This window comes from Saccharomonospora sp. (genome assembly GCF_027317685.1).
GTDB lineage: Bacteria > Actinomycetota > Actinomycetes > Mycobacteriales > Pseudonocardiaceae > Saccharomonospora.
On the sequence record NZ_DAHVQP010000074.1, the window covers coordinates 1 to 53636 of the forward strand.

A 53636-nucleotide genomic window follows, 5' to 3' on the forward strand; every position below is an offset into this window, starting at 1 on the left:
CAGCCACCGCACGAAGGTTCAGCGGCTTCCCATCGAGCCGATCTCGCAGGCGTCGGCGAACCAGCGCAAAGGCCGTTGCGGTCGTACCTCCGACGGCATCTGCATCCGGCTGTATTCGGAGGAGGACTTCGAGTCCCGCCCCGAGTTCACCGACCCCGAGATCCTGCGCACCAACCTGGCCTCGGTGATCTTGCAGATGATCTCGTTGGGGCTCGGGGACATCGGCGCGTTCCCGTTCGTGGACCCACCGGACCGCAGGCAGATCACCGCCGGCATCCAGTTGCTCACCGAGCTCGGCGCGCTCGATGCGTCGGGTAAGGAACTGACCTCCGTCGGGCGACAGTTGGCGCAGCTGCCCGTCGACCCCAGGATGGGGCGGATGATCGTCGAGGCGGCGAAGAACGGTTGCGTGCGCGAGGTGATGGTCATCGCCGCCGCGCTGTCCATTCAAGACCCCCGAGAGCGGCCCGCCGAGAAGCAGGCGCATGCCGATCAGCTGCACGCCCGTTTCCGCGACCCGAATTCCGACTTCCTCGCCTACCTCAATCTCTGGAGCTACGTCCGGGAGCAGCAGAAAGCGCTGTCCAACAACCAGTTCCGCAAGCTGTGCCGGGCGGAGTACCTCAACTACCTGCGTATCCGCGAATGGCAGGACGTCCACAGTCAGCTCCGCCAACTCGTCAAGCAGCTCGGGATCACGCTGAACAGCGTCCCCGCCGACGCCCAACGCATTCACACGTCGTTGTTGGCGGGACTGCTGTCCCACGTCGGCCTCAAGGACCCGGCGAAGGGCGACTACCTGGGCGCGAGGGGAACCCGATTCGCGGTCTTCCCCGGGTCGGCGCTGTTCAAGAAGCAACCGCGTTGGGTCGCCTCGGCGGAGATCGTGGAGACCTCGCGGCTGTGGGCGCGCGTCAACGCCCGGGTCGAACCCGAGTGGATCGAGCCGTTGGCCCAGCACCTGGTCAAACGCACGTACTCGGAACCGCACTGGGAACGCAAACGCGGCGCCGTGATGGCGAACGAACGCGTCACCCTCTACGGCATCCCGCTGGTGGTCGGCCGCAAGGTCAACTACGGCCGCATCGATCCGGAGATGTCGCGTGAGCTGTTCATCCGGCACGCTCTCGTCGAAGGGGACTGGGACACCGAGCACCGCTTCTTCCACGACAACCGCGCGTTGCTGGACGAGGTGGCCGACCTCGAGAACCGTGCCCGCCGCCGCGACATCGTCGTCGACGACCAGACGTTGTTCGACTTCTACGACGAGCGCATCGGCGACGAGGTGGTCTCGGCGCGGCACTTCGACACCTGGTGGAAGAAGACGCGGCGGACGCAGCCCGACCTGCTCAACTTCGAGAAGGCCATGCTCGTCACCGCGAACGCCGAAGAGGTGCGCGAGGCCGACTATCCCGACACGTGGCAGCAGGGATCTCTGCGGTTCACGCTGACCTACCAGTTCGAGCCGGGCGCGGACGCCGACGGGGTCACCGTCCACATCCCCCTCGCGGTGCTCAACCAGGTCCGTGACGAGGGCTTCGAGTGGCAGGTCCCGGGCCTGCGCGAGGAACTGGTGACGGCTTTGATCAAGTCGTTGCCCAAGGCGTTGCGACGCAATCTCGTACCCGCTCCCGACACGGCTCGACAGGTGCTGGCCGCCGTCAGCCCGTCCGACGGTCCGTTGCTCGACGTGCTGAGCCGGGAGTTGGAGCATTTGCGTGGGGTGGAGGTCCCTCACGAGGCGTGGCAGTGGTCGGCGGTGCCGGACCATCTGCGGATGACGTTCCGCGTGGTGGACGAACGTAACCGTACACTGGCCGAGGGTAAAGACCTCGAAGCCCTGCGCGATCGTCTCGGCGACAGGTTGCGCCGAACCATTTCAGCCGCTGCCGACGACCTGGAACGGTCCGGCCTGCGCACACCGGAGTTCGGCTCGTTGCCCAAGGAGTTCTCGGCCCGGCAGCGCGGTCACGAGGTGAAGGCCTATCCCGCGCTGGTCGACGAGGGCGACAGCGTGGCGGTGCGCATGATGGACACGCCGCAGCAGCAGCGCGCGGCGATGTGGCGGGGCACGCGCCGCCTGCTGCGGTTGAACGTGCCGTCGCCGGCCAAGTACGTCAACCGGAACCTGCCCAACCAGGCCAAACTCGTGCTGACCCGCAATCCGCACGGCGGTGTGGCCGCCTTGGTGGACGACTGCGTGAACTGCGCGGTGGACAAGCTGATGGCCGACGCGGGCGGACCGGCGTGGGACGAGAAGGGCTTCGCCGCGTTGCAGGAGCGTGTCCGGACGGGGTTGAACGGTGCCACGCTCAGCGTGCTGAGGACGGTGGAGGACATCCTGCGTGCGGTACACGACGTGGAGGCGCGGCTGGAGACCATGCGGGGTGATGCGCTGGCCGAGTCCTTGAACGACGTTCGCGCGCACCTGTCCGGACTCGTGTACGCCGGATTCGTCACCAAGACGGGCTTCGATCGGCTCGGTGACTTGGTGCGATATGTGCGCGGGATCGAACGCAGACTCGACAAGTTGCCCACCGATCCGGCGCGGTACGTCCAGCGGCTGCGTGACATCGCGTGGTTGTGGCAGGAATACCGAGCGGTGGTGGACGCGTTGCCGCCCCGTACCGAGCCGAGCCCGCAGCTGGCCGAGATCCCGTGGATGATCGAGGAGTTGCGTGTCAGCTTCTTCGCCCAGACTCTGGGCACGGCCTACCCGGTGTCGATGAAACGCGTACTGAAAGCGTTGGACGCCGCCGCCCCGTGACATCGTGTCCGCAGGTTACGTAGCCGTGTCCGCAGGCTGTGTAGCCGTGTCCGCAGGCTGCGATGATGTGTCCTGCCTTCTCGGGAAGACCTTCCCGAGACACCGGATACCGCCACCCGCCGTCGATGTTCGTGCTGGCCCGGAGAATCGAGGTCGACGGGGGTCATTTGGCGTCGGCGTAGACCTCCACAGCCGTGGCGGGCATGGGAAACCGCACGGGACACGAGGGCCCGAAGACCAACGCGGTCGCCTCCGACACGGAGGCGGCCAGGCAATCCCGCACCTGTTCGGTCAACTCGGCCGGGCAATGGACGAGTACCTCGTCGTGTTGGAAGAACACCAGCCGCGCGGGTGCGGGCAGTCGTCGTCTCAGCGTGGCCAGTAGTACGGCCGTCCAGTCGGCGGCACTGGCTTGGACCACGAAGTTCCGGGTGAATCGTCCCCAGTCGCGTGCGGCGCGGCGAGCGGTGCCCGCGTCGTCGCCGCTCGTGATCGCTCGCCAGGCTTCGGACGGCGGTGGTGATGTGCGTCCGAGCCGTGACCGGACGACTCCTCCACGTTCCCCCTCGCGCGCAGCGCTTTCCACAAAGGACACCGCGTGTGGGAAATGGCGGCGGAGCAGTGCCAGCAACGGTGCCGCTTCGCCGGATGTCCCACCGTACATGGCCGACAACATCGCGATCTTCGCTCGGGCACGGTCGTCCTCGATCGGCATCCGACCGAACATGGCCCGAGCGAGGCTGGTGTAAAGGTCGGTGTCCGCCGATACCTCGGCCAATCTGCGATCACCGGACAGCGCGGCCAGCACCCGGGGTTCGAGTTGCGCCGCGTCGGCCACCACCAGGGTCCATCCCGGATCGGCACGCACGCAGCCGCGCAGCAGTTTCGGGATCTGTAGGGCCGCGCCACCGCGACTGGCCCATCGTCCCGACACCACACCGCCGACGACGTACACCGGGCGGAATCGGCCGTCGCGTACCCACTGGTCCAGCCATGCCCAGCCGTGTGCGGAATACAGGCGGGAGAGTTCCTTGTACTCCAGCAGCGGTGGGATGGCGGGATGGTCGATGTGGCGCAGCACGTGCGCTCGCGCCGACGACACGTCGATGCCTTCTCTGCGCAGTGCGCGCACGACGCTGCCGGGATGGTCCGGATTCACCGGCCGGCCGCCGAACGCGGCGGTGATGCGTTCGGCGAGTTCGGCGAGCTTGGGTGGTCGCTGGCCGGAGAGCGGTCGGGGGCCCAGCAGTTCCGTGAGCAGAGCACGGTGCACGTCGGCGTTCCAGGGTAGGCCGTCGGCGGACATCTCGGCGGCGGCGAGCGCGCTGGCGGATTCGGCCGCGATCAGCAGTCGCAGGCGTTGTGGGTGGGTTACCTCGCGCAGACGTCGTTCCTGGTCGGCGAGCACCGTTTCGACCGCGTCCCGTGGGTCGATTCCCGGCGGCAGGTCGAAGCGATGCAATTCGAACAATGTGGGCGCATCGTCGGTGTCGTGGTGGTGGACGCCGGAATCGGCGGAAGGGGGAAGTCCCCGAGCCCGTGCGTAGGCCGCCGCGAGCCCGCGGGGCTCGCCGTGACGTTCGGCGTGGGCCAGCAGCAGGTATTCGGTCAGCGCCAGATCGGTGCAGCGTCCTACCCGCGTTCCCCGGGAAAGCAGCGGCGGGTAATCGTGTTCGACCGCCGAGAAGACCCAGCGCGGCGCGTACGCGTTTTCCCAGTCGCCGACGAGTTCGGCGGCGTCGTCGGGGTCGAGGTCGGTGGTGTGGATGTGCTCGGCGGGCACGGAGTCGGGCGGTCGGAACAGATACCGGCCGTCCGGTCGCCGTGTCACGAGGATGCGCACGACCGACATTGTGGGGGCGACCACCGACATTCCCGGCTCGACTCCATAACCTACTTGCGGGTAGGTTAAGTTCCGCACGCGGATGAGGAGGTGCGCGATGGGACGGCCGACCGTGGCGGGTGTGGCGAGTCGTGCGGTGGACGCGGTCCGCAGTCTGGCGGTGTTGTACCGCGCGGGCCTGGCGCCGGTGCCCCGGCTCGACGAGGGCATCCGATCGATCATCACCACTCGGCGATACGGCCCGTTGGCCGGCTCGGTCAAGATCGCCGCGCGCCGCGATCCTCACTCGGTCGGACTCGTCGACGAGCGCGGATCGTTGACGTACGCGCAGCTCGATCTGCGTTCCAACGCTCTCGCCCGGGCGTGGGCCGCGCGCGGTGTGCGACCGGGCACCACTGTGGCCGTGTTGTGCCGCGACCATCGAGGGCTCGTCCTCGCTCTTCTCGCGGCGGGCAAACTGGGCGCGCCCGTGCTGCTGCTCAACACCGGATTCGCCAAACCCCAGCTCACCGACGTCGCCGTCCGCGAGAAGGTGCGGGTTCTGGTGCACGACGAGGAGTTCACCGAGCTGCTCGGCGGGATCACGGGTGTCGACCGGTATCTCGCGTGGACGGACTCCGCCGCGCCCGTCGACTTGCCGGCGCTCGACGACATCATCGCGGGCGGCGACGACCGTCCGATCCCGCCTCCACCGAAACCCGGTGGCCTCGTCCTACTCACCAGCGGCACCACCGGGACCCCGAAAGGCGCTCCGCGGCCGAAGATCTCGCCGTTCGACTCCGCCCAGTTCCTCGACCGCATCCCACTGCGTGTCGGCGAGGCCACCTTCATGGGTGCCCCGCTGTTCCACGCCACCGGGATCTCGCAATTCATTCTGTCGTGCGCGCTCGGCTGCACCGTGGTGGTGCGGAGGAAATTCGACCCCGAGGCCACTCTGCGTGGCGTCGCCGAACACCGGTGCACAGCACTCGTGCTGGTGCCCACGATGCTGCAACGCATCCTCGACCTCGGGCACGAGGTGATCGGCCGGTACGACACGTCGAGCCTGCGCATCATCTTCGTCGCCGGTTCGGCACTGGCACCCGAGGTCGGTAACCGGGCCACGGAGCTCTTCGGCGACGTGATCCACAACCTGTACGGTTCCACGGAGGTGGCCGTGGCGACCGTCGCCACGCCTCAGGACTGGAAGCGCGCGCCGGGCACGGTGGGCAAGCCTCCGGTCGGATGTCGGGTCGCGCTCTACGACGAACACGGCGATCGCATCACCAGGCCGTATGTCACGGGACGGGTCTTCGTCGGCAGTGGACTCGCATTCGAGGGCTACACCGACGGCAGGACCAAAGACATGGTCGACGGTCTGCTCGCCACCGGCGACGTCGGTCATTTCGACGCGGACGGGTTGCTGTTCATCGACGGTCGCGACGACGAGATGATCGTCTCCGGCGGGGAGAACGTCTATCCCGTCGAAGCGGAGAATGTGCTCGTCGAGCATCCCGACGTGCGGGAAGCGGCGGTGATCGGGGTGCCCGACGACGAATTCGGTCAGCGGCTCAAAGCCTTCGTCGTGGTCAGGGAAGGATCCGCACTGGACGCTGAAGCCGTGCGGGAACACGTCAGGAGCAACCTGGCGCGCTACAAGGTGCCGAGGGACGTCGAGTTCCTGGACCGGCTTCCGCGCAATGCCACCGGAAAGGTCCTCCGGAACAGTCTCGAGTAGTCGTGTCCGCGTCCGTCGGTCGATGGTCTGTGTCGTACGGAGCGAACACGACTACGTAGTCTGCGGACACGGCCGTCGGTACCGGTGTCACATGAGGTGGCGTCGGGACGCCGCGCCGCGCGGACGTGGTGGCGGTAACAGGCTGAGCAGTGAGCCCGTGGGGACTTCCAGGATCTGTTCCAGGGCGAGGATCGCCCGTAGGGACTGCTGTCGTTCGGGTTGGCGTTTGCCGGACTGCCAGTAGCTCAGCGCGGTGACGCTGACGGGGACCCCGCGTTCTTGCAGTCGAATTTGGATGCGGTCCAGACTCAGGCCGCTGGAGGAGATCGCTGTCCGGAGCGCCTCGGAGAACGTCGTCGCGCTACTCATCGTGTCCCCCCGTGTCGCATGCATAACGATATGAAAACACGTTAGCAGCTTATGTAACGCCTGGTAGTGAGGCCGCTTGGCGTGGATTAGTCCGAACAGGGCAGTGATCACTCGGTCGAATGGCTCAGAACTGGTAAATGTGAATCATTGCCCAACTGCCACCGTCGACGTTCTGATGTTCACACCACGTTGTCGGGGACACGGAAGGAAACCGATGAGCACATCCAAAAAGACCACCCGGGCGGCGCTCACAGGCGTCGTCGCGGTGGGCGTGACGGGATTGTTCGCCGCGGGGATGGCTCCCGCCCAGGCCGAAGTGGGGCAGGTTTTCCACGCCGGCTCGGCGGAGGCCGTCGACGGTAGCTACATCGTCGTGTTGAAGGACGGGGCACAAGGCTCCTCGCTGTCGAGCTCGGAGGTGACGGCGCAGGCGCAGACGCTAGCCGCTGACTACGGCGTGCAGGTGAACCGGACGTTCGACACCGCGCTCAACGGGTTCACGATCAAGGCCGACGCGACGGCGGCGAAGCGGTTGGCAGCCGACGACGCCGTGGAGTTCGTCAGCCAGAACCAGCGTTTCCACATCGCGGACGCCCCGGAGGCGCAGGCGACGGCGTCGTGGGGGCTGGACCGTATCGACCAGCGGGACCTGCCGCTCGACGACAGCTACACGCCGCCGACGTCGGCCGCGGACGTCACGGCGTACGTGATCGACACCGGTGTGTCGGAACACAGCGACTTCGGTGACCGGCTCCAGCCCGGTGCCGACTTCGTCGACAACGACGACGACGCGACCGACGAGAACGGGCACGGCACGCACGTGGCCGGCACGATCGGTGGCGAGCAGTACGGCGTCGCTCCCGACGTCAACCTCGTCGGTGTGCGCGTGCTCGACGCCAACGGCAGCGGCACCACCGCCCAGGTGATCTCGGGCATCGAGTGGGTCGCGGAGAACGCGTCCGGCCCCTCGGTTGCCAACATGAGCCTCGGCGGCCCGGCCGACACCGCTTTGGACGAGGCCGTGCAGGGTGCGATCGAAGCCGGCATCACGTTCGGCGTCGCCGCGGGCAACGAGTCGTCCGACGCGAGTGGTTCGTCGCCGGCACGGGTGTCCGAGGCCATCACCGTGGCGGCCAGCGACCAGGACGACTCCGAGGCGTACTTCTCGAACTACGGTGACGTCGTGGACCTGTACGCGCCCGGTGTGGACATCACCTCGGCCTGGCACGACGGTAACGAGAACACCATCAGCGGCACGTCGATGGCGACCCCGCACGTGGTGGGCGCGGCCGCACTGTACCTGGCGGACAACGCGGACGCTTCGCCCGAGGAGGTGTCCGACGCGCTGACCTCGTCCGCGACCGAGGACGCCATCACCGACCCGACGGGTTCGACGCCCAACCTCCTGCTCTACGTGGGCCAGGAGTGAGCGACACCGCGGGAATGATCGACGCATAGTTTCTACTGCACAGACCGGCCCGGCGCTTCGCGTCGGGCCGGCCTTGTTACTAGCGGGTAAAGTCGCGGTATGGTCGTACGGAAGAACATCGTGATCACCGGTGCCAGCTCGGGCCTGGGTGAGGGCATGGCACGGAAATTCGCCGCGCAGGGACGTAACTTGGCGCTGTGCGCGCGTCGCCGCGAGCGACTCGACGCGCTCGCCGCCGAGCTCGTCGAGCGGCATCCGGGCATCCGCGTCGTGGTGAGGGAACTCGATGTCAACGACCACGACCGCGTGTTCACGGTGTTCGAGGAATTCCGTGCCGAACTCGGCACGCTCGACCGCGTGATCGTCAACGCGGGCCTCGGCAAGGGACAGCCGATCGGTAAAGGCCATTTCGACGCGAACAGGCAGACGGTGGAGACCAACCTCGTCGCCGGACTGGCTCAGTGCGAGGCCGCCGTATCGATCTTCCGGGAGCAGAACGCGGGGCACCTTGTGGTCGTCTCCTCGTTCAGTGCCCTGCGCGGAATGCCTCGCAACATGACCGCCTACGCCGCTTCCAAGGCGGGGATCGCCACGCTCGCCGACGGCATCCGTGTGGACCTGTTGAACACTCCGATTCGAGTCACGACGGTGCTTCCCGGCTATATCGAGTCGGAGATGACCCGCCGCAGTTCCGGACGGACACCCTTGCTCGCCAGCGCGGAAACCGGTGTGCGAGCTTTGGTGAACGTGATCGAGAAGGAACCGGTACGGGCCTGTGTGCCGTCCTGGCCGTGGACGCCGCTGAGCGTGCTCGTGCGCGTGGCACCGGCTCGGTTGTTGCGGCGATTCGTCTGAAGGGCTGGGAGGAGTATCGATGGGGGCCATCTATCTCGTGCGGCACGGCCAGGCCTCGTTCGGCGCCGCCGACTACGACGTCCTGTCGGATCTGGGGCGTACGCAGGCGCGTGCGGCCGGGGTCGAGTTACTGCGTCGAGGGCTGGTGGTGACGCAGGCCCGGTGCGGCACGTTGTCGCGCCAGCGTGCGACGGCGGAGCTGGCGTTGGCCGAGGTCGCGCCCGAGGTCGCTGCCGAGAACGACACACGGTGGAACGAGTACGACCACGTCGACATCGCGGCACACCACGGCGGCGGCGCGGCACAGGACAGCGCGGACCCGAGGGCGTATCAGGGTGCGTTGGAGAAAGCGCTGACCGCGTGGGTCGAGGCGGGAGCCGACAGCCCGTGTGCCGAGACCTGGCCGGCGTTTTTGACGAGGGTGCGCGGCGCGTTCGACGACGTGGTGACTAGCCTCGGCAAAGGGGAACAGGCGGTGGTGTTCACTTCCGGCGGGGTGATCGCGACGTTGTGCGGCGATCTGCTCGGCGACCCCGTCACAGGGCTTCTGACTCTGAACAGGGTCACGGTGAACGCGGGTGTGACCAAAGTGGTCACCGGCCGTTCGGGTACCACCTTGCTGTCGTTCAACGAGCACGGACATTTCGACGGCGAGGCGGCGCACCTGCTGACTTATCGCTGAGAGTCGGTCGGCGACGCCGCCGTGGTGCGGGGCAGGATCTCTTTCACCAACGACAGCAGCACCTGGCTCAGCAGCGTGTGCACTTGGGACCGGTCCAGGGTGCCGCGCACGAGCCATTCGCGTCCGGCGACCTTCACCATGCCACCGAAGGAACGGATTACGGCGTTGATCTGCTCCCAGTGTGGGTCGTCGGGCGTGTACCCCATGGCCTCCAGCACGCGGTCGGCGGCGTTGCGGTCGGCCTCGTCGAGGATGTGCTCGACTTCGAGGTCCCGGCCGATGCCTTCGGGAGTGATGGCGGCCAGCCACATCTTCTCCTGCCGGCCCACGACGTCGAGGAACCAGTCGACGGCGGACAGCACCCGATCCTCGATCGAGCTCGTCGGCAATTGGGTAATAGCCTCGTAAGGCACGTTCAGTGCGCGCCGCACCACGGCCAGATACAGTTCGCGTTTGGTGCCGAAATAGTGGTTGATCAACCCGCGAGCGACGCCCGCCCGCGCGGCGATATCCGATGTGGATACCTCGGCGTAGGGACGTGCACCGAACAGTTCGGCGGCGCAGGCGAAGATCTGTTCTCTGCGTTCATCCGGTTCCAGCCGCCGCCATTTCGGCACGGATTCTGTCGTCATGTGGTGCAGTTTCTCACGATGGCTTGCGTTTCGCCGGAAAAAGAGGGAGTCGAAGTGCACCGGGAGCCTCGGTAGGCACGATCGGGTGGTTCGGACGGACGGGGCCGATGCGTTCGTACGGCGTCGACAACGGGGGACAAGGGTCGTGTTCGCCCTTGTTGGGCCACAACGCCATGGCGCGTTCGGCTTGCGCGGTGATGGTGAGGGACGGGTTGACGCCGAGGTTGGCCGACACGGCCGAGGCGTCCACGACATGCAGGCCCGGGTGGCCGTACACGCGGTGGTAGGCGTCGATGACCCCGATTTCGGGGGAGTCGCCGATCGCGCAGCCTCCGATGAAATGTCCGGTCAGTGGTCGGTTGAACAGGTCGTTCCAGCCCGCGCCCGCGATTCCGCCGATCTTGTCGGCCACGCGGCGGGCGACCTCGTGTCCGATCGGGATCCACGTGGGATTGGGTTCGCCGATGCCCTGTTTGGTGAGCATGCGTCTGCCGAACAGGCCACGGCGGGTGTAGGTGGTGACCGAGTTGTCGAGCGACTGCATCACCAGCAACACGATCGTCTGTTCCGACCAGCGGCGGGGGTTGTGCAGGGAGGGCAGCGCGCGCCGGTGGCGCATCATTTCCGACAGTCCCGCGAGCCAACGAGGTTTGCCCGGGACCGGGTCGGTCAGGATGGCGCCGAGGAGTCCGAGCAGGTTGCTGTCCTTGCCGTAACGCACCGGTTCGATGTGGGTGACGTCGTCGGGATGGAACGAGGAGCTGATGGCCACTCCGCGGTGGTATTCCGCGTCGCGGCGGGTGGTCCGCGCGGCCAGGACAGCCTCGGAGTTCGTTCTCGCGAGCACCCCCAGCCGGGCGGAGAGCCGGGGAAGGATTCCGCGGTCACGCATTCGGTGCAGAAGACGTTGTGTGCCCAGCGCCGAGGCCGACAGCACCACTTGTTCGGCCGTGTAGGTCTTCCTGCGCCAGGGCTGCTTCGTGTGGACGGTGGCGCAGGCGTAACCACCGCCGGGCAACGGGCGGACCTCGGTCACCGTCGTCAGAGGGTGCACGGTGGCGCCCGCGGTTTCCGCGAGGTGCAGGTAGTTCTTGACTGTGGTGTTCTTCGCGCCGTGTCGGCAGCCGGTGACGCACTCTCCGCAGTGGAGGCAGGTGTTGCGTTCGGGGCCGACGCCGCCGAAGAACGGGTCGGGCACGCGCGTGCCGGGTTCGGTGCCCTCGGGGCCGAAGAACACGCCTACCGGTGTCGGCCGGTAGCTGTGTCCCATCCCCATGTCGTCGGCGACCTCCCGGATCACCTCGTCCGACGGGGTCGTACACGGATTGGTCGTCACGCCGAGCATGCGTTTGGCCTGGTCGTAATAGGGTGCGAGCTTGTCCTTCCAGTCGGTGATGTCCGCCCACTGGAGATCGGCGTAGAAGGTGTCGGGCGGTTCGTACAGCGTGTTGCCGTACACCAGCGAGCCGCCGCCGAATCCGGAGCCGATGACGACGACGTCGTAGTCGAACCGCACCATGCGGACACGTTGGTGTCTTGTGGGGGTGTCATCAAGACGGCATTTGGGTGGTCTCTTCGGTTCACCGTCGGTTAGAGTTGGTTAGGCAAACCTAATTTTTGACGTGAGGGGTTCGGCATGGCGGATCGTGATCGAGGTCGTCAGGGTGGTAAGCCCGTGCTCCAAGCGCGGGTGCTGCGTACCGAACGCCTCACGCCTTGCATGATCAGGATCGTGTGCGGTGGTGAGGGGCTGGCCTCGTTCCAGCACAACGGTTTCACCGACTGCTACGTCAAGATGCTGTTTCCCGTGCCGGGCGTCCGCTACCCGGAACCGTTCGATCTCGATGTCGTGAAGGCGACTTTGCCGCGTGATCAGTGGCCTCGCATGCGTACCTACACCGTGCGGCACTACGACGCCGAGGCCGGGGAGCTCACTCTCGATTTCGTCGTGCACGGTGACAAGGGCCTCGGCGGTCCGTGGGCCGATCAAGCGCGACCAGGCGACGAGATGCTGCTGCGTGGCCCCGGCGGCGCGTACGCGCCCCGCGCCGACGTCGATCACCACTTGCTGGTCGGAGACGAATCCGCCCTCCCCGCAATCGCCGCGTCCTTGGAGGCTCTTTCCGCGGACGCGACAGCCACGGTGCGGCTGCTCGTCGAGGACCCGGCCGAGCAGCAGCCGCTGTCGACCAAGGCGGCCGCGGACGTCCGGTGGTTGTATCGCGTCGACGGCGCCGACCTCGCCGAGGAGGTGCGGGGGCTCGACCTCGGCTCAGGCGTGGTGCAGGCATTCGTCCACGGCGAGGCGGGCATGGTCCGCGACCTGCGTGGTCACCTGCTGCGGGAACGTGGGATCAGCAAAGAACTGCTGTCGATCTCCGGTTACTGGCGCAAGGGCCGGACCGACGAGGACTGGCGGAAGGAGAAGAAAGTCTTCATGGCCTGAAACCGCCCTCGACCGTCGGTGTTCGACGAGACCGGCCGTGTCGTCGTCTGTGATCGGTGATTCCCCGGCGGGCGGTGAAAGAGGTGTCTGCGCCGAGCGTGCGGAGGACTCTGCGCGTTCGTGCGAATCGACCGCACTGACGTTCGGGATGATTTATCCGAATAGGACGGAATGGGGCGGGATAGGGCGGAAACAGCCACATTGATGGGGAGGGTCACTCGCCCACGTTTTTGTCTCGATGGCTGTGTTCGGTCGATCGACAGAAGTGTTTCCTGAAAGCGGCGGTTTTTGGAAACCTGCATCGGTCCACGGGTTTTGCGACTGCGCCTTCCTTCAGGACATGGGGAGGGCAGCGAAGTCGTGCCTTCGCTGGAACGTCTCTGATTCCGGGGCGGAGGGTCGGAGAGGAATTCGGTCGCCGTTGCGACGACATTGGGCCGACATCGGGCCGAGATCGTGCTGCCATGGCCGGGCAACCGGTGCGAACGATCGGGATTCGCACGCGATATCGGTTACCCGGCCGTGGCGGTGTCGAGTCGACAGAAGCGGACAGGGTCGGACGGTTCCGGGGACGGACGTCAGAAAGCGAACACGTTGCCGGAATGAGCACCGGCGAGGCAGCGGTTGGAATATTCGGTGGTGAACTCGACCGGCGAACCGCGCCAGTGGCCTCGGGCCTGTGCCTGTACCGGGGAGTGGATCATCGTGCACATCCGCTCCTCGACGGGGAGCTTGGTGAAGTCACCGTCGGCCTGCTCCAGCGCGGTGCAAGCCGATTCGGCCTGAGGGTGGTTGCCGAGTATCGGATCACACGTCAGGCGAACGGACGTGGTCTCGCCTTGGGTGTCGCTGAGACTGAGAACGATGGACGTTTCGGGTGTCACGGCAGGGCCACCGACACACAGGGCCGCGACCGCGCACGCGGCGAGGGATGTCGCTGCGAACATGGGCATGTTTCATCTATCGGCTCGCGGTCGGGCGAACCTGTTCACTTGATCAGGTGGTTGCGTTCGCTCGATGGAACAGCGTGACCTCACGGATCGTGCCGGGGGCCAGGGCGTTGGCTTGTGGTCAAAATCACCGTGTGGTGTGACCGAAGGGGTCGCACGGTTGAGTGGGCGGTTCAGTGCACGATGCACCGTGCGGTGTTCGGGGCTTTCGGCGGTGCTTTGGCTCCGCGTGATCTCTGGAAAACGAATCGGTACGTAAACTTGTGGTCAAGCAGGCGGCGAGAGGAGGTGCCGGTGGCCAGCGCGGAGGAGCGTCGATTCAAGGTCCTGCGTGCCATCGTTGCCGATTACGTGTCGAATCAGGAGCCGGTGGGGTCGAAGGCCCTCGTCGACCGGCACAACCTGGGCGTGTCCAGCGCCACGGTGCGTAACGACATGGCAGCGCTGGAGGAGGACGGTTACATCACCCAGCCGCACACCAGCGCGGGGCGTATCCCGACGGACAAGGGGTATCGACTGTTCGTCGACCGCCTGTCCGAGATCAAGCCCCTGTCCGCGGCCGAGCGGCGGGCGATCGTGCAGTTCTTGGAGGGCGCCGTCGACCTCGACGACGTGCTGCGTCGGTCGGTGCGGTTGCTCGCGCAGCTGACCCGCCAGGTCGCGGTGGTGCAGTACCCCACCCTCACCAGCTCCACCGTTCGGCACGTCGAAGTGGTGGCACTCACCTCTGCGCGCCTGCTCATCGTGCTGATCACTGACACCGGTCGGGTCGACCAGCGTGCGGTCGATCTGGGGGACGTCATCACCGATGACGCGGTGGCCCGATTGCGTGACGTGCTGAACGGCGCACTGTCCGGCCACCGGTTGCCCGACGCGGTCGAGAAGGTGTCGGAGCTGCCGGAACAGGCGCCTCTCGAGCTGCGCGACATCATGTCGCGGGTCTGCACCGTGCTCGTCGAGTCGTTGGTCGAACGTCCCGAGGAACGGCTGGTGCTCGGCGGCACCGCCAACCTCACCCGCAACGTCGCGGACTTTCCCGGTTCGCTCCGCCAGGTGCTCGAAGCCCTGGAGGAACAGGTCGTGGTACTCAAGTTGCTGGCCGCCGCACGCAACCCCGGTGCCGTCACCGTGCGTATCGGGGAGGAGAATGAAGACGAGCAGATGCGAAGCACATCGGTCGTGTCGATCGGATACGGCTCGAACGAGGTGCTGCTGGGGGGCATGGGCGTAGTCGGCCCCACCCGGATGGACTACCCAGGGACGATCGCCGCCGTGCGTGCGGTCGCCACCTATGTGGGACAGATCCTGGCCGGAAAATAGACTTGTGCAGGCTTTTTAGGAGGGCGGCAAGACGGTGGCCAAGGACTACTACGGCATCCTCGGCGTGTCGAAGAACGCGACCGACCAGGAGATCAAGCGCGCCTACCGCAAGCTGGCGCGGGAGCTGCATCCCGATGTCAACCCCTCCGAGGACGCACAGCACAAGTTCAGTGAGGTGACCACCGCCTACGAGGTGCTGTCCGACCCCCAGAAGCGCAAGATCGTCGACCTCGGCGGCGACCCGATGGACAACGGGGCCGGGGCGGGTGCGCGTGACCCGTTCGCCGGCTTCGGCGGGCTCGGCGACATCATGGATGCCTTCTTCGGTGCCGCCGCCGGTGGCGCGCGGGGTCGGGGGCCGCGGAGTCGGGTGCAGCCCGGCTCCGACGCCCTCATTCGCCTGCAACTGACGCTGGAGGAGTGCGCCATCGGCGTCAGCAAGCAGATCACCGTGGACACGGCCATCCTGTGCGACCGGTGCCGGGGCGCGGGCACGGCCGAGGGCGGCAGCGTCGTCACCTGTGACACGTGTGGCGGTCAGGGTGAGGTGCAGTCCGTGCAGCGGTCGTTCCTCGGCCAGGTCGTCACGGCGCGGCCGTGCCCGACCTGCCGCGGGTACGGCGAGGTGATCACCGATCCGTGTCAGCAGTGCGGTGGCGACGGCCGCGTGCGGGCCCGCAGGGACGTCACGGCGAAGATCCCGCCCGGTGTCGGTGACGGCATGCGGATCCGCCTGTCCGGGCAGGGCGAGGTGGGTCCGGGCGGTGGCCCCGCGGGTGACCTGTACGTCGAGGTCGAGGAAATACCGCACGAGGACTTCGAGCGGCAGGGCAACGACCTGCACTGCAAGCTGCGGGTTCCGGTCACCACGGCGGCTCTCGGGGCGGTGGTCCCGATGGAAACGCTCGTGGACGGCGAGACGGAAGTGGAGATCGAGCCCGGCACCCAGCCCGGTACAGAGCGCGTGCTGCCCGGCCTGGGGATGCCGCGACTGCGGTCGTCGGGTCGGGTCGACGGCCGGGGTGACCTGCACATCCACATCGAGGTCGTGGTTCCCACCAAGCTCGACGACGAGCAGGCCGAGTTGCTGCGTGAGTTGGCGAGGCTGCGTGGCGAGGACACACCGAGCCTCGCGGGCAACGGTCACAAGCAGGGCGGCCTTTTCTCCAAACTGCGTTCGAAGCGCTGACAGTCCCTCGGAAACCGGACATCGACCGTGGTAGACGCGACACCCCCGGTGTTTTTCGTGCCGTCCTTGCCCGGCACCGGTTTCGCGGTGCTCGAAGGCGAGGAGGCACATCACGCCGTCACCGTGCGCAGGCTGCGAGAGGGCGAGCGGTTGGCGCTGTCCGATGGTCGCGGCGGGCTGGCCGAGTGCGTGGCCCACGCCGTGCACCCGGGACGGAGACCCACTGTGGAACTGCGGGTGGAGGCGACACACACGGTGCCCGCTCCGGCTCTGCGGGTGACGGTCGTCCAGGCTCTGGCGAAGGGTGATCGTGGGGAGCTGGCGGTGGAGTTGGCCACCGAGGCCGGCGTCGACGCCGTCGTGCCGTGGCGGGCTGCCCGGAGCGTGGCGCGTTGGGACGACGGTCCCCGGGGTGCCAAGGCGTTGGCGAAGTGGCGTGCGACCGCGCGCGCCGCGGCCAAACAGGCTCGCCGGGCTTGGGTGCCCGAGGTGACCGAACCGGTGAGCACCCGGCAGCTTGCGCCCATGCTCGCCGAGGCCGATCTCGCGTTGGTGCTCGACGGTGCCGCCTCCGAGTCCTTCGCCGACGTCGAGTTTCCCGAGAAAGGGGAGTTGATGCTCGTCGTCGGCCCCGAGGGAGGTGTCGCGCCCGAGGAGCGCGACGCGTTCGTGGAGGCGGGCGCGCGCGGTGTCCGGTTGGGGCCGACGGTGTTGCGGACTTCCACGGCGGCCGCGGTGGCGCTCGGAGCACTCGGTGCGCTGACTGCACGATGGAGGTAGACCGAACGGGCGGTCACCGAGTAGCGCGAGCGATACAAATGCGTGTTTTCTTTCGCATTTCGCTACGCGTTCGTCCTTGCACGTCTTACGCTGACCACCACCTGCGCAGCGTGCGGCTTCCGCGCAGGGCGAGGACCCGCCGGGCGTCTCCCCCTCGGTCCGGCGGAGCCGCGGAGGCGGGTGGAGCGACCCCCAGGCTGCAACCGCCCCGCGGCGCCCGCGCCGCTCGATCCGGAGTCAGAATGGATTTCCGACGGTGATGACCGCGGTGCCAGCCGCGGTGACGACCGCGACATCCAGCGACGCCGGGAGGGGCTTGTGAGCGAACACGACGGCATCGACGACAAGGACGACAGCGCCGAGACGTTGTTCGAGCGGATCATCGCCAGGGAGGTGCCCGCCGACATCGTCTACGAGACCGACACCACGATCGCGTTCCGGGACATCAGCCCGCAGGCCGCTACGCACGTGCTCGTGGTCCCCAAGACCCGTTACCGGGACGTCGCCGAGCTCGCCGCCGCTGATCCGCGACTGTTGGCCGACGTTGTGACCACGGCGGCTCGGGTCGCGGAACTGGAGGGGCTGGGAGGCGGCTACCGGGTGGTGTTCAACACCGGCGCCGATGCGGGGCAGACGGTGTTCCACGTACACGTTCATCTTCTCGGCGGGGAACAGCTCGGCTCGTTCGGTCGTTGATCCTAATGAATTCCCAGTGAATGCGGGGGCGGGTAAACTCCCCTCCTCCGGCGTGGTCGGTGCTATTAGCATTGACGTGTCCGTTTTGTTGTCGACCAGCACGAGCGTGCAGAAAGTAGGCCCGAGGCCACGTGGCCGGAACCGAACCGCTGCGGTCCACAAAAGCCACAGCGCCCCAAGAGCGTTCGGCGCAGTCGAAGTTCTCGATTCCCGATGCCGCCGTGCTCGTGTTGCTCGGCTCGGGGGACGAGAACCTCCGTGTCGCCGAGGAGATGCTGGAAGCCGACGTTCATGTCCGCGGTAACGAGGTCACACTGACAGGGACAGCCGGTGACGTGGCGTTCGCCGGTCGGGTGTTCGAGGAGTTGATGACTCTGGCTGGACGGGGCCAGCAAGTGGGGCCCGATACCGTCCGTCGCACCGTGGCCATGCTCTCGACGGGTGGGGCCGAGTCCCCCGCCGACGTGCTCAGCATGAACGTCCTGTCGCGGCGTGGCCGGACGATCCGTCCCAAGACGCTGAACCAGAAGCGGTACGTCGACGCCATCGACCAGCACACGGTGGTGTTCGGCGTCGGCCCTGCGGGTACCGGCAAGACGTATCTGGCGATGGCCAAGGCCGTGCAGGCACTGCAGAGCAAGCAGGTCACGCGAATCATCCTGACCAGGCCCGCCGTCGAGGCGGGGGAGCGACTGGGGTACCTGCCCGGCACGCTGTACGAGAAGATCGACCCGTATCTGCGGCCGCTGTACGACGCGCTGCACGACATGGTCGACCCGGAGTCGATTCCGAGGTTGATGCAGTCGGGCACCATCGAGATCGCCCCACTGGCCTACATGCGGGGGCGGACGTTGAACGACGCGTTCATCATCCTCGACGAGGCGCAGAACACCACTCCCGAGCAGATGAAGATGTTCCTCACCCGGCTCGGGTTCGGCTCCAAGATCGTGGTGACCGGTGATGTGACGCAGGTCGACCTGCCGAGTGGGCAGCGTAGTGGCCTGCGGGTGGTGCGTGAGATCCTCGAGGGCGTGAACGACCTGCACTTCTCCACCCTGACGAGTCACGACGTGGTCCGGCACAAGCTGGTAGGCGACATTGTCGATGCCTACGAGAAGTGGCAGGCGACGCAGGACGGTACTGACGGGGCGCCGAAGCCCGGTGGGCGGGACCGCCGGTGAGTATCGAGATCGCCAACGAGTCCGGGATCGACGTCGACGAGGCGTCGATCGTGTCGTCGGCGCGGTTCGCGTTGGACCGCATGGAGGTCAGTCCGCTCGCCGAGCTGTCGATCGTGTTGGTCACGCTCGACGTGATGGAAGACCTGCACGAGCGGTGGATGGACCTGCCGGGCCCCACCGACGTGATGGCTTTCCCCATGGACGAGCTGGAGGTGGGCCGTCGGCCCGATGCGGCGGAGCCGTCACCCGCTCTGCTCGGTGACATCGTGCTCTGCCCCGCGTTCGCCAAGGACCAGGCGCGCCAGGCCGGGCATTCCCTGCTGGACGAGCTGCACCTGCTCACCGTGCACGGGGTGTTGCACCTGCTCGGGTACGACCACGCCGAGCCGGACGAGGAACGCGAGATGTTCGCTCTGCAGAACCGCATCATGGCCGATTTCCGCGACCTCCTCGCTGCCGCGCGTAAGCAGGATGTGCAGCGCAGCAGCGACGACCGTTTGTTGGGTGCGGCAGGACTCGACGGAAGGTCTGATTCGGAGACATCGTGACCTCTTCGGCCACAGTTTTGGTCGTGGCAGTCCTGCTCGTGTTGTTCGGTGGTGTCTTCGCGGCGGCCGATTCGGCCGTCAGCACGGCGTCGATCGCGCGGGCTGAGGGCCTGGAACGGGAGGGCCGGGTCGGCGCTCGGCAGCTCCTCGTGGTGCTCCGCGACCGTTCTCGACACATCAATCTGTTGTTGCTGTTGCGGATGGGCTGCGAACTGACCGCCACAGTGCTCGTCACCGTGGTGGCGCTGCGCTGGATCGACCCCGAGTGGTTGGCGGTGTTGCTCGCCGCTCTTGTCATGGCGCTGGTCAGCTACGTTCTCGTGGGCGTCGGACCACGCACCGTGGGAAGGCAACACCCGTACCGTGTCGGGCTCGTCGTGGCGGGGCCGGTACGCGTGCTGGGAACCGTGCTCGGGCCGCTGAGCAGGCTGCTCATCGTGCTCGGCAACGCCATCACACCCGGTGGGGGTTTCCGGGAGGGGCCGTTCACGAGCGAGACGGAGCTTCGTGAACTCGTCGACCTCGCGGAGGAACGCGGTGTGGTGGGCACCGACGAACGCGAGATGATCCATTCGGTGTTCGAGCTCGGGGACACGGTGGCGCGTGAGGTGATGGTGCCGCGCACCGAAATCGTGTGGATCGAGCAGAACAAGACCGTACGGCAGGCGCTGGCCCTGTCCATGCGAACCGGATTCACCCGCATCCCTGTGATCGGGGAGTCCGTGGACGAGATCGTCGGCGTGGTGAATCTCAAGGACCTCGTTCAGGCGGCCATCGGCGAGGACGGCACCACCCGCGAAGTACGCGAGCTGATGACGCCCGCCGACTTCGTGCCCGATTCCAAACGTCTCGACAGCCTGCTGAGACACATGCAGGTCTCGCGGCATCACATGGTCATCGCTGTGGACGAGTACGGTGGCACGGCCGGGCTCGTCACCATCGAGGACATTCTGGAGGAGATCGTCGGTGAGATCACCGACGAGTCCGACACCGACGAACGGCCACCCATCGAGTACGTCGACGAGCGGGTGGTGCGGGTCTCCGCGCGCTTGGGGGTCGACGACCTGGGCGAGCTGTTCGACGTCGACCTCTCGGAGCACGACGTGGAGACGGTTGGTGGCCTCCTCGCTCAGAGATTAGGCCGGGTCCCTCTTCCCGGGGCGGAGGCCGAGATTGACGGGCTGCGCCTACGTGCGGAGGGTGGCAAGGACCGCCGCGGCCGCATGAGGATCACGACCGTGGTCGTGCGGGCGGCGGACGGGCGTCCCATCGGGCCCGGTACCCCTGACACGGCCGAGGACACCAACGACCGCAACGATCGCGACGACCGCGATGACCGGGACAGGAGAGTGGAGAATCATGCCTGACCTCGACCCCGAGGACGAGAAGCTCATCACCTTGGCGCGTTCCACGCGCGCGAGGACGCAGGCGGCCGAGGGAGCGGCTGTGCGCGACACCGACGGCCGCACGTATGCCGCCGCGACGGTGGAGCTGCCCTCGCTTGAGTTGACCGCGTTGCAGGCCGCGGTGGCCGCGGCGGTGTCCAGTGGTGCCGAGGCCTTGGAGGCCGCGGCCGTGGTGACCGAGGAACAGGCGGTACGGGAGGAGTCGGTGCGAGCGGTGCGTGATCTCTCCGCGGACGCCCCGGTCCTGCGGGCCGATCCGTCGGGGGCCGTACAGGAGACGCTGCGGTGAGTGAGGCCGAACATCGCTCGGGGTTCGCGTGTTTCGTCGGCAGGCCCAACGCCGGCAAGTCCACGCTGACCAACGCGCTCGTGGGGTCGAAGGTCGCCATCACGTCGGATAAGCCGCAGACCACTCGACACGCCATCCGCGGCATCGTGCACCGGGAGGACGCGCAACTCATCATCGTGGACACTCCGGGCCTGCATCGTCCGCGCACGCTGCTGGGGCAGAGGCTCAACGACCTCGTGCGGGCCACGTGGTCGGAAGTGGACGTCGTCGGGTTCTGCGTGCCGGCGGACGAGAAGATCGGGCCCGGCGACCGGTTCATCGCCGATGAACTGGCCAAGATCGCGCGTCGGACGCCGGTGCTCGGCATCGTCACCAAGACCGACCTCGTGAGTAAGGAACAGGTCGCCAAGCAGCTGCTGGCCCTGCAGGACGTCATGGACTTCGCCGACCTGGTCCCGGTGTCGGCCGTCGACGGCTACCAGGTGGACACGTTGGCCGACCTGCTGGTGGCGAGATTGCCGGAGGGTCCGGAGCTGTATCCGGACGGCGAGCTCACGGACGAGCCCGAGCAGACCTTGGTGGCGGAGCTGATCCGGGAGGCGGCGCTGGAGGGCGTGCGCGACGAGCTTCCGCACTCCATCGCCGTGACGATCGAGGAGATGTATCCCCGGCCGGGCCGTGAGGACCTCGTCGACATCTACGCCCATCTGTATGTGGAGCGTTCCAGCCAGCGTGGCATCGTGCTCGGTCATCGAGGCAGCAGGCTCAAGGAAGTCGGAGCGAAGGCACGCCAGCAGATCGAGGCGCTGTTGGGCAGCAAGGTGTATCTCGACCTGCACATCAAGGTGGCCAAAGACTGGCAGAAAGACCCGAAGCAACTCCGAAGACTTGGCTTCTGAGTGATCAGGTAATCTCTCGCGCGTCCGTCACCACCCTGGGGGAGAGCCGGTATGACTAATCCCTACAACCAGCAGCAGCCTTTCGGTCAGCAAGGACAGCCGGGGCAGCAGCCGTTCGGGCAGCAGCCTGCGGGCTTCGGTCAGCAAGCACAGCCGGGCCAACAGCCGTTCGGGCAACAAGGCCAACAGCAACCCTTGGGGCAGCAAGGGCAACTGGGGCAGCAGCCCTTCGGTCAGCAACAGGGCGGTTATCAGCAGCCGTCACCGGCCGGCGGGTTCCCCGGCGCTCAAGGACAGCAGCCTTTCTCCCCGTCGGGTGGTTTTCCGCAGCAGCCGGGACAGCCGTACGGTGCGCCGGGCGGATTCCCCGGCCAGCAGCCTCCGCCGGGTGGCGGGCCGGCTTTCCCCGGCCAGGCGCGCATCATCGTGCCGGGCGCGCAGATTCAGTTCCCGCATTCGGGGCCATTGGTGTTGGGCACCATGGGCAGCCGTTTTCTCGCCCGTCTCGTCGACGGCCTCATCATCGGTGTCCCCGTGGGGATCATCATGATGATCCTGCAGTTCGCGGTGATCGCTTCCAGCCCGAACATGTGGTGGATCTCGTTTCTGATGGTTCCGATCGCCTCCATCGCGATGTTGCTCTACGAGGGCATGATGATCTCCGCGCGCGGTGCCACGGTGGGCAAGAGCGTCGCCGGGCTCCGTGTCGTCACGGAGTACTCGGCCGGACAGCCCGGTGCAGGGACCGGCAGCAGCCCCGCTTTCACCAGGTTCGCGGTGATGATTCTGCCGGCTCTGGTGCCGTGCATCGGCAGCCTTATCTCCCTGTTGACGATGCTCTCGCCGTTCTTCGACGAGCAGGCCAGGCAGGGTTGGCACGACAAGGCCGCCAAGACGTATGTGATCTCCACCAAGGCGATGCCGATGTACTGACAGCACCATGAATGGCTCGCGAACCGACCGGTCGTGGCGCTCACTGCGCGCCACGCCGGTCGTCGTGGTTTTCAGTGCCGTCGTCGCTGTCGCTCTCGGTACCGGCGCGCTGGCCATTCCGTGTTGGTTCCAGGCCGCCACCGGATTGGACTGTCCCTTCTGCGGAGGCAGCCGGGCACTCGGTGCCCTGCTGGAGGGTGATCTGGCGGGTGCGCTCGACCACAACCTGTTCGCCGTCGTGGTGTTGCTCCCGCTCGTCGCGGTGGTGCTCGTGGCTCTCGCGCGCTGGGAGGCCGGGCGGGCGGCGTCGTGGTGGCCGCGTGGAGCGCCGGGACGTTGGTCGGCCGTCGTCCTCGTCGTTCTTCTGTTCATGTGGTGGGTGGTGCGGGTCCTGCCGGTGCCCGCGCTGGAGTGGTTGCGGGCCTGAGCTGGGACTTCCCGCTCACGTGGGACGATGGGGACGTGAGTCTGTATCGGGACACTGGCGTGGTGCTGCGGGTGCACAAGCTCGGTGAGGCCGACCGCATCATCACGTTGCTCACTCGGCGGCACGGCAAGGTCCGTGCGGTCGCCAAGGGCGTGCGGCGCACGACGTCCCGCTTCGGTGCCCGGCTGGAGCCGTTCGGACACGTCGATGTGCAGTTCTACACGGGCCGCACGTTGGACGTCATCACGCAGGTCGAGACCGTGGACGCGTTCGCGCTGCCCATCGTCGGTGACTACCAGCGCTACACCGCCGCCAGCGCCATCACCGAAACCGCCGACCGGCTCACCGCCGAGGAAGGTGAACCGGCGCTCAAGCTGTACCTGTTGGTCGTCGGAGCGTTGCGGGCGTTGGCCGAGGGAAGGCGGGACGCCTCCCTGGTACTCGACGCGTTCCTGCTGAGGTCGATGGCGTTCGCCGGGTGGGCCCCCGCCATCACCGAGTGCGCCCGTTGCGGGCAACCCGGCCCGCACGGTGCCTTCAACGTCCAGGCCGGCGGGTCGCTGTGCCCGCGTTGCCGCGTACCGGGGTCGGTGCATCCCGCCCCCGAGGTGCTCGTACTGCTCGCCGCGCTGTTGCACGGCGACTGGGAGACCGCCGAGAGCAGCACCAACGGTGTGCGCCGCGATGTCAGCGGGCTGGTCGCGGCACACCTGCAGTGGCACCTGGAACGCCAACTGAGATCGCTGCCGTTCGTGGAACGCCGTGCCCGCGAGACGCCGATCGGGGACACGTTAGGGTCGGGCACGGTGTCCGGCGAGACGGAGGTAACGAGTGCGGCGCAGGGGAAGCGAAGCCGCGAAAGCGCACGTGGAGCTACGGGAACCTGATCCTCATCCCTCAGGTGCCCAGCCACCGAACATTCCGCCGGAGTTGGTCCCGAAACACGTAGCCCTGGTCATGGACGGCAACGGCCGGTGGGCGAATCAGCGGGGGCTGCCCCGCATCGAGGGACACAAACGCGGCGAGGCCGTGATGATCGACATCGCCAGCGGTGCGGTGCAACTCGGCATCAAGTGGCTGTCCGTGTACGCGTTCTCGACGGAGAACTGGAAACGCAGCCCCGACGAGGTGCGGTTTCTGATGGGCTTCAACCGCGACACCATCCGCAGGCAGGTCGACTACCTGGGCTCGATCGGGGTACGCATCCGCTGGGCAGGGCGCGCGCCGAGGCTGTGGCGCAGCGTGATCAAAGAGCTGCGTGCTGCCGAGGAGAAGACCAAGCACAACACGCGCATGAACATGACGATGTGCGTCAACTACGGGGGACGCGCCGAACTCGGAGACGCCGCGCGCCGGATCGCGCAGCTCGCGGCCGAGGGGAAGATCAATCCCAACAAAGTGGATGATCGGATGCTCGCGAAGTATCTGTATCAGCCCGAGATGCCGGATGTGGATCTGTTCCTGCGCCCGTCGGGTGAGCTGCGGACGTCGAACTTCCTGCTGTGGCAGTCGGCGTATGCCGAGTTCGTTTTCCAGGACACGCTCTTTCCCGATTTCGACCGCAGGAAGTTGTGGGAGGCGTGCCTGGAGTACGCCAAACGCGACCGCCGGTTCGGGGCCGCGGTGGACGCCGCCGCTCAAGCGCACGGGGGTGACCCGGCATGACGTCGGAGGCAGTCGATACCGCCGCATTACTGACATCGGCCCGGCACGCGCTCGAACGGTTCTTGGACGTGCATGTCGACGACGACGGCACGCTCACCTTCTCGCACGCCGACGTGCCGTGCGTCGTGCAGGCCATGCGGTTGGCCGAGGGACTGTCGGTGCTGAGCCTGACGTGCGTGGTGGCGTGGGATCTGCCCAACGATCCCAATGTGGCGGCCACGGTCGCCGAACGCGCGGGTCAGGGCCTGTTCGGCACGCTCGGCATCGTCCACACCGACCACGGTATGGATCTCACCCTGCGCTACGCCTTTCCGGCGCAGGGCCTCGAGGAGGGCGCGCTGGGCACGCTGTTGATGCTCGTGGTGTCCACGGCGTCACAGATCCGTTCGGAATTACTGGGCACGTGACGACCGGTAGGTCGGTTCGTGGCGCTCGTGAAGACGGGGCCTGTGCGAGTCCTATGACTTGTCGGCGCACTTGGCGCACGTGCCGGTGATCTCGACCGTGTGGGTGATGTCGGAGAACCCGTTGTTCGACGCGACCTTCTCGGCCCAGCGCTCCACGGTCGGGCCCTCCACCTCGACGGTGTATCCGCAGTGCCGACACACCAGGTGGTGATGGTGGTGTGTCGAGCATTGCCGGTAGACGGCTTCGCCGGAGTCGGTTCGGAGCACGTCGATCTCGCCGGCTTCGGAGAGTGACTGCAACGTGCGGTAGACGGTGGTCAGTCCGATGCCCTCGCCGCGCTTGCGCAGCTCGTCATGCAGTTCCTGCGCCGAGCGGAAGTCGTCGATCTCGGCGAGGAGGTCCACCACGGCGGCACGCTGCCGCGTTGCTCTCCGCCCTGGCAGCGGAGCTCGGGTACGGGTGTCGATGGTGTTCATACCGGCTGCGCATCCTCCTGCACGTGTGCGACGGCGTCCACGACGATGTGGGCCAGATGGCTGTCCACCAAGTGGTACACCACTTCACGGCCTCGCCGCTGCCCCTGCACTACTCCGGCGGCTTTCAGCACTCTGAGATGCTGGCTGATCAGCGGTTGGGCCATGCCCAGCGTGTCCACCAGTTCGTGTACACAACGCGGACCGTGGTGGAGCTGTAACACGATCGCGATCCTCACGGGAGCGGCCAGCGCCCGCAGAAGTTCACCCGCATCGGTGAGGGTGGCGGCTGAGGGCGGCGCGACGGCGGCCACCGACCGCCGTGCGGAAGGGTGGTTTTGGTGTTTTCCCAGGTCATCGGCGCTAGGCGAGCCCGAACACGCCGCGTCGGACCTCACCGTCGCCATGTCGCTCTCCAACCTTGGTTGCCCTGCAGCGTTCGGGAAGTGCACTAGCATTCTAGTGCTCGTCCGCCAGTGATGATCCGTTGAGCGCGGTGCCGACCAGGCGAGGGGGAAGCGTGAGTCGTGTCGTGTCGAAACTGGTGGCCGCTGGGTCCGCCGTGGCGGTCACCGTCCTCGCGGCGGCGCCCGCCGTGGCGGACACAGCGGACACAGCGGCGGTGGACTCGGAGACGGGTCCGGTGGCGTTCGCCAATGTGGCGTCGCTGGCGGTGACCGACGTCGGTGACGGCGTGCCGGGGGGTTCCGTGATCAGCGAGACGCAACGTTCCCCGCTCACCCCGGGCGCGTCCAAGCTGGGGGAAAGTCGTTCGGCGCTGCCGGGTTCCGACGGGGAACGCGCCGCCATGGGGCCGAACTACCTGTTGGAGATCGACCACCACGACGTCTCGGCCACGCTGCGCCCCGACCATGTGCCCAGTGCCACGGCCCGCGCGGACTATGTCCTCACCGACCTGGCCTCCGACACCACCGTGTTGTCGTTCGAGTCGTCCGCCACCAGCGTCGAATGTGTGGGAGCGCGCGACGTGGCGGCGGGTGCGTCCGCGGCCCGGCTCGCGCTGATCGACGCCGAGGGGGAGTTGACCCCTGTCCCGCTGCCGGACTCGGATGGTGAGGTGAGCAGGTCGGACCTGCCGGTCGGTGCGTCGGTGGAGATCGGCGACGACGAGGAGGCCACCTCCGACATCACTGTTCGGCGCGTCGCCGATTTCGCTGAGCTGCTGCGCCAGGACCAGTGGCGCGACGGCGATGTCACCGCCGTGTCGGGTTGGCTCGTGGAGATCGACACGCATGTCCGCTCCGTGGATGCTCGTGCTCCTCTCGGCCTGCCAGGGTCCGACGAGGCCGACAAGGCGGATGGGGCCGACGAGAGCGGGGCGCGCACCATCAGGACGACGCTCGTGTTGGGTGGGGTGAGCTGCTCGGTGCCGCACGGTTTCGCCGCCGAAGGGCGTGCCGAGGGCGAACCGCGGTCGCCGTCGGTACCGGTGACGATCCCAGCGGGGGCGGGCGCTCCGGGCGGCTCGAACGGCCCGGGTGATCCGGACGGCCTCAGTGTGAGGGCGGTCGCGTCACAGAGCGGTGGTGGTGCCGTCACGTGGGGAACCGGTCTGCTGGCCGCAGGTGGTGTGCTCGGCATCGCCGCTCTGTTGCTGGCACGGCATGCCAGGACTTCCGGGCCCCGTTCATGAACCGGTGGTGGCGGTCATCGCTGTGGCAACGCAGGGTTGCCACGGTGCTGGGTGTGCTTGCACTGTGCGCGGGCACGGCCGGGGTCACGTTGCTACGCAACGCGCCGGCCACTCGGGCCGAACTGACCACCGGACCGGAGCACCCCGCCGTCGATGTCGTCGACCCGTTGCGTGTGTCGCCGAGCTCCGAGAGCGCGCGGGACACCACCCCCACGTCCACGCCGGGCTCCGAGCCGGCACAGCCTTCGGGCACCGTCAGACTGTCCGGCACGGCCGCCACGGCCACGCTGGTCCGAAAGACACTCACCGACGACGGCACGCTCCCAATACCCGCTGGTGTCGACCGGGTCGCGTGGTGGGGTGCCGACTTCGGCGCCGAGCGTGGGGTGTCCCTCGTCGCCGGACACGTGAGCTGGCACGGCACGACCGGCCCGTTCGCCGTGCTGTGGGACTCCCGCGTCGGCGACGAGGTGACCGTGCGCGACCCCGAGGGCGATACGTGGGTGTATCGCGTGGTGGCCGTCGAGACGTTGGACAAGGACGAGCTGGGTACACAGGCTCCGGAGCTGTTCTCTCAGGACGGTCCTCATCGGCTGGTCCTCGTCACGTGCGGCGGCGACTACCTCGGCGGCACGGACGGCTACTCCGACAACCACATCGTCACCGCCGAACCGGTGAGTGCACCCTGACGAGCCGCATCCCCACCGGCCCCGTCGCTTACCTCGCCGGATACGCTGTGGGTTCACAGAGAAAACCCAATCCGGATGCCTTCGGAGCGTGGAGTGCCCGCCAATACCATTGAGACCGTCGTCAACCTGTGCAAGCGTCGTGGCTTCGTCTTCCCCTCGGGAGAGATCTACGGCGGTACCCGGTCGGCGTGGGACTACGGACCGCTCGGCGTCGAGTTGAAGGACAACATCAAGCGCCAGTGGTGGAAAGCCGTGGTGCAGAACCGCGAGGACGTGGTCGGCATCGACTCGTCGGTGATCCTGCCGCGCCAGGTGTGGGTGGCGTCGGGTCACGTGGGCGCGTTCCATGACCCGCTCGTGGAGTGTCTGTCCTGCCACCGGAGGTTCCGTTCCGACCAGCTCGCCGAGGAGTACGCCGAGCGCACCGGGACCGAGGTCGACGAGGACGACCTGTCCCAGGTGCCGTGCCCCAACTGCGGCAACCGCGGCCAGTACACCGAGCCGCGCGAGTTCAACATGATGCTCAAGACCCACCTCGGACCGGTGGAGTCGGAGGAGGGGCTGCACTACCTGCGCCCCGAGACGGCCCAGGGCATCTTCGTCAACTTCCTCAACGTGCAGACGACCTCGCGGAAGAAGCCGCCGTTCGGCATCGGCCAGATCGGCAAGTCGTTCCGCAACGAGATCACGCCGGGCAACTTCATCTTCCGCACCCGCGAGTTCGAGCAGATGGAGATGGAGTACTTCGTCGAACCCGGCGAGGACGAGTCCTGGCACCAGTACTGGATCGACACGCGCACCGACTGGTACGTCGATCTGGGGATCCGTCGGGAGAACCTGCGGCACTACGAGCACCCGAAGGAGAAGCTCTCCCACTACTCCAAGCGCACGGTCGACATCGAGTACCGTTTCCGCTTCTCGTCCGGCCAGGAGTGGGGCGAGCTCGAGGGCATCGCCAACCGCACCGACTTCGACCTCACCACCCACTCGAACCACTCGGGTGTGGATCTGTCGTACTTCGATCAGGCGTCCGGTCAGCGGTACCGGCCGTTCGTGATCGAACCGGCAGCGGGTGTCGGTAGGACGATGATGGCGTTCCTCCTCGACGCCTACACCGAGGACGAGGTGCCCAACGCCAAGGGGGGGACGGACAAGCGCACGGTGCTGAAGCTGGACCCTCGTCTGGCGCCGTACAAGGTGGCGGTGCTGCCGCTGTCGCGTAACGCCGACCTCACCCCGAAGGCTCGCGACATCGCCGCCCAGCTGCGCAAGCACTGGAACACCGACTTCGACGACGCGCAGTCCATCGGCAAGCGTTACCGCAGGCAGGAGGAGATCGGCACACCGTACTGCGTGACGGTGGACTTCGACACGCTGGACGACCATGCCGTGACCGTGCGGGAACGTGACTCGATGGCGCAGGAGCGCATCGCCATCGATCAGCTGGAGTCCTACCTGGCCGCGCGGCTGGTCGGTTGCTGACGTGCTCGCGGCGGTGAGGAAGTGGCTGCCGCGCGCTATCGTCGGGGTCGTTCTCGTGGGGCTGCTGCTCGCCGGTGGCACGGCGTTCCGCGTGTGGCACGTGGCACGGGCGGACGAGCGGCCCCGGGTGGATGCCATCGTGGTGCTCGGCGCCGCCCAGTACAACGGCAGGCCGTCGGAGATCTTCCAGGCACGGCTCGACCACGCCCGCCGGCTCTATGAGGAGGGCGTCGCCGACGTCGTCGTCACCACCGGAGGCATGCGGACCGGGGACACCTACACCGAGGCCGAGGCCGGTGCGAACTGGTTGGTGCGCCAGGGCGTTCCGGTGGAGGCGACCCTGCCCGTGGGTGAGGGCAGCGACACGTTGCGTTCGCTGCGGGCGGCGGCGGAGGTGATCCAGGAGCGCGGTTGGCACGATGTGGTCCTGGTGAGTGACCCGTGGCACTCGCTGCGGGCGGAAATCATGGCGGAGGACGCCGGGCTTTCGGTGTGGACCTCGCCCACGCACTCGGGACCCATCGTGCAGACGCGGTCCACTCAGATGCGTTACATCCTGAGGGAGACCGCCGCGTTGTTGTATTACCGCTTGTCGAAGGACCCGGCGGACCAGGTGGACGATCTGGGGATGTAGCCCTCGCCCTCGGTGGTGGGGCCGTCCCCGGAACGTCACCCGAATGTGGGGCAGAGCTGTCCCACTGCGTGGGAGCGCTTGGGTAGTGGTCGCTCACTCATTAGCGTCGGTGGAGAGATATCGGTTGCCGCAGCACGCCGCCATCTCCAGTGGTTCGATCCGACGTGAAGGAGTTAAGTCGATGACCGAAGGATGGTCGTTCGAGACCAAGCAGATCCACGCGGGGGCGCAGCCGGACCCGGCCACCGGGGCTCGCGCCACGCCGATCTACCAGACGACCTCCTACGTCTTCCGTGATACCCAGCACGGGGCCGACCTGTTCAGCCTGGCCGAGCCGGGCAACATCTACACGCGGATCATGAACCCGACCCAGGACGTGCTGGAGCAGCGGGTCGCCGCGTTGGAGGGCGGTGTGGCGGCGCTGGCGTTCTCCTCGGGCTCGGCCGCCACCACCGCGGCGGTGCTGAACGTCGCGGGCGCGGGAGACCACGTGGTGACCAGTCCGGCCCTGTACGGCGGGACGTACAACCTGTTCAAGTACACCTTGGCCAAGCTCGGCGTCGAGGTGACGTTCGTGGAGGACCAGGACGACCTCGAGGCCTGGCGTGCGGCGACCAAGCCGAACACCAAGTTGTTCTTCGCCGAGACGCTCGCGAACCCGGGCAGCAACGTGCTCGACATCCGCGGTGTGGCCGACGTGGCACACGAGGTCGGTGTGCCGCTGGTGGTGGACAACACCATCCCCACGCCGTACCTGCTGCGTCCGATCGAGCACGGCGCCGACGTCGTGGTGCACTCGGCCACCAAGTACCTCGGCGGCCACGGCACCACCATCGCGGGTGTGCTCGTGGACGGCGGCACGTTCGACTTCGGCGCGCACCCGGAGCGGTTCCCCGGCTTCAATGAGCCCGACCCCAGCTACCACGGTCTCAAGTACTGGGAGGCCCTCGGGCCGGGCGCGTTCGCGACGAAGGCACGCGTCCAGTGGCTGCGTGACACCGGGTCGGCCATCGCCCCGCTGAACAGCTTCCTCATCCTGCAGGGCATCGAGACGCTGTCGCTGCGCATGGAGCGGCACGTCTCCAACGCGCAGGCGCTGGCCGAGTGGCTGGAGCAGCGGGACGAGGTGGAGAAGGTGTACTACGCCGGCCTGCCGTCCAGCCCGTACTATGAGTCGGCGAAGAAGTACCTGCCGAAGGGTGTGGGCTCGGTGGTGTCCTTCGAGCTGCGTGGCGGCATCGAAGCGGGCCGTGCGTTCGTGGACGGCACCGAACTGCACAGCCAGCTGGTGAACATCGGTGACGTGCGCAGCCTGATCGTGCATCCGGCCAGCACCACGCACAGCCAGCTCAACGAGCAGGAACTGCTCGCCAGCGGCGCCACGCCGGGTCTGGTGCGGCTGGCCGTGGGCCTGGAGGGTCTCGACGACCTGAAGGCCGACCTGGAGGCCGGTTTCCGAGCGGCGAAGGCGGCTCAGTGAGTTTGTCGGGCAACACCGATCTCCCGCCTGCCACCGGTGCGTGGCAGGCGGGAGATCCGCCTGGGCGGCGGAAGTGGTTCCGTCCCGAGGGTGTGGTGCGTCTGGAGTCGGGGCGGGAACTGCCCGAGGTCCAGATTGCGTACGAGACGTGGGGCACCCTCAATTCCGACGCCTCCAATGCGGTGTTGATCGAACACGCGTTGACGGGGGACAGCCACGCTGCCGGGGAGATCGAGCCGGGCCATCCGAGCCCGGGCTGGTGGGACGATCTCATCGGCCCCGGAAAAGCCTTGGACACCGACGAGCTGTTCGTGGTGGTGCCCAACGTGCTGGGTGGGTGTCAGGGAACGACGGGTCCCGCATCGCTCGCCCCGGACGGTCGGCACTGGGGCGGTCGCTTCCCGGGCATCACGATCCGCGACCAGGTGGAGGTCGAGGTCGCCTTGGCCGATGCGCTGGGCATCGAGCGGTGGGCCGCGGTGCTCGGCGGGTCGATGGGCGGCATGCGCGCGCTGGAGTGGGCGGTGATGGAGCCTGACCGGGTGCGCACGTTGATGGTGCTGGCGAGTCCCGCCGCGTCGTCGGCCGACCAGATCGCCTGGGCGTCCCCGCAGATCCACGCCATCCTCGCCGACCCGAATTGGCGTGGTGGCGACTACCACCACGGTGGTCCGGGCCAGGGGCCGCATCGCGGGCTCGGCATCGCCCGTCGCATCGCCCACACCACCTATCGCAGCGCGCTGGAGCTCAACGAGAGGTTCGGGCGCAAGCCGCAGGACGGCGAGGACCCGTGGCACGGCGGCCGATACGCCATAGAGTCCTATTTGGACTACCATGCCGACAAGCTGGTGCGGAGGTTCGACGCCGCCAGCTATGTGTTGCTCACCCGTTCGATGAACGGCCACGACGTCGGTCGCGACCGAGGCGGGGTGGGCGAGGCCCTGTCCCGCGTCCGGGCGCGAACTATCGCCGTCGGCGTGGACTCCGACCGTCTCTACCTGCCCTCCGAGTCCTGTGAGCTGGCCGACGGCATCCCGAACGCCCGCTACGCCGAGATCACCTCGCCGTACGGGCACGATTCCTTCCTCGTCGAGACCACACAGGTCGCCGCGCTGGTGAAGGAACTGCTGGACGGCTAGCGGCAGCTAGCCGGCAGTCATCGGTATAGCGTCCTAAGAGGCCGAATACGGCGGGAGGAAGACGAAGCCGCACGGAAAAGACCCCACGCGGGGCGGTGCGGCTCTGTCGGAAGCAGCTGTCGAGGACAGCCGCTTCCGACCCTTGCCTCCGGCCTCGATTCGATCGGTCGGCCTCGATTCGCCGCTAGGCTGCTTCCATGGCCTACACCACCGAGGATGCGCAGCGGCGGTTCGCCGAGCGGCCCAAGTCGTCCATGCTCCCCGGGGCGCAGGAGGACGGCCGGACACCGTTCGCCCGGGACCGCGCCCGGGTGCTGCACTCGGCGGCGCTGCGGCGGCTCGCCGGGAAGACCCAGGTGGTCGGACCCGGTGAAGGGGCCGAGATCAGCGGAGTGCCTCGCACACGGTTGACACATTCGCTGGAGGTGGCCCAGATCAGCCGGGGCATCGCCGTCGATCTCGGTGCCGACCCGGATGTCTGCGATACCGCGGGTCTCGCTCACGACATCGGGCATCCGCCGTTCGGGCACAACGGGGAGGCGGCCCTGGACGAGGTCTCGCAGGCGTGCGGCGGTTTCGAAAGCAACGCGCAGACATTGCGTATCCTCACCCGGCTGGAGCCGAAGGTGTTGGGGGAGCGCGACGAACCCTACGGGCTCAATCTCACCCGCGCCTGTCTCGACGCGGCGATGAAGTATCCGTGGCCACGACGCGAAGGTCGACGCAAGTTCGGTGTCTATGCCGACGATCTCGACGCGTTCATCTGGGTCCGCCGGGGCGCTCCGGGCGAGCGGACGTGTCTGGAAACGCAGATTATGGACTGGGCCGACGACGTGGCCTACTCGGTGCACGACGTCGAGGACGGAGTGCTGGCCGGACGGATCTCGCTGGCCGTCCTGGCCGACGTCGACGAACGCGCCGCGCTGACGTCGCTCGCGGCCGAACACTTCTGCGACCAACCCGTCGCCGTGATCGAACATGCAGCCGCCACCCTCCTGGAACTGCCGACGGTGGCCGACCTCGTGCGAACTCCCTACGACGATTCCCCTGCGGCTCATGTGGCGCTCAAACGGATGACCAGCGAGCTGGTCGGCCGGTTCGTCTCGGCGGCCGTCACGAGCACCCGCGCCGCCTATGGCCCGGAGCCGCTGTCACGCTACGCCGCCGAACTCGTCGTGCCCGACCAGGTGGCCGCCGAGGTGGCGCTGCTCAAGGCGTCGGCCCTGCGGTACGTGATGAGCGACCGTCGACGGTTGGCCGTGCAGGAGGGACAACGGCAACTCGTCACCGAACTGGTGGAAGCGCTGCTCCGGCGTTCCCCGGAGGCGCTCGACGTGAACCTGCGCCCGGCATGGGAGGCGGCCCCGGACGACGCGGCGCGCCTGCGGGTCGTGGTGGACCAGGTCGCCTCGTTGACCGACGCGCAGGCCAGGATATGGCATTCCTGGCATCTGGGACGGCACGGTTGACCCACCGGGGTACCGTCGGAGAATGCCGGAACGCGACGCCGCTCAAGCTCACCTGAATTTCGCCCTGGCCCTGCATCGGGCGCTGGGCTCACCCGGGGGCAACACGTGTTTCTCCCCCTACTCGGTGGCCGGTGCTTTGGGGCTGGTCGCCCGTGCGGCTCGGGGAGACACCGCGACCCAACCGGCCGCGCTGCTGGCGGGAGCGTCCGAACGGGTCTCCGAGCAGGCCGATCTCCTGCGGAAGGCGGCGGTGCTCGACGCCCCTCACGGCGGGCAGGACGAGCCGACGTTGGCGGTGTCCAACACGCTGTGGGTGTGGCGGCAGTTGCAGATGAAACCCGGCTTCGCCGACGTCGTGACCTCCTGGCCCTCGGGCGCGGTGGCCACGGCACCGTTCGTGGAGGACCCGGAGGCCGCGCGCGCCACCATCAACGCCGACGTGGCCCGCACGACCCGCGACCTCATTCCCGAGCTCCTGCTCCCTGGCACCGTCGGCGGTGACACGGTGGCTGGACTGGTCAGCGCGTTGTACCTGCGGGTGGCGTGGACCTATCCGTTCCGGGACACCAGCACGGCCGAAGGTGATTTCCACGCTCCGTCGGGTGTCGTGCGGGGACCGATGATGTGGCAGGCCGAACGTCTCGGTTACGCCCGGCACGAGGGATGGCGGCTGGTGGACCTGCCCGCGGTCGGAGGAGTGAGCGCGTCGGTGCTGTTGCCCGACCGTCCCCTGGCCGAGGCCGAACTCGAACTCGACGCCGAGACGCTGCACGCGCTGCTGGAGGCGCGGAGCGAGGCGATGGTGCGGTTGACGATGCCCCGGTTGTCGCTGGACGTGCGCTGCCCGCTGAAGGACGCCTTGGAATCGCTGGGCGTACGCAGGATGTTCGAACCGAGCGCGGACTTCGGTGAACTCAGTGACGACCCGCGGCTGTCGGTGTCCGACGTTCTGCACCAGACCGTACTGCGGCTCGACGAGAGCGGCTTGGAAGGCGCCGCGGCCACCGCTGCCATGATGCGGTTGGTGTCGGCGCCTTCGGGCACGCCTGTCACCGTGGAAGTGAACCGCCCGTTCCTCCTGCTCGTGCGCCATCGGGCCAGCGGCGCGGTCTATTTCCTGGCTCGGGTGACCGAACCGTGGCCACACTGACGCCCACCCGTACTCGCTCCGATGTCGAAAAGGTCGCGGAAACGGTCCGGTGGCGACCTCGGCTGCCATATCTGGCCGACGCCGCGATCATGCTGGGCTTCGCCCTGGCGGCGCTTCTGCTCTATCGTCCATTGTGGTCGGATCTGGACGGTGGTTACCTGAGGTTCAGTGGTCAGGACCAGAACCTGTGGGAGTGGTTCTACGCCGTCACGGCACACAACGTGCTGAACTTCGAGAACCCGTTGTTCACCACGTTGCAGAACTACCCGGCCGGGGTGAACCTCTCGGCGAACACGGCCATGTACGGCCTGTCCGTGCCACTGACCCCCGTCACCATCCTCTTCGGACCCACCGCCACTTTCACGTTGGTGCTCACGGGCGGCCTCGCCGGGACCGCCGCGGCCTGGTACTGGGTGTTGTCCCGGCATCTCGTGACCTCTCGGACGGGTGCCGCGATCGGGGCGGCGTTCTGTGGGTTCGCGCCGCCGATGATCTCCCACGCCAACGCTCACCCGAACTGGGTGGCATTGTTCGTGATGCCGTTCATCGTGCTGTGGCTGCTCAAGATCGTGCGCGGGGCACCGCCCGTACGCAGCGGCGTCGTCCTCGGACTACTGGTGACCTGGCAGATCTTCATCGGCAAGGAACCGCTGATGGTCATGGCGACCACGATGGTGGTGTTCGCCGTGACCTACGCCCTCATGGCTCCCGAGCACACGCTCGCGGTGGCCCGTCGCCTCGGCCTCGCCCTCGGCGTCGGGGCCTCGGTGTCCTTGGTGATCGCGGCGGTGCCGTTGTGGTGGCAGTTCTTCGGGCCGCAGAGCTACTCGGCCCTGGAACACGGTATGCGTGGCAACGACGCGGCCTCCTTCACCGCGTTCGCCACCGACTCCCTGGCGGGCGGTGGGAACGGTGAGGACAACGCCTCCGGACTGGCCATGAACCGTACCGAGGAGAACTCGTTCTTCGGCTGGCCACTGGTTCTGGTGATATTCGGTGTCACGATCGCGCTCTGGCGGGTGGTCGCGGCCCGCGCCGTCGCGGTCACCATGTTCGTGATGGCCTGGATATCGATGGGAGCCCTCGTCATCGTCGACGGCGAGGGGACCCCGATTCCCGGGCCGTGGATGTTGTTGTTCGATCGACCGCTGTTCGAGTCGGTACTGGAGACCCGTTTCTCCCTGGGGTGTGTGCCCCTGATCGGGATACTGCTGGCGATGGCGACCGAACGGGTGTTGCGGCTACGGGCGCGACCCGAACAACGCCACGCCGCGACGATCACGTGGTGCAGTGCGCTGGTCGTCGCGTTGTTGCCGATCGTGCCCACCCCGCTGGAGGTCACCGAACGCAACGCGGCACCCGCGTTCTTCACCGACGGCACCTGGCGTGCCTATGTGCGGGACGGCTCGGTGGTGCCTGTGCCACCGCCTCACGTCGGTAACGCCGACGCCCTGCACTGGCAGATGGAGGCGGGCATGGGCTTCCCCTTGGTGGAGGGCTACTTCGTCGGCCCGGACGAGGAGGGCGAGGGAATCTACGGCGCGCCGCGCACTCGGACCTCTCTTATCCTGGAACACGTCGCCACGGAAGGAAAAGTCTACGAGGTCACCGACTACGACCGTCTCGTCGCACGAAGCGACCTGCGTTATTGGGAAGCGGACGTGTTGGTCCTGCCACTGGGCACCCGCCATCAGCACGAGTTGCGGGCGACGGTCACGGCCCTGCTGAGGGATCCCGGCCGCCCGGTTCAGGACGTGTGGGTGTGGGACGTGCACGCGCTTTCGAAGTCTTCCGGTGTCACATTCCGGTAGGCCGCCCCGTCCCCTCGGTGACCGCGATTACCGCAACCGAAGGGAGGGCTCCCATGCCCCGCATACCCGCTGTTCCCATGGAACGGGCCGGACATCTGACGCGTTTGCTCTACCGGGTCACCCGCCGTCGTTACGGTGCGGTTCCCGAACCGTTCGCGGTGAGCGCCCACCATCCGCGGATACTGCTGGCGTCGGGCCTGCACGAGCTGATGGCGGAGCGCGCCACCCGGGTCCTGCCGCCCAGCGTCGCCGACCTCGCCGTCTACCGCGTGGCGGTGCGGATGAACTGCTCGTGGTGCATCGACTTCGGCACGATGCTGCAGAAGCACAGGGGGCTCGACATCGAACGGCTGAAGCACATCGACGACTATGCCGAGTCGTCCCTGTTCACTCGTCAGGAGCGGCTCGCTATCGCCTATGCCGACGCGATGACGGAGACGCCCGTGTCCGTCACCGACGAGCAGATGGCCGAGTTGGAAAGAGAGTTCGGCCGTGCCGGTGTCGTCGAGCTTACGTACCTGATTGGCCTGGAGAACGCCCGGAGTCGCACCAACAGCGCGTTGGGCATCACCGACCAGGGGTTCACCTCGGGTGAGGCGTGTGCCGTGCCCCTGCCGACGACCGGCGACGTCAACGAGGCACGCGCGTGAGCTTGTCGGGGTTGACGATGTCGTAGAGCGCGACGATCCGACCGTCGCGCACGGCGAAGGTCTGCACATGCTCGTCGAGGTCGCGGTACCGGCCGTCGCCGGACTTGGCGGGCAGGTGGAGGCCGGGATCGCCGTTGACGAGCACGGGCCGGGCGGCGCGTACGAAATCCGGCCCGTAGCTCGCCAGCAGGCCGAGGAGCAGCCGGGCGATCTTGTCGGCGCCGACGACGACCCGCCGGACGGTCTTGGCCTTGCCGTTCGAGTCGCCGACGAGCCGCGCCTCCGGGTGAAGCAGAGCGACCATGGCCTCGATGTCGCCGGAGAGCATCGCCTGGGTGAACCGTTCGAGCAGTTCCAGCTGTTCACCGGCGTCGACGCGAGGCGGTGGGTCGGCCTCGGCGAGTGTTCTCCTGGCGCGCGAGGCATGTTGCCGCGCGGCGGTGGCGGAGCACGACAGGATCTCGCCGATCTCCTCGAACGGCACATCGAAGGCGTCGTGCAGCACGAACGCCACGCGCTGCCGTGGGGGGAGCGCGTCGAGTACGACCATGGCCGCCAGCCGCACCGCGTCGTCGCGCACGACGACGTCCATCGGGTCGTCGGTCGCCCGGGTGTCCAGCGGACCGACGATCGGTTCCGGCAGCCAGGTACCCACATACCGTTCCCGGCGTGCGGCCGCCGACCGCAGTCGGTCCAGGCAGACGCGCCCCACCACTGTGGTGCACCACGCCCGGAGGTCTCGGATGTCCTCGCGCCTGGTCTCGGTCAACCCGGCCAGGCGTAGCCACGTCTCCTGCACGGCGTCTTCTGCGTCGGCCAGTGAGCCGGTGAGCCGGTAGGCCACCGCGAGCAGGTGTGTCCGGACGGCGGAGAACTCGTCGGTGCGTTTCGTCACGCTGTCGTCGGGCGGCACGGCCCGAGTATGGGCCACGCTGGCGAAGTCACGTTTCCCGGTGTTCTACAGTGGGCGAGTGGCGGGACGGATCCGGGAAAGCGACATCGCGCAGGTGCGTGAACGCAATCGGATCGACGAGGTCGTCGGCGAGTATGTGGCGTTGCGGCGTGCTGGGGGCGGAGCTCTGAAGGGCCTGTGCCCCTTCCACGAGGAGAAGACGCCGTCGTTCAACGTGCGGCCCACGCACGGCACCTTCCACTGCTTCGGCTGTGGTGAGGGCGGCGACGTCATCAAGTTCGTCATGCAGATCGAACACCTCGGTTTCGTCGAGTCCGTGGAGCGGCTCGCCGACCGCATCGGGCTGCGGTTGACCTACGAGGGAGGCGGCAGCAGCGTTCGCCGTGACCGTGGCACCCGTCTCCGGTTGGTCGAAGCGCACAAAGCCGCTCAGGCGTTCTACGCCGAGCAGCTCGACACTCCGGAGGCCGAGGCCGCGCGCACGTTCCTCTCCGAACGCGGGTTCGACCGGGAGACATGGACGAAATTCGGCTGCGGGTTCGCCCCGGCCGGATGGGATCGGCTCACGAAACACCTGTTGCGCAGCGGTTTCGAACTGTCCGAACTCTACAAGGCCCAGTTGTCGAAGGAAGGCAGGCGGGGACCGATCGACCGGTTCCACCGCAGGCTCGTGTGGCCGATCAAGGACCGGGGCGGTGACGTCGTCGGTTTTGGCGCGCGCCGGTTGTTCGACGACGACCCGATCCAGGCCAAATACCTCAACACCAGCGAGAGCCCCATCTATAAGAAGTCGCAGGTGTTGTTCGGACTCGACCAGGCCAAACGCGAGATCGCGCGACGGCACCAGGTGGTGGTCGTCGAGGGGTACACCGACGTGATGGCCATGCACGCCGCCGGGGTGCCGACGGCGGTGGCGTCGTCCGGCACGGCGTTCGGCGAGGACCACATGCGTGTGCTGCGGCAGCTCATGATGGACGACGACGCCTTCCGCGGAGAGGTGATCTTCACCTTCGACGGCGACGAGGCGGGTCAGAAGGCCGCGCTCAAGGCGTTCGGGGGCGACCAGACGTTCGCGGGCCAGACCTACATCGCGATCGCCCCGGACGGGATGGACCCGTGTGAGCTGCGGCTGGCCAAGGGTGACGCGGCCGTGCGCGATTTGGTGGCCCGCCGCATTCCGCTGTTCGAGTTCGCCATCAAAAGCCTGCTCGCCTCCTACGACCTCGATTCGGTGGACGGCCAGGTGGCGGCGTTGCAGCGGACCGTGCCGCTGGTCGCGCAGATCAAGGACCGGGCCAAACGCGACGGCTACGCCACCAAACTGGCGTGGTGGGTCGGTTGGCAGGACGAGGCCATGGTGGTGCGGCGTGTGCGGGAGACCGCCGACGCGCCGGCGAAGGCCAACGGTCCCCGGCGTGCCGCCTCCCGTAACGGTGGCGCGGCCGGTAACCGCGGTGCGAACGGCGCGGGAGGACAGCTGGAGCGTCCCGACCCGAGGAATCCGGACCTGGAGGCACAGCGAGAGGCGTTGAAGGCGGCTCTGCAGGAGCCCGCGCTCGCCGGTCCGGAGTACGACGCACTGCCGGAGGACGCGTTCGTCCACCCCGCGTACGTGGGGGTGCACCGCGCGATCCTGAAGGCTGGCGGCACGAGCAGCGGACTCGCCGGTCCCGCGTTGATCGAGGCGGCCTCCTCGTACGTGGAGGACCGCACGGTCGCGTCGCTACTGTCGGAACTGGCGGTGGAACCGTTGAGATCCCCGAAAGAGGCCGACGCCCGGTACGTGTCGAGCGTGCTCGCCGCCGTGCAGGAGAACCTCGTCGGCAGGCAGATCGGTGAACTCAAATCACGCTTGCAGCGGTTGTCCCCGGCGGACGCGGCCGAGGAGTATCGTGCGCTCTTCGGTGATCTCGTGGCACTGGAGCAGTACCGCATCGCGTTGCGGGAGCAGGCGGCGAACCGATGGGACTGATCACGTGAGCATATGGCGCAAGATCTTCGGCCAGGACGTGCCCGACGTGGTGCGAGCGAAGCTCGCGGACGAGGAGCACGTGTTCGCCACCGCGGCCACGGGCACCGGAGGACATGTCGCGGTCACCGCGCTTGGGCTCTGGGTGCCCGACGGGGAGAGTGTGCGCCGGATCGGCTGGGATGTGATCAGCAAAGCAGTGTGGAAGGGCGACGCCCTGACGGTGACCGAGGCGGAGGTGACCGAGCGGGCGGGCGACGCCGTGGTGTTGCGTGACCTGCCGCCGACGCGGCATGTGCTGCCGAAACCGGGCAAGGTCCCGTATCTCGTGCGGCAGCGCGTGGAGAGCTCGATCCGCTCCCGGTATCGCAAGGAGCTGCCCGGCGGCGGGGCGTGGTTCGTGGTGCGCAAGCTGCCCGGCGCCGACGGTGTCGTGTTGCAGGTGCGGCCCGACCCGGGCACCGAGCCCGACGTCGTGCGCGACATCGCGCGTGAGGCCGCCGCGACGTTCACCGCGGGTCGCTCGGGGCCTTGATCCTCGCCACGGTCGCCTGAGCTGCAGTACTGTCTTGTCGGCGATCCGTGACGAGGCGAGGAGGCCGACAGTGTGGGACCCGCGAGCGTATTCGAACTACGACGAGCTGCGGTCGCGGCCCTTTCATGAACTCGTCGCCCGCATCGGTGCCGAACGGCCTCGTCGAGTGGTGGACGCCGGCTGCGGACCCGGCACGCTCACCAAGGAACTGGCACGTCAGTGGCCCGGTGCGACGGTGGAGGCGTTCGACAGCTCACCCGAGATGGTCTCCGCCGCCCGGGAGAACGGCGTGGACGCCCGACTGCTCGACATAACCGACTGGCGGCCCGAGCCGGACACCGACGTGCTGGTGAGCAACGCCGTGCTTCAGTGGGTTCCGGGGCACGCGGCACTGCTGCGCCGCTGGGTGGAACAGTTGCCGCCGGGGGCGTGGCTGGCCGTGCAGGTGCCTGGCAACATGAACGCGCCCTCGCACCGGCTGGTGCGTTCGTTGGTGGGAAGCGAGCCGTGGTCCGAGCTTCTGCGGGACGTTCGGCTGCGCGGGGCCGAAGCCGTGCACGAGCCGTCGGACTACGCGGAGCTGTTCGCCGGTCTCGGCTGCGCGGTGGACGCGTGGGAGACCACGTACGTGCAGCGGCTGACGGGAGAGGACGCGGTGCTGAACTGGATCACCGGGACGGCGCTGCGGCCGATCGCGGCCGCGCTCGCCCCCGACGACTGGGAGGCGTTCCGCCACGAGTTGGCACCGTTGCTGCGCGAGGCCTACCCGCCCAGGGCCGACGGCACCACCTGGTTCCCGTTCCGGAGGATCTTCGTGGTGGCCCGCACTCCCGCGTGACGCGCTACGACAGCCCGGACCGCCTTGAGCCCGAGGTGACCTGACCGTCGGGGCCGTGAGCCACGGTGGGGCGGTGGGTGAACGGCAGCCGCTCGCCGAGCTTTTCGCCGAGCTTGGCGCGCACCACACCGGCCGCGCCCTGTACCGCGGGATGGTCGGCGATCTTGCGGTAAGTGCGCACGATCTGTTCGTAGCGGGTGTGTCCCGCACGGGCACCGAGAACGTAACCCGCTGCGGCACCCAACAGGAACATCTTCAACTCGGCCTCCATGAGATACGGGACTGCACGTCCGATCGCGTCCTGTCGCGCCCTGTCATTGTCTCGCAGGCTCACCCACCACGCCGCGCGCGACTCCGGGAAGGAAGGTAGGGGGGTGGTGTGAGGGGCTGATCGAGGGTGCGCTACAGTTACTAACTGTCAGGCCGGAGGGATCCGGCAGGACGAAGCAGTCCCTCGTAGCTCAATTGGCAGAGCATTCGGCTGTTAACCGAAGGGTTGCTGGTTCGAGTCCAGCCGGGGGAGCAACCGCCCAGGTCGAAAGACCTGGGCCTTTTTGTCTCTCGGGCTCTGGCTCGCGCCTTGTCGTAGTTTTGTCGTAAAAATGACGCGACCACGGGCCGGCCTCAGGCTCCGGCAGGATGTGCTCCAGAGCTGCGATGTCGGCCTGATCGACCACCCGCTTGCGGCGGTAGTGCCGCTCCACGATCGCCGGAGCATCACCCGACTGGTCCGCGATGGCTGTCGTCGGCGGGTTCGCTTCGTCGGGTAACGACAGTGCCCGGCCGGCTGACGATGTCACCGAGGCTCTGGCCGAATAGACGGCGCACCACTCGACGTGCAGGTTTCCCGCGCGTCGCTTACGGCTAATTCTCCGCCCGGGCTCTGTGACTGTGCGCGCTCCGACGTACTTTCCGGTCGCCGACAGCTCACGGAGCCGGTACGGAGGGAGATCATCAGCATGCTGAAGAAGCTGGAACGGGTGCTCGGACTGAAGACGAACCCGGCGATCTTCTTCAGCGCGGCGTTGCTGGTCTTGATGTTCGTCGTGGGCTCCATCCTGTTCACGGAGGAAGTGGACAGTGTCTTCCGGGCCGTTTCGAACGCCGTGAAGACGAACCTCGGTTGGCTCTACATCCTCGGTGTGACCTCCTTTTTGGTCTTCCTGCTGTGGATCGCGTGCAGCCGGTACGGCAACGTCCGGCTCGGTGACAAGGACTCGCGGCCCGAATACAGCAACGTGAGTTGGTTCGGGATGCTGTTCGCCGCGGGCATCGGTTCGATCCTGATGTTCTGGGGTGTGGCCGAACCCATCAACCACTTCGCGAACCCGCCCTTCAGCGGTGCGCACGACCAGGTGGACGCCCTGGCGGGGGACATGGGCAGCTCCCAGGACTTCGCCGAACAACTCGGCGAGATACCCGTGGGGCCGGGCGCGACAGCGCCTTTGAGTGAGAACGCGGCCAACGAAGCGATCGGCTTCGCGCTCTACCACTTCGGCCTTCACACGTGGTCGATCTTCTTGTTGCCCGCGTTGGCCTTCGCCTATTTCGCCTACAAGCGCGGTCTGCCGTTTCGCGTGAGCTCCATCTTCCACCCGATCCTCGGCGAGAAGATCAACGGCCCGCTGGGTCGGATCATCGACACGGTGGCCGTGATCGGCACGTTGTTCGGCGTCGCCGTCTCCATCGGCCTCGGCACGCTACAGATCAACAGTGGCCTGAACGAGTTGTTCGGTGTGGAGGTCAGCGGGCTGGTTCAGATCCTGATCATCGCGGTGGTGACCACCTTCGCGACGATCTCCGTGGCGACCGGTCTGGACAAGGGCATCAAATGGCTGTCCAACATCAACATCGGGATGGCCGTCGGACTGCTGTTGTTCATCCTCTTCACGGGCTCGACGGTGTTCCTGCTGCGTGGCGTGATCGAAAGCACCGGCACCTACCTGAGCATGCTGGTGCCGTTGTCGTTCTGGAACGACGCACTGCCCGCCGGGGACTGGGGCTGGCAGGGCACTTGGACGGTGTTCTACTGGGCGTGGACGATCACCTGGGCGCCGTTCGTTGGCATCTTCGTCGCCCGCATCTCCAAAGGCCGCACGATCCGCGAGTTCGTGCTCGGTGTGCTGGGCGCGCCGGTGGCGTTCTCCGTCGTCTGGTTCAGCATCTTCGGGATGTCGTCCATCAACATCGAATGGAACGAACCCGGCTCACTGATCGGCCCGGTGGTGCAGGAAGGCGACACGGCCGCCGCGTTGTTCACCTTCCTGGAGCACTTCCCGGCCTCCGAATTCATGATGGGGTTCTCGGTGCTCGTGGTGATCATCTTCTTCACCACGTCGGCCGACTCGGCCTCACTCGTGGTGGACATGCTGACCTCGGGCAACACGACCAACCCTCCGGTGCGGCAGCGGGTGTTCTGGGCGGTGCTGGGTGGAACGGTCGCCGCCACGCTGATCGCCGCCACCGGTCAGGAGGCGTTGCAGGCGCTGGAACAGGTCATCACCGTGATCGGGCTGCCGTTCTTCTTCGTCGCGTTCGCGATGATGTATTGCACGATCAAGGCGCTGAGGAAGGACATCCCCGAGGAGGAACTCCTGCCACCCCGCGCCCGGATGCTGTTGGAACGAGAACGGAAGAACCGGAAGGCAGAGCCGGAACCGGAGTGACGGCCGGCTTTCCGCTTCAGCGACGCCGAGGGGACTGCGGTCGGTGCGAGGGTTGCGGCCACCGATCGTGGTCGGTGAGCTCCGGCGGCCAGTGCGGGGTGCGGGGGAGAAGCCTCGTGGGCGCGCTGTCGATCGTCGGCCGCGTGGCGGGCAGGACACTCGTCGTCTCGTCCTCGGAAAGCGCCCGCTGGAAGTCCGGGTCCGGGAGTGACCGTTCGAAGATCTCGTCATCCGCGTCGTCCTCGGCGTTCTCGCTGTCCGCACCGCCCTCCGGCAGTGACCGTTCCGGGGCGGTAGCGGGGCCGGAGCCGAGCAGCACACCGAAGGTCGGATGGGGTCGGAAACGTTCGACCAGCGGTGTGAGGCGCTGCGCCACCAACGACAACGCCGCCCAGACGACCACCACGCCGAGACCGAAGCCGACGAGCGCGTCGTGCGGATAGTGCACACCCACGACGACGCGGGAAAGTGCCACGAGCGCGCCCAGGATCAAAGCGGTGACCCCGATACGGCCACGTCGACACACGAACACGGCCATCGCCGCGCCCCCGGCGATGGTCGAGTGGTTGCTCGGGAACGACCAGTCACCGACGGCAGGACACTCGGTCAACGGGGCGGAGCCCGGCACCGCCCGGCACGGACGGTCCTGCTCGATCAGTAGTTTGGCGATCTCGCTGGTTCCGTAGGCGAACAGCGTGGCCACGGGAGCGAGCAACGCCGATGCCATGGCGTGCCCGGGTTCTCCTCGGGCCCGCCACCACCCGAACATCAGCAGCAGGCCGAGCACCACCACGCCGGCCTCGGTGAAGAAGACCGCGAAGTGCTGGAACCACGGGGGCGCGGCGTTGGCGGCGTCGAGCACCGCGCGGTACAGCTCCGCGGAGACGTCGGGCACGCCGTCGACGTCGAGCGCTGTGGTCGCCTGCGTGGGGACGACGGTCGTGCGTCCTCCGGGGACGGTCTCGGCGACCTCGTGGAACATCGCGGTAACTCCTGGGCGTCAACTGACCAACACAGTGTGTTGATCACGTTAACGAGCCACAGGAGCTACCCGTATCGGCCGGGCGGCAAAGCGTGATCAACCCATCGGCTATTGTCGGCCGACCGTGGGGACGGTCAGGAGATTCCCTGCCGGGGCAGCAGCATGTCCTCGGCCGCGGTGATGGCTTCCGGGTCGCGGTCGGTGCGGGGACCGGAGGATGGGCGGTCCATCAGCTGCCTGTTGAGATCCGACACCGCATCGACCAGGAACTCGACCTTGCGGCGAAGCTCCCACAGTTCCGTGGCGTCGCCGTCTGTTCCGCTTTGCGTGGTCGCCTCTTGAGTGGTGGGCGTGAATATCTCCTGCAGGTCTCGCGGCAGGTGGTCCAGCGCGCGTTCGAGTGAACCAGGGGACAGCAACCTCCGCATCCCATCGGACACTCGTCGCATGGCGGATCGCACATCGGTGCGGCGGATGGTGGCCGTGTCCGCGATGCGGTCGATGTAGTACTCGGCGCTGTGACGCAGGGGCACCTTGCTCGGCACCCAGCCGTCGTAGAACGTGCCGCGCCACATCTCGGGAAGCTGCGCGGCGAAGTGGGCAGCCGATTCCACGGTGAGTCGGTCACGGATCGTGTGTAGCCAGGCTCGCAACACTCGGTAGGTGTATCGGCGGTCCTGGGTGCCCAGGGCTTCGCCGACCGTGGTCAGCCATTCGTGTGCTGTGTTCTGTGCTCGGGCGAGTGGGTCGCCTGTGTTCGTCATGTCGTCCTCCTGCATCAGGACCGGTGAGTGTGACGTGTACTTGGTTGCAGTGTCCGTCCCGGCCACCGGTGGGCACAGGGTCGAACGACTCAATTGGGGTGCTTCGGTGACCTGCGTGTTTTTGGGCTTTCGGAAGCGGGCTGGATTGGTCGTCTCGGCACCGGTGAACCCTGCGGGGGTCAAAGAACGCGAGTTGAAGGGAGACGGCCATGTCCGTTGCGGAGATGCTGCGCACCCACCCCGCCGACTTCGGTGGCATCGACCGGGACGTGCTCAGGCGGTGCATCGAGGAGTGTGTGGCCTGTGCCCAGGCGTGCACGGCCTGTGCGGACGCGTGCCTGGCCGAGCCCGACGACGTGCTTCCGTCGTTGCGGAAATGCATCAGGATCAACACCGACTGCGCGGACGTGTGCGAGACGACGGCGCGCGTGTTGTCACGGCACACCAACGATGTCGAGCTGACCCGCGCCGTGCTGGAGGCGTGCGCGACCGTGTGCCGGTCGTGCGCCGACGAGTGCGAGCAGCATGCCTCGCATCACGAGCACTGCCGCGTGTGCGCGGAGGCGTGCCGCCGCTGTGAACAGGCGTGCCGAGAGGTGATCGACGGACTCGCCGCAGGGGCCGGTCGATGACCTCTGTGTCTTCGTGGGGGAGCTCATCGCTGAAGCGGCCGTGACCCGGGTTTTCCGTGCCCTCGGTGGGGTGTCAGGCCGGTCCGAGTCCCGAATGGAGCGCGGACACCGCATGCTTTCATCGGCCGGGCGGCACGCAGGGGGCCGAGTCCACTGGCTCCCGCAGGCCGGCTGAGCCCGGTAGCGTGGGCTCACCCGATCGGGTTGAAAAAGAGTGCGGAGCACTGCGAACGACCGTGGGCGCACGCGATATAGTGCGGTCTGCTGGGTTGGATGTGGGGCCTTGAGGTCGACCGAATCCAGTCTTGGGCCGGTAGCTCAGTAGGTTAGAGCAGGGGACTCATAATCCCTTGGCCGCGGGTTCGAGTCCCGCCCGGCCCACCTCTTACCAGACGTTTTCGTTGGTTGCAAGATCGAGAGTGATCGGTCGTCCATGGTTTTGTCCATGGACAGCGCGTTGATGTCCCCGCTGAGCTGGTTGGATGCTGCGGCCATGGCTCAATCGACTGGGGGCGTCGATCGACGCGGTGACCGGCAGCGAGCTCTACCCAGCCGAGACGATCAACGGCACGGACAGAGCCAGCAACGCGCGCCTGCTCGAAACCTTGTATGGGGAGCTACCGCGTTGCCGGATTCGCTGTAGTGACAAGCCTTTCGTCACAGGCAAGGCGGAAGGCAAGCACGACTGCAAGAAGGCCGAGTGCAAGCCGCACGCGCGCAGGCTCACGCCGCACGTCCACGGTGCGGCGGATTCCCGCACGGTTACGTGGTTGTCAGTGTTCGCACCTACTGTCGCCGCGAGGCGGTCTAAGAAGGGGTGCATGTGTTTGCGCTCGGTGACGTCATCGCGCGGATACGCGCGGCACTCGGCCAGATCAGCAATGCTCGGCGTGCGCTCGGGCAGGCTGGTGACTACCTGGGTGAGGCGAACCAGTACCTCACGCGCTCCTTTGAAGGTTCCCGCGCACCCGAGGCCGAGCAGGCTCTCGGGCTGTTGGCCCACGCCGGCACTGGAATAGACGGCGCTTCTGGCGTACTGGTCGAGGCGGAAGGTGGCATACAGGGCTATGTGAACAGCCTTACCGGAGGGATTACGGAAGGCCTGCCACCGGCTGTGAAATCCGGTCCTGCGCGGCAGCCGGAGCCTGTTTCCCCCCCCCGGCTCACTCCTGTCGGAGCGGATCGAGCAGCTTCGCGACGAGCTGGTTCCCGTACTGCTCCCCGAAGGGGGCACACTGACCGTGTACGGACCGAACGGCTTCGCCAAGACCTACCAGGGAGGAAGAAGGCCGCCGTGGCGCAAGGACTGAACGTTCACTACCTGGTCGAACACGCCGACAATCCCGTCACCGTGAACACGCCCGACGAGGTTCGTACGCTGCTCCGCGCCGTCAGGGACGCCTACCCGGACGGCCGTCCCGTGCTCCTCACTGTGGTCGTGGCCGATGACCCGTGGAAGTCCGAACTCTCTGTCGGAATCGATGGAGACAAGGGCGTATTGCACTACTCCGGGGAGGGCACCCCACCCAACGGCGTTTACAGCGAGAATCCGACCCCCTCCAATTCCTCTCCAGTGATCTACTACTACGTCTCGGCCGACACTGAGTTCCCGGCCAACGCGGAAATCCCATTCTCAACAGTGGAAGCAGCCGTGGTCGAGTACCTGACCACAGAGGGCGAGCAACCGGCAGCCGTGAATTGGCAAACCACCATGTGAGCTGCCACCCCCGAGGATCGGGCCGGAGAGCTACGGCACGAGCTGCTGTAGTCCGTGTAGCAGGCGTTGGAGTGTGGGTAGGTCGGTGGAGTGGGCGCGGCGCAGCGCGTGGCGTGCCTCGGCGGTGGTCTCGTCGGGATCGACGGTCGGCCATGCCGGTAGGTGTCCGAAGTGGATTCCGGTGGTCGGCTGGGCATCTATCACGGCGGGGATGGTTTCGGTGGTGGGTTCGTGGCTGTCCAGCGCCCAGAACTGTGTGGTGGGCGGGTCGTCGCACTCGGGGTGGAGTACGGCGGTGGGCGCGTCATACATCGACGGTGTCCTGATGGGTGAGTAGGTGGTGCGCGAGTTCGGCGACGTGGCGGCCGACGGCCTGGAGGTGGCGGGTGTCGTGGGGTGCGGCGTCCGCGAGGTGGGCGAGGGCTCCGATGACTTCGTAGGCGTGGCACCACAGCTCGCGGGCGGGGCCGTCCTCGACAACCGGCGCCCATTCGGCGGGGCGGGCGGCTTCGAGGATTCCGGCGGCGCGGTCGTGGAGGTCCTCCCGCATGCCGTCCATCGCGCGACACATGTCGGCGAGAGTGTCGGCGAGGGTGTGCCATTGGCTGCGGGTGAGGAGGGCGTGGGGAGTTTCGCGGCCTCCCGTGAGCGCGGGTTGCGGGTTGATCTCGTCGGCGCGGGCGAGCATGTCGGTGCCGAGTGTGCACAACGCCTCGCCCACCTCACGCAAACCCCGTGCGGGGAGTTCGCCGCCGTTCTGGGTGGCCATGAGCGCGAGCGCGACTTCCCCGAGGCCGCCGTTCACCCGGCGTAGACGCGCCAACAGGCGCCGGTCCGACTCGATCACCGTGCGTCCTCCGTTTCAGTGGCGAGGGCCGGGATCTCCTCCGGCGGGAAACCCTCGCGTACCCGCCACTCGCGGTCGCAGCGCCAGCAGGTCTGGTCGAACCACATTCCCGGCGCCATGTCCTGAGTCCGGGGCGTCACGGTCGCCCCGCACAAGGTGGTGAGCGGCTGCCCGACCGCAGGTCGCTCGGCGTCGGTGTCGTAGGCGTGCCGCCGTCCGTCGGCCTGCTGCCACAGATATCGCTGCATGGGAGCCTCCATTCCGCATAAGCTTCGGATCACAGAACCAGTGGTGCGAACCAAATTCCCACGGTGTGCACCACTGGTGCAATACTCCGATTGGGGTATGGGTGACTCCGTTTGCGGCGCGATCTATGCTGTGGTGCATGGTCAGCACCACACCGAAAGCGCGTGCACTAGGCGCGGAACTCCGCCAGGCGCGTGAGCGAGCGGGACTCGGGTTACGTGAACTCGCGCGACGTCTGGAGATGTCTCACTCCGTACTCTCGCGGATTGAATCCGGTGAGCGTCCGCCGCGCCCGGAGGATGTCGCGAGCATCCTCACCGCGCTCGGTGTGCACGGGCAGGCACAGGAATCCATCCTCGACCTATCACGGGACACAGGCGGTTCGCACTGGCTGTCCGTGGGCATGCCCGAGCTTGATCGTCAGCTCGCGGCGCTGTTGGATTTCGAGCGCACCGCGAGCCACATCATCGACGTATCGCCGCTACTCATACCCGGGTTGCTTCAAACCTCGGAGTACGTGAGGGCCATGATGACGACAGCAGGATTGCCCTCACATGAGGTCGAGATGCGCTCAGCGGTGCGGCTCGGCAGGCGTGAGGCGTTACGTGCTGGGAACCCATCACGGTTGACTGCTTACATTGGTGAGTCAGCGTTGTATCAGCGGATCGTGGACGCCACGGCGATGCGGGAGCAACTGCGATTCATCCTGGAGTTGGCGGATCTACCTCATGTCACTGTGCGCATCATCCCGGCTGTCAGTGGATGGCATCCGGGTCTGGAAGGCGCGTTTTCTCTGCTGGAGTTCACAGCGGCCCCGCCGATTGTGCACCTGGAGACGCGGCGCTCTGGCCTGTTCCTCGGTGAGAAAGCCGACGTAGACGCCTACCGGGTCGCTATCGATAAGGTCCGGGAAGTGGCGCTGAGCCCAGCGGACTCAACCAAGCTCATCGCCGATGCTAGCCAGGAAATGGAGACGACATCATGACGGTACATCACGAGGGCGGCGAATGGTGGAAGTCGTCATTCAGCACGCAGACAACGAATTGCGTGGAGGTTCGCCGTGTCGAGGGCGGCATAGAAGTGCGCAACTCCAAGCGGCCCGATGCCGGGACTGTCGCCTATACCGACAGTGAGTGGAAGGCGTTTATCGCTGGCGTGAAGAACGGCGAGTTCGACATCTGAAGCCGTCTTTGCAAGCTGGCCCGCACCTGCGGTGATGGTGCGGGTTGGCTTGGCTCGTAGCCTCTTTTTCCGAGGCCATCCCCGATCGTGAGAGCGGGGAGCCTCTGCTTTCAGCGGTCTGAAAAGACGGTGGCCGGCTACCGGGAAGCGTTCGATACCCTGTGCCGGTCGGCGATGAGCCCGGCCGAATCCATGCAACTCATCGCCGATGCCCTCGAACAGAAGGAGACGCAACCGTGAGCGGACAGCACAAGCACGACGACGCCTGGCGCAAATCGTCGTTCAGTGGCGGGCAAACCAACTGTGTGGAGTTCCGCCGCACGCCGGACGGGGTGGAGGTCCGTAACTCGAAGCGGCCCGATGCCGGGACTGTCGCCTATACCGACAGTGAGTGGAAGGCGTTTATCGCGGGCGTGAAGAACGGCGAGTTCGACATCTGAAGCCGTCTTTGCAAGCTGGCCCGCACCTGCGGTGATGGTGCGGGTTGGCTTGGCTCGCAGCCTCTTTTTCCGAGGCCATCCCCGATCGTGAGAGCGGGGAGCCTCTGCTTTCAGCGGTCTGAAAAGACGGTGGTCGGCTACCGGGATGCGGTCGATACCCTGTGCCGGTCGGCGATGAGTCCCGCCGAGTCCGTGCAGCTCATCGCCGATGCCATCAACGGCAAGGAGACGACAGAATGACGGTACCTGAAACCGAGGACGGCTGGTTCAAGTCGAGCTTCAGCGCGAACACCGACAACTGTGTGGAGTTCCGCCGCACGCCGGACGGGGTGGAAGTCCGTAACTCCAAGCGGCCCGACGCCGGGACCGTCGCCTACACCGACAGTGAGTGGAAGGCTTTCATCGCTGGCGCGAAGAACGGCGAGTTCGACATCTGAGACGCGCAGGCAGACGGGCTTCGCCCCCTCACGAGGCGAGGCCCGTTTGTCGTCCGGCCGTTGTGAAGACCATCCCCGCATGCGGGGGAGGCGAACCAGCAACCCTTCGGTTAACAGCCGACACTCTCGCGACGATGACACCCCAGTAGATCGGCCCAATCCCGCTCGCGCTGGGCGTCCGACAACCATCGTCGAGTGAGCCTCGTAAGGAGCCTTGTGAGCACGCTCGGTAGCTTCATCTGGTCGATCGCCGACCAGCTTCGGGGTCCCTACCGCCCCAACCAGTACGGCAACGTGATCCTCCCGTTCACGATCCTGCGCCGTCTCGACTGCATCCTTGAACCCGACCGGGAGACGGTGCGCGAGCTGGCGGCGAAGTACGACAACCCGAACCGGCTCAGGGTCGAGGTCAAGAAGGCCACCGGCAGGCCGTTCTACAACACTTCGAACTACTCCTTCGCCAACCTGCTGGCCGATGCCGACGGGCTGGCGGACAACCTCGCCGACTACATCGACCGGTTCTCACCCGATGTCGACGTGTTCGAGTACTTCGACTTCAAAAAGGAAATCCTCGCCCTGGAGAAGGCGGGGCTGCTGCGCGAGATCGTCACGTCGTTCAAGGGCGTCGACCTGCATCCGGACGTCGTCTCCAACGCCGACATGGGTGATGCGTTCGAGTACATCATCCGCAAGTTCAACGAGGCCGCGAACGAGACCTCCGGCGACCACTACACCCCGCGCGATGCGGTCCGGCTGCTGGTGGACCTGCTGTTCGCCGAGAAGGACGTCGACCTGAACGAGGCGGGCATCGTTCGCACGCTGTACGACCCGACCGCGGGCACCGGCGGCATGCTCGCCCTGGCCGAAGAACACCTGCTCGCCCAGAACCCCGACGCGAAGCTGAGCCTGTTCGGCCAGGAGTACAACCCGCAGTCGTACGCGATCTGCAAATCCGACCTGCTGGCCAAGGGGCACGACGCGACCAACATCGCCTTCGGCAACACGCTGACCGACGACGCCTTCAAGGGCCGCCAGTTCGACTACTGCATGTCCAACCCGCCGTATGGCGTCGACTGGAAGCAGTACGCCAAGGCAGTCAAGGCGGAGAAGGAGCAGGCCGGTCCTTACGGCAGGTTCGCCCCCGGTCTCCCGTCGACCTCGGACGGGCAGATGCTCTTCCTGCTCCACCTGGTTCACAAGATGCGGGCCCCGGAGGATGGCGGCGGCCGGGCCGGGATCGTGATGAACGGCTCGCCGCTCTTCAACGGCGCCGCCGAGTCCGGCCCCTCCAACATCCGTAAATGGCTGCTGGAAAACGACCTGGTCGACGCGATCGTTGCCTTGCCGACCAACATGTTCTTCAACACCGGCATCGCCACCTACATCTGGATTCTCGACAACACCAA

57 protein-coding genes and 2 tRNA genes are annotated in these 53636 nt (G+C 67.0%); 45 read left to right on the plus strand and 14 right to left on the minus strand.

Going from position 1 to position 53636, the window contains the following annotated elements; all coding sequences use genetic code 11:
* Positions 1-2767: ATP-dependent RNA helicase HrpA (gene hrpA / locus M7H19_RS08615; RefSeq protein WP_298179321.1), on the plus strand; the 2767-nt coding region annotated here is incomplete at its 5' end.
* A 163-nt stretch (positions 2768-2930) separates the two neighbouring features.
* Here hrpA and M7H19_RS08620 read toward each other — a convergent pair.
* Positions 2931-4610 carry a bifunctional 3'-5' exonuclease/DNA polymerase gene (locus M7H19_RS08620; RefSeq protein ID WP_298179324.1) on the minus strand — a complete coding sequence of 560 codons (1680 nt, stop codon included), beginning with the start codon at positions 4608-4610 and terminating at the stop codon, positions 2931-2933.
* Positions 4611-4707: 97 nt separating this feature from the next.
* Here M7H19_RS08620 and M7H19_RS08625 point away from each other — a divergent pair, with 97 nt between their 5' ends.
* The gene (locus M7H19_RS08625) at positions 4708-6327 is read left to right on the plus strand and encodes an acyl-CoA synthetase (protein ID WP_298179327.1); all 1620 of its coding nucleotides are present in this window, start codon (positions 4708-4710) and stop codon (positions 6325-6327) included.
* Positions 6328-6414: 87 nt separating this feature from the next.
* Here M7H19_RS08625 and M7H19_RS08630 read toward each other — a convergent pair whose 3' ends face one another.
* The gene (locus M7H19_RS08630; RefSeq protein WP_298179330.1) at positions 6415-6696 is read right to left on the minus strand and encodes a hypothetical protein; all 282 of its coding nucleotides are present in this window, start codon (positions 6694-6696) and stop codon (positions 6415-6417) included.
* 214 nt (positions 6697-6910) lie between these two features.
* Here M7H19_RS08630 and M7H19_RS08635 point away from each other — a divergent pair, with 214 nt between their 5' ends.
* The 3 genes from M7H19_RS08635 to M7H19_RS08645 all read left to right on the plus strand — a co-directional run bounded on the left by M7H19_RS08635 (position 6911) and on the right by M7H19_RS08645 (position 9662).
* Positions 6911-8125, plus strand: a complete 1215-nt coding sequence (locus M7H19_RS08635; protein ID WP_298179333.1) for a S8 family peptidase — start codon at positions 6911-6913, stop codon at positions 8123-8125.
* A 99-nt stretch (positions 8126-8224) separates the two neighbouring features.
* Positions 8225-8980: an SDR family oxidoreductase gene (locus M7H19_RS08640; protein WP_298179336.1), complete on the plus strand. Its 756-nt coding sequence runs from the start codon at positions 8225-8227 to the stop codon at positions 8978-8980.
* Positions 8981-8999: 19 nt separating this feature from the next.
* Positions 9000-9662 carry a histidine phosphatase family protein gene (locus M7H19_RS08645; RefSeq protein WP_298179340.1) on the plus strand — a complete coding sequence of 221 codons (663 nt, stop codon included), beginning with the start codon at positions 9000-9002 and terminating at the stop codon, positions 9660-9662.
* Here the strand turns inward: M7H19_RS08645 and M7H19_RS08650 are convergent.
* Complete coding sequence (locus M7H19_RS08650; RefSeq protein ID WP_298179343.1) at positions 9653-10294, minus strand: TetR/AcrR family transcriptional regulator; 642 nt, start codon at positions 10292-10294, stop codon at positions 9653-9655. The two genes, M7H19_RS08645 and M7H19_RS08650, sit on opposite strands and share 10 nt — an antisense overlap.
* Positions 10295-10307: 13 nt before the next feature.
* A complete protein-coding gene (locus M7H19_RS08655) occupies positions 10308-11813 on the minus strand; it encodes a GMC family oxidoreductase (RefSeq protein ID WP_298179346.1) in 1506 nt (501 codons plus the stop codon).
* Positions 11814-11930: 117 nt separating this feature from the next.
* On the opposite strand from M7H19_RS08655, the gene M7H19_RS08660 reads away from it, so the two are divergent.
* A complete protein-coding gene (locus M7H19_RS08660; RefSeq protein ID WP_298179349.1) occupies positions 11931-12740 on the plus strand; it encodes a siderophore-interacting protein in 810 nt (269 codons plus the stop codon).
* A 578-nt stretch (positions 12741-13318) separates the two neighbouring features.
* Here M7H19_RS08660 and M7H19_RS08665 read toward each other — a convergent pair.
* On the minus strand, positions 13319-13693 hold the full coding sequence (locus M7H19_RS08665; protein WP_298179352.1) for an SSI family serine proteinase inhibitor: 375 nt from the start codon (positions 13691-13693) through the stop codon (positions 13319-13321).
* Between the two features lie 291 nt (positions 13694-13984).
* On the opposite strand from M7H19_RS08665, the gene hrcA reads away from it, so the two are divergent.
* The 14 genes from hrcA (at position 13985) to M7H19_RS08735 (ending at position 25430) form a co-directional block, all read left to right on the plus strand.
* Complete coding sequence (hrcA, locus tag M7H19_RS08670) at positions 13985-15010, plus strand: heat-inducible transcriptional repressor HrcA (RefSeq protein ID WP_298179354.1); 1026 nt, start codon at positions 13985-13987, stop codon at positions 15008-15010.
* Positions 15011-15044: 34 nt separating this feature from the next.
* On the plus strand, positions 15045-16199 hold the full coding sequence (dnaJ, locus tag M7H19_RS08675; RefSeq protein ID WP_298179356.1) for a molecular chaperone DnaJ: 1155 nt from the start codon (positions 15045-15047) through the stop codon (positions 16197-16199).
* A 27-nt stretch (positions 16200-16226) separates the two neighbouring features.
* A complete protein-coding gene (locus M7H19_RS08680) occupies positions 16227-16979 on the plus strand; it encodes a 16S rRNA (uracil(1498)-N(3))-methyltransferase (protein WP_298179359.1) in 753 nt (250 codons plus the stop codon).
* A gap of 318 nt (positions 16980-17297) precedes the next feature.
* Positions 17298-17675 (plus strand): histidine triad nucleotide-binding protein, encoded by a 378-nt coding sequence (locus M7H19_RS08685; RefSeq protein ID WP_298179362.1) that lies wholly within the window; start codon positions 17298-17300, stop codon positions 17673-17675.
* A gap of 131 nt (positions 17676-17806) precedes the next feature.
* Entirely contained in the window at positions 17807-18856 is a 1050-nt protein-coding gene (locus M7H19_RS08690) for a PhoH family protein (RefSeq protein ID WP_298179365.1), read from the plus strand.
* Positions 18853-19404 carry an rRNA maturation RNase YbeY gene (gene ybeY / locus M7H19_RS08695; RefSeq protein WP_298179367.1) on the plus strand — a complete coding sequence of 184 codons (552 nt, stop codon included), beginning with the start codon at positions 18853-18855 and terminating at the stop codon, positions 19402-19404. Before M7H19_RS08690 ends, ybeY begins: the two co-directional genes overlap by 4 nt.
* Positions 19401-20771: a hemolysin family protein gene (locus tag M7H19_RS08700; protein ID WP_298179369.1), complete on the plus strand. Its 1371-nt coding sequence runs from the start codon at positions 19401-19403 to the stop codon at positions 20769-20771. The genes ybeY and M7H19_RS08700 overlap by 4 nt, the downstream gene beginning before the upstream one ends.
* Positions 20764-21099: a cytidine deaminase gene (locus M7H19_RS08705; RefSeq protein WP_298179371.1), complete on the plus strand. Its 336-nt coding sequence runs from the start codon at positions 20764-20766 to the stop codon at positions 21097-21099. The genes M7H19_RS08700 and M7H19_RS08705 overlap by 8 nt, the downstream gene beginning before the upstream one ends.
* On the plus strand, positions 21096-21998 hold the full coding sequence (gene era / locus M7H19_RS08710) for a GTPase Era (protein ID WP_298179374.1): 903 nt from the start codon (positions 21096-21098) through the stop codon (positions 21996-21998). The genes M7H19_RS08705 and era overlap by 4 nt, the downstream gene beginning before the upstream one ends.
* Before the next feature lie 51 nt (positions 21999-22049).
* Positions 22050-22931: an RDD family protein gene (locus tag M7H19_RS08715; protein WP_298179376.1), complete on the plus strand. Its 882-nt coding sequence runs from the start codon at positions 22050-22052 to the stop codon at positions 22929-22931.
* Positions 22932-22938: 7 nt separating this feature from the next.
* Positions 22939-23358, plus strand: a complete 420-nt coding sequence (locus tag M7H19_RS08720) for a DUF2752 domain-containing protein (protein WP_298179379.1) — start codon at positions 22939-22941, stop codon at positions 23356-23358.
* 35 nt (positions 23359-23393) lie between these two features.
* On the plus strand, positions 23394-24245 hold the full coding sequence (gene recO / locus M7H19_RS08725; protein WP_298179382.1) for a DNA repair protein RecO: 852 nt from the start codon (positions 23394-23396) through the stop codon (positions 24243-24245).
* Entirely contained in the window at positions 24190-25023 is an 834-nt protein-coding gene (locus M7H19_RS08730) for an isoprenyl transferase (RefSeq protein ID WP_298179385.1), read from the plus strand. The genes recO and M7H19_RS08730 overlap by 56 nt, the downstream gene beginning before the upstream one ends.
* Positions 25020-25430 carry a hypothetical protein gene (locus M7H19_RS08735; RefSeq protein ID WP_298179387.1) on the plus strand — a complete coding sequence of 137 codons (411 nt, stop codon included), beginning with the start codon at positions 25020-25022 and terminating at the stop codon, positions 25428-25430. Before M7H19_RS08730 ends, M7H19_RS08735 begins: the two co-directional genes overlap by 4 nt.
* A 51-nt stretch (positions 25431-25481) precedes the next feature.
* On the opposite strand, the gene M7H19_RS08740 is transcribed toward M7H19_RS08735, so the two are convergent.
* Together M7H19_RS08740 and M7H19_RS08745 are read right to left on the minus strand one after the other, a co-directional pair.
* Positions 25482-25907 (minus strand): Fur family transcriptional regulator, encoded by a 426-nt coding sequence (locus tag M7H19_RS08740; protein ID WP_298179389.1) that lies wholly within the window; start codon positions 25905-25907, stop codon positions 25482-25484.
* Positions 25904-26311, minus strand: coding sequence for a metalloregulator ArsR/SmtB family transcription factor (locus M7H19_RS08745; RefSeq protein ID WP_298179392.1), 408 nt, complete (start codon positions 26309-26311; stop codon positions 25904-25906). The genes M7H19_RS08740 and M7H19_RS08745 overlap by 4 nt, the downstream gene beginning before the upstream one ends.
* Positions 26312-26424: 113 nt before the next feature.
* On the opposite strand from M7H19_RS08745, the gene M7H19_RS08750 reads away from it, so the two are divergent.
* The 10 genes from M7H19_RS08750 (at position 26425) to M7H19_RS08795 (ending at position 38062) form a co-directional block, all read left to right on the plus strand.
* Positions 26425-27558: a hypothetical protein gene (locus M7H19_RS08750; RefSeq protein ID WP_298179395.1), complete on the plus strand. Its 1134-nt coding sequence runs from the start codon at positions 26425-26427 to the stop codon at positions 27556-27558.
* 44 nt (positions 27559-27602) lie between these two features.
* The gene (locus M7H19_RS08755; RefSeq protein ID WP_363321348.1) at positions 27603-28247 is read left to right on the plus strand and encodes a class F sortase; all 645 of its coding nucleotides are present in this window, start codon (positions 27603-27605) and stop codon (positions 28245-28247) included.
* 93 nt (positions 28248-28340) lie between these two features.
* On the plus strand, positions 28341-29729 hold the full coding sequence (locus M7H19_RS08760) for a glycine--tRNA ligase (protein ID WP_298179401.1): 1389 nt from the start codon (positions 28341-28343) through the stop codon (positions 29727-29729).
* Between the two features lies 1 nt (position 29730).
* The gene (locus M7H19_RS08765; RefSeq protein ID WP_298179403.1) at positions 29731-30363 is read left to right on the plus strand and encodes a YdcF family protein; all 633 of its coding nucleotides are present in this window, start codon (positions 29731-29733) and stop codon (positions 30361-30363) included.
* Between the two features lie 181 nt (positions 30364-30544).
* Positions 30545-31843: a bifunctional o-acetylhomoserine/o-acetylserine sulfhydrylase gene (locus M7H19_RS08770; protein WP_298179406.1), complete on the plus strand. Its 1299-nt coding sequence runs from the start codon at positions 30545-30547 to the stop codon at positions 31841-31843.
* On the plus strand, positions 31840-32982 hold the full coding sequence (locus M7H19_RS08775) for a homoserine O-acetyltransferase (RefSeq protein ID WP_298179409.1): 1143 nt from the start codon (positions 31840-31842) through the stop codon (positions 32980-32982). The genes M7H19_RS08770 and M7H19_RS08775 overlap by 4 nt, the downstream gene beginning before the upstream one ends.
* Before the next feature lie 197 nt (positions 32983-33179).
* Entirely contained in the window at positions 33180-34451 is a 1272-nt protein-coding gene (locus tag M7H19_RS08780) for a deoxyguanosinetriphosphate triphosphohydrolase (protein ID WP_298179412.1), read from the plus strand.
* A gap of 22 nt (positions 34452-34473) precedes the next feature.
* Positions 34474-35601, plus strand: coding sequence for a serpin family protein (locus M7H19_RS08785; protein WP_298179415.1), 1128 nt, complete (start codon positions 34474-34476; stop codon positions 35599-35601).
* An 89-nt stretch (positions 35602-35690) separates the two neighbouring features.
* Complete coding sequence (locus tag M7H19_RS08790) at positions 35691-37412, plus strand: glycosyl transferase (RefSeq protein WP_298179468.1); 1722 nt, start codon at positions 35691-35693, stop codon at positions 37410-37412.
* A gap of 53 nt (positions 37413-37465) precedes the next feature.
* Complete coding sequence (locus M7H19_RS08795; RefSeq protein WP_298179419.1) at positions 37466-38062, plus strand: carboxymuconolactone decarboxylase family protein; 597 nt, start codon at positions 37466-37468, stop codon at positions 38060-38062.
* On the opposite strand, the gene sigJ is transcribed toward M7H19_RS08795, so the two are convergent.
* A complete protein-coding gene (gene sigJ, locus M7H19_RS08800) occupies positions 38043-38975 on the minus strand; it encodes an RNA polymerase sigma factor SigJ (RefSeq protein WP_298179422.1) in 933 nt (310 codons plus the stop codon). The two genes, M7H19_RS08795 and sigJ, sit on opposite strands and share 20 nt — an antisense overlap.
* Before the next feature lie 58 nt (positions 38976-39033).
* On the opposite strand from sigJ, the gene dnaG reads away from it, so the two are divergent.
* From dnaG to M7H19_RS08815, 3 genes are all read left to right on the plus strand, one after another.
* Complete coding sequence (gene dnaG, locus M7H19_RS08805) at positions 39034-40947, plus strand: DNA primase (protein ID WP_298179425.1); 1914 nt, start codon at positions 39034-39036, stop codon at positions 40945-40947.
* Positions 40948-40951: 4 nt separating this feature from the next.
* Positions 40952-41479 carry a hypothetical protein gene (locus tag M7H19_RS08810; protein WP_298179428.1) on the plus strand — a complete coding sequence of 176 codons (528 nt, stop codon included), beginning with the start codon at positions 40952-40954 and terminating at the stop codon, positions 41477-41479.
* Between the two features lie 70 nt (positions 41480-41549).
* Entirely contained in the window at positions 41550-42317 is a 768-nt protein-coding gene (locus tag M7H19_RS08815) for a trans-aconitate 2-methyltransferase (protein ID WP_298179430.1), read from the plus strand.
* 4 nt (positions 42318-42321) lie between these two features.
* On the opposite strand, the gene M7H19_RS08820 is transcribed toward M7H19_RS08815, so the two are convergent.
* Positions 42322-42576, minus strand: a complete 255-nt coding sequence (locus M7H19_RS08820; RefSeq protein WP_298179470.1) for a hypothetical protein — start codon at positions 42574-42576, stop codon at positions 42322-42324.
* 191 nt (positions 42577-42767) lie between these two features.
* Here M7H19_RS08820 and M7H19_RS08825 point away from each other — a divergent pair.
* Positions 42768-42840 (plus strand) — tRNA-Asn (locus tag M7H19_RS08825).
* Between the two features lie 436 nt (positions 42841-43276).
* On the plus strand, positions 43277-44983 hold the full coding sequence (locus M7H19_RS08830) for a BCCT family transporter (protein WP_298179433.1): 1707 nt from the start codon (positions 43277-43279) through the stop codon (positions 44981-44983).
* Positions 44984-44999: 16 nt separating this feature from the next.
* Here the strand turns inward: M7H19_RS08830 and M7H19_RS08835 are convergent, their stop codons facing one another.
* Positions 45000-45965: a phosphatase PAP2 family protein gene (locus M7H19_RS08835; RefSeq protein WP_298179436.1), complete on the minus strand. Its 966-nt coding sequence runs from the start codon at positions 45963-45965 to the stop codon at positions 45000-45002.
* Between the two features lie 134 nt (positions 45966-46099).
* A complete protein-coding gene (locus M7H19_RS08840) occupies positions 46100-46729 on the minus strand; it encodes a DUF2267 domain-containing protein (protein ID WP_298179439.1) in 630 nt (209 codons plus the stop codon).
* Between the two features lie 209 nt (positions 46730-46938).
* Between M7H19_RS08840 and M7H19_RS08845 the strand changes: the two genes are divergently transcribed.
* The 3 genes from M7H19_RS08845 (at position 46939) to M7H19_RS08855 (ending at position 49078) form a co-directional block, all read left to right on the plus strand.
* Positions 46939-47361, plus strand: coding sequence for a four-helix bundle copper-binding protein (locus M7H19_RS08845; protein WP_298179442.1), 423 nt, complete (start codon positions 46939-46941; stop codon positions 47359-47361).
* Positions 47362-47668: 307 nt separating this feature from the next.
* A tRNA-Ile gene (locus M7H19_RS08850) sits at positions 47669-47742 on the plus strand.
* A gap of 913 nt (positions 47743-48655) precedes the next feature.
* Positions 48656-49078, plus strand: a complete 423-nt coding sequence (locus tag M7H19_RS08855) for an Imm1 family immunity protein (RefSeq protein ID WP_298179445.1) — start codon at positions 48656-48658, stop codon at positions 49076-49078.
* Between the two features lie 30 nt (positions 49079-49108).
* On the opposite strand, the gene M7H19_RS08860 is transcribed toward M7H19_RS08855, so the two are convergent.
* From M7H19_RS08860 to M7H19_RS08870, 3 genes are read right to left on the minus strand one after another with little or no spacing between them, the layout of a single operon-like run.
* Positions 49109-49390, minus strand: a complete 282-nt coding sequence (locus M7H19_RS08860; RefSeq protein ID WP_298179447.1) for a hypothetical protein — start codon at positions 49388-49390, stop codon at positions 49109-49111.
* Positions 49383-49925: a hypothetical protein gene (locus M7H19_RS08865; protein ID WP_298179450.1), complete on the minus strand. Its 543-nt coding sequence runs from the start codon at positions 49923-49925 to the stop codon at positions 49383-49385. Before M7H19_RS08865 ends, M7H19_RS08860 begins: the two co-directional genes overlap by 8 nt.
* Positions 49922-50173, minus strand: coding sequence for a zinc finger protein (locus tag M7H19_RS08870; RefSeq protein WP_298179453.1), 252 nt, complete (start codon positions 50171-50173; stop codon positions 49922-49924). Before M7H19_RS08870 ends, M7H19_RS08865 begins: the two co-directional genes overlap by 4 nt.
* Before the next feature lie 137 nt (positions 50174-50310).
* On the opposite strand from M7H19_RS08870, the gene M7H19_RS08875 reads away from it, so the two are divergent.
* The 7 genes from M7H19_RS08875 to M7H19_RS08900 form a co-directional block, all read left to right on the plus strand.
* Entirely contained in the window at positions 50311-51156 is an 846-nt protein-coding gene (locus M7H19_RS08875) for a helix-turn-helix transcriptional regulator (RefSeq protein WP_298179456.1), read from the plus strand.
* Positions 51153-51353, plus strand: coding sequence for a DUF397 domain-containing protein (locus M7H19_RS08880; RefSeq protein WP_298179459.1), 201 nt, complete (start codon positions 51153-51155; stop codon positions 51351-51353). The genes M7H19_RS08875 and M7H19_RS08880 overlap by 4 nt, the downstream gene beginning before the upstream one ends.
* An 87-nt stretch (positions 51354-51440) precedes the next feature.
* Entirely contained in the window at positions 51441-51593 is a 153-nt protein-coding gene (locus M7H19_RS18600; RefSeq protein WP_363321349.1) for a Scr1 family TA system antitoxin-like transcriptional regulator, read from the plus strand.
* Positions 51590-51793, plus strand: a complete 204-nt coding sequence (locus tag M7H19_RS08885) for a DUF397 domain-containing protein (protein WP_298179460.1) — start codon at positions 51590-51592, stop codon at positions 51791-51793. The genes M7H19_RS18600 and M7H19_RS08885 overlap by 4 nt, the downstream gene beginning before the upstream one ends.
* Positions 51794-51880: 87 nt before the next feature.
* Positions 51881-52033, plus strand: coding sequence for a hypothetical protein (locus tag M7H19_RS08890; protein ID WP_298179461.1), 153 nt, complete (start codon positions 51881-51883; stop codon positions 52031-52033).
* Positions 52030-52230: a DUF397 domain-containing protein gene (locus M7H19_RS08895; protein WP_298179463.1), complete on the plus strand. Its 201-nt coding sequence runs from the start codon at positions 52030-52032 to the stop codon at positions 52228-52230. Before M7H19_RS08890 ends, M7H19_RS08895 begins: the two co-directional genes overlap by 4 nt.
* A 216-nt stretch (positions 52231-52446) precedes the next feature.
* On the plus strand, positions 52447-53636 hold a 1190-nt coding region (locus tag M7H19_RS08900; RefSeq protein ID WP_298179465.1), incomplete at its 3' end, for a class I SAM-dependent DNA methyltransferase.

Excerpts from the sequence above, each read along its gene's own strand:
- M7H19_RS08625 (WP_298179327.1), top strand. The coding sequence starts at position 4,708 with ATGGGACGGCCGACCGTGGCGGGTGTGGCGAGTCGTGCGGTGGACGCG.
- M7H19_RS08630 (WP_298179330.1), bottom strand. The coding sequence starts at position 6,696 with ATGAGTAGCGCGACGACGTTCTCCGAGGCGCTCCGGACAGCGATCTCC.
- M7H19_RS08635 (WP_298179333.1), top strand. The coding sequence starts at position 6,911 with ATGAGCACATCCAAAAAGACCACCCGGGCGGCGCTCACAGGCGTCGTC.
- M7H19_RS08640 (WP_298179336.1), top strand. The coding sequence starts at position 8,225 with ATGGTCGTACGGAAGAACATCGTGATCACCGGTGCCAGCTCGGGCCTG.
- M7H19_RS08645 (WP_298179340.1), top strand. The coding sequence starts at position 9,000 with ATGGGGGCCATCTATCTCGTGCGGCACGGCCAGGCCTCGTTCGGCGCC.
- M7H19_RS08650 (WP_298179343.1), bottom strand. The coding sequence starts at position 10,294 with ATGACGACAGAATCCGTGCCGAAATGGCGGCGGCTGGAACCGGATGAA.
- M7H19_RS08655 (WP_298179346.1), bottom strand. The coding sequence starts at position 11,813 with ATGGTGCGGTTCGACTACGACGTCGTCGTCATCGGCTCCGGATTCGGC.
- M7H19_RS08660 (WP_298179349.1), top strand. The coding sequence starts at position 11,931 with ATGGCGGATCGTGATCGAGGTCGTCAGGGTGGTAAGCCCGTGCTCCAA.
- M7H19_RS08665 (WP_298179352.1), bottom strand. The coding sequence starts at position 13,693 with ATGCCCATGTTCGCAGCGACATCCCTCGCCGCGTGCGCGGTCGCGGCC.
- M7H19_RS08705 (WP_298179371.1), top strand. The coding sequence starts at position 20,764 with ATGCCTGACCTCGACCCCGAGGACGAGAAGCTCATCACCTTGGCGCGT.
- M7H19_RS08715 (WP_298179376.1), top strand. The coding sequence starts at position 22,050 with ATGACTAATCCCTACAACCAGCAGCAGCCTTTCGGTCAGCAAGGACAG.
- M7H19_RS08720 (WP_298179379.1), top strand. The coding sequence starts at position 22,939 with ATGAATGGCTCGCGAACCGACCGGTCGTGGCGCTCACTGCGCGCCACG.
- M7H19_RS08735 (WP_298179387.1), top strand. The coding sequence starts at position 25,020 with ATGACGTCGGAGGCAGTCGATACCGCCGCATTACTGACATCGGCCCGG.
- M7H19_RS08740 (WP_298179389.1), bottom strand. The coding sequence starts at position 25,907 with ATGAACACCATCGACACCCGTACCCGAGCTCCGCTGCCAGGGCGGAGA.
- M7H19_RS08745 (WP_298179392.1), bottom strand. The coding sequence starts at position 26,311 with ATGGCGACGGTGAGGTCCGACGCGGCGTGTTCGGGCTCGCCTAGCGCC.
- M7H19_RS08770 (WP_298179406.1), top strand. The coding sequence starts at position 30,545 with ATGACCGAAGGATGGTCGTTCGAGACCAAGCAGATCCACGCGGGGGCG.
- M7H19_RS08780 (WP_298179412.1), top strand. The coding sequence starts at position 33,180 with ATGGCCTACACCACCGAGGATGCGCAGCGGCGGTTCGCCGAGCGGCCC.
- M7H19_RS08785 (WP_298179415.1), top strand. The coding sequence starts at position 34,474 with ATGCCGGAACGCGACGCCGCTCAAGCTCACCTGAATTTCGCCCTGGCC.
- M7H19_RS08790 (WP_298179468.1), top strand. The coding sequence starts at position 35,691 with ATGCTGGGCTTCGCCCTGGCGGCGCTTCTGCTCTATCGTCCATTGTGG.
- M7H19_RS08795 (WP_298179419.1), top strand. The coding sequence starts at position 37,466 with ATGCCCCGCATACCCGCTGTTCCCATGGAACGGGCCGGACATCTGACG.
- M7H19_RS08830 (WP_298179433.1), top strand. The coding sequence starts at position 43,277 with ATGCTGAAGAAGCTGGAACGGGTGCTCGGACTGAAGACGAACCCGGCG.
- M7H19_RS08835 (WP_298179436.1), bottom strand. The coding sequence starts at position 45,965 with ATGTTCCACGAGGTCGCCGAGACCGTCCCCGGAGGACGCACGACCGTC.
- M7H19_RS08840 (WP_298179439.1), bottom strand. The coding sequence starts at position 46,729 with ATGACGAACACAGGCGACCCACTCGCCCGAGCACAGAACACAGCACAC.
- M7H19_RS08845 (WP_298179442.1), top strand. The coding sequence starts at position 46,939 with ATGTCCGTTGCGGAGATGCTGCGCACCCACCCCGCCGACTTCGGTGGC.
- M7H19_RS08860 (WP_298179447.1), bottom strand. The coding sequence starts at position 49,390 with ATGTATGACGCGCCCACCGCCGTACTCCACCCCGAGTGCGACGACCCG.
- M7H19_RS08870 (WP_298179453.1), bottom strand. The coding sequence starts at position 50,173 with ATGCAGCGATATCTGTGGCAGCAGGCCGACGGACGGCGGCACGCCTAC.
- M7H19_RS08875 (WP_298179456.1), top strand. The coding sequence starts at position 50,311 with ATGGTCAGCACCACACCGAAAGCGCGTGCACTAGGCGCGGAACTCCGC.
- M7H19_RS08880 (WP_298179459.1), top strand. The coding sequence starts at position 51,153 with ATGACGGTACATCACGAGGGCGGCGAATGGTGGAAGTCGTCATTCAGC.
- M7H19_RS08895 (WP_298179463.1), top strand. The coding sequence starts at position 52,030 with ATGACGGTACCTGAAACCGAGGACGGCTGGTTCAAGTCGAGCTTCAGC.